The sequence below is a fragment of the Amycolatopsis sp. NBRC 101858 genome (assembly GCF_030269325.1).
Lineage (GTDB): Bacteria > Actinomycetota > Actinomycetes > Mycobacteriales > Pseudonocardiaceae > Amycolatopsis > Amycolatopsis ponsaeliensis.
Map to the genome: position 1 here is coordinate 1,809,979 of NZ_BSTD01000002.1, position 54,739 is coordinate 1,864,717.

At 70.7% G+C, this 54,739-nt stretch carries 62 protein-coding genes and 2 pseudogenes (2 of these 64 running past the window's edge); 31 read left to right on the forward strand and 33 right to left on the reverse strand.

The genetic code is table 11. From position 1 onward, the window contains the following. The 3 genes in view from QSK39_RS21330 to QSK39_RS21340 are tightly spaced (at most 55 nt apart) and all read left to right on the forward strand, a layout consistent with a single transcriptional unit that may run on beyond the window. Window positions 1-401 carry the 3' portion of an STAS domain-containing protein gene (locus QSK39_RS21330; protein ID WP_285479523.1) on the forward strand. Its footprint begins 109 nt before the window's first position, so 401 of the gene's 510 nt are visible here — the last part of the coding sequence; its start codon lies beyond the left edge, outside the window; its stop codon occupies window positions 399-401. Continuing rightward, window positions 398-1,351: a PrsW family intramembrane metalloprotease gene (locus tag QSK39_RS21335; RefSeq protein ID WP_285479524.1), complete on the forward strand. Its 954-nt coding sequence runs from the start codon at window positions 398-400 to the stop codon at window positions 1,349-1,351. Before QSK39_RS21330 ends, QSK39_RS21335 begins: the two co-directional genes overlap by 4 nt. A gap of 55 nt (window positions 1,352-1,406) precedes the next feature. After that, window positions 1,407-2,546, forward strand: coding sequence for a hypothetical protein (locus QSK39_RS21340; RefSeq protein ID WP_285479525.1), 1,140 nt, complete (start codon window positions 1,407-1,409; stop codon window positions 2,544-2,546). Window positions 2,547-2,678: 132 nt separating this feature from the next. Here the strand turns inward: QSK39_RS21340 and QSK39_RS21345 are convergent, their stop codons facing one another. From QSK39_RS21345 to QSK39_RS21355, 3 genes are all read right to left on the reverse strand, one after another. Further along, complete coding sequence (locus QSK39_RS21345; protein WP_285479526.1) at window positions 2,679-3,692, reverse strand: AraC family transcriptional regulator; 1,014 nt, start codon at window positions 3,690-3,692, stop codon at window positions 2,679-2,681. 22 nt (window positions 3,693-3,714) lie between these two features. After that, window positions 3,715-4,503 carry an MFS transporter gene (locus QSK39_RS53290; protein ID WP_285479527.1) on the reverse strand — a complete coding sequence of 263 codons (789 nt, stop codon included), beginning with the start codon at window positions 4,501-4,503 and terminating at the stop codon, window positions 3,715-3,717. A 513-nt stretch (window positions 4,504-5,016) separates the two neighbouring features. After that, complete coding sequence (locus tag QSK39_RS21355) at window positions 5,017-5,910, reverse strand: alpha/beta fold hydrolase (protein WP_285479528.1); 894 nt, start codon at window positions 5,908-5,910, stop codon at window positions 5,017-5,019. 56 nt (window positions 5,911-5,966) lie between these two features. On the opposite strand from QSK39_RS21355, the gene QSK39_RS21360 reads away from it, so the two are divergent. Beyond that, a complete protein-coding gene (locus tag QSK39_RS21360; RefSeq protein ID WP_285479529.1) occupies window positions 5,967-6,584 on the forward strand; it encodes a TetR/AcrR family transcriptional regulator in 618 nt (205 codons plus the stop codon). A 3-nt stretch (window positions 6,585-6,587) separates the two neighbouring features. Here the strand turns inward: QSK39_RS21360 and QSK39_RS21365 are convergent, their stop codons facing one another. Continuing rightward, window positions 6,588-7,283, reverse strand: coding sequence for an SDR family NAD(P)-dependent oxidoreductase (locus QSK39_RS21365; protein WP_285479530.1), 696 nt, complete (start codon window positions 7,281-7,283; stop codon window positions 6,588-6,590). Window positions 7,284-7,313: 30 nt separating this feature from the next. Then, window positions 7,314-7,685, reverse strand: a complete 372-nt coding sequence (locus tag QSK39_RS21370) for a DoxX family protein (RefSeq protein WP_285479531.1) — start codon at window positions 7,683-7,685, stop codon at window positions 7,314-7,316. 83 nt (window positions 7,686-7,768) lie between these two features. On the opposite strand from QSK39_RS21370, the gene QSK39_RS21375 reads away from it, so the two are divergent. From QSK39_RS21375 to QSK39_RS21390, 4 genes are all read left to right on the forward strand, one after another. Further along, window positions 7,769-8,272 carry a MarR family winged helix-turn-helix transcriptional regulator gene (locus QSK39_RS21375; protein WP_285479532.1) on the forward strand — a complete coding sequence of 168 codons (504 nt, stop codon included), beginning with the start codon at window positions 7,769-7,771 and terminating at the stop codon, window positions 8,270-8,272. 58 nt (window positions 8,273-8,330) lie between these two features. After that, complete coding sequence (locus QSK39_RS21380) at window positions 8,331-8,552, forward strand: hypothetical protein (RefSeq protein WP_285479533.1); 222 nt, start codon at window positions 8,331-8,333, stop codon at window positions 8,550-8,552. Window positions 8,553-8,784: 232 nt separating this feature from the next. Continuing rightward, the gene (locus QSK39_RS21385) at window positions 8,785-9,339 is read left to right on the forward strand and encodes a kinase (RefSeq protein WP_285479534.1); all 555 of its coding nucleotides are present in this window, start codon (window positions 8,785-8,787) and stop codon (window positions 9,337-9,339) included. Between the two features lie 318 nt (window positions 9,340-9,657). Further along, complete coding sequence (locus tag QSK39_RS21390) at window positions 9,658-10,098, forward strand: SRPBCC family protein (RefSeq protein ID WP_285479535.1); 441 nt, start codon at window positions 9,658-9,660, stop codon at window positions 10,096-10,098. Between the two features lie 129 nt (window positions 10,099-10,227). Here the strand turns inward: QSK39_RS21390 and QSK39_RS21395 are convergent, their stop codons facing one another. After that, window positions 10,228-10,791, reverse strand: a complete 564-nt coding sequence (locus QSK39_RS21395; RefSeq protein WP_285479536.1) for an ANTAR domain-containing response regulator — start codon at window positions 10,789-10,791, stop codon at window positions 10,228-10,230. A 179-nt stretch (window positions 10,792-10,970) separates the two neighbouring features. On the opposite strand from QSK39_RS21395, the gene QSK39_RS21400 reads away from it, so the two are divergent. Then, on the forward strand, window positions 10,971-11,444 hold the full coding sequence (locus tag QSK39_RS21400; RefSeq protein WP_285479537.1) for a DUF6292 family protein: 474 nt from the start codon (window positions 10,971-10,973) through the stop codon (window positions 11,442-11,444). Here the strand turns inward: QSK39_RS21400 and QSK39_RS21405 are convergent. Continuing rightward, a complete protein-coding gene (locus QSK39_RS21405) occupies window positions 11,428-11,730 on the reverse strand; it encodes a hypothetical protein (protein ID WP_285479538.1) in 303 nt (100 codons plus the stop codon). The two genes, QSK39_RS21400 and QSK39_RS21405, sit on opposite strands and share 17 nt — an antisense overlap. A gap of 202 nt (window positions 11,731-11,932) precedes the next feature. On the opposite strand from QSK39_RS21405, the gene QSK39_RS21410 reads away from it, so the two are divergent. The 5 genes and pseudogenes from QSK39_RS21410 to QSK39_RS21430 form a co-directional block, all read left to right on the forward strand. Beyond that, a complete protein-coding gene (locus QSK39_RS21410) occupies window positions 11,933-12,322 on the forward strand; it encodes a DUF6292 family protein (protein WP_285479941.1) in 390 nt (129 codons plus the stop codon). 179 nt (window positions 12,323-12,501) lie between these two features. Continuing rightward, window positions 12,502-14,295, forward strand: coding sequence for a thiamine pyrophosphate-requiring protein (locus tag QSK39_RS21415; RefSeq protein ID WP_285479539.1), 1,794 nt, complete (start codon window positions 12,502-12,504; stop codon window positions 14,293-14,295). Between the two features lie 213 nt (window positions 14,296-14,508). Further along, on the forward strand, window positions 14,509-14,760 hold the full coding sequence (locus QSK39_RS21420; RefSeq protein ID WP_285479540.1) for a hypothetical protein: 252 nt from the start codon (window positions 14,509-14,511) through the stop codon (window positions 14,758-14,760). Between the two features lie 25 nt (window positions 14,761-14,785). Then, complete coding sequence (locus tag QSK39_RS21425) at window positions 14,786-14,977, forward strand: hypothetical protein (RefSeq protein WP_285479541.1); 192 nt, start codon at window positions 14,786-14,788, stop codon at window positions 14,975-14,977. Continuing rightward, window positions 14,953-15,369 (forward strand): annotated as a pseudogene (locus QSK39_RS21430) (IS5 family transposase); the annotation flags it as partial. The gene QSK39_RS21425 and the pseudogene QSK39_RS21430, both read left to right, overlap by 25 nt. A 9-nt stretch (window positions 15,370-15,378) precedes the next feature. Here QSK39_RS21430 and QSK39_RS21435 read toward each other — a convergent pair. After that, complete coding sequence (locus QSK39_RS21435) at window positions 15,379-18,483, reverse strand: AfsR/SARP family transcriptional regulator (protein ID WP_285479542.1); 3,105 nt, start codon at window positions 18,481-18,483, stop codon at window positions 15,379-15,381. A 130-nt stretch (window positions 18,484-18,613) separates the two neighbouring features. On the opposite strand from QSK39_RS21435, the gene QSK39_RS21440 reads away from it, so the two are divergent. After that, a complete protein-coding gene (locus tag QSK39_RS21440) occupies window positions 18,614-19,102 on the forward strand; it encodes a hypothetical protein (protein ID WP_285479543.1) in 489 nt (162 codons plus the stop codon). A gap of 121 nt (window positions 19,103-19,223) precedes the next feature. Then, window positions 19,224-19,700: a DUF2690 domain-containing protein gene (locus QSK39_RS21445; RefSeq protein WP_285479544.1), complete on the forward strand. Its 477-nt coding sequence runs from the start codon at window positions 19,224-19,226 to the stop codon at window positions 19,698-19,700. A gap of 133 nt (window positions 19,701-19,833) precedes the next feature. Here QSK39_RS21445 and QSK39_RS21450 read toward each other — a convergent pair whose 3' ends face one another. From QSK39_RS21450 to QSK39_RS21485, 8 genes are all read right to left on the reverse strand, one after another. Next, window positions 19,834-20,406, reverse strand: a complete 573-nt coding sequence (locus QSK39_RS21450) for an alkaline shock response membrane anchor protein AmaP (protein WP_285479545.1) — start codon at window positions 20,404-20,406, stop codon at window positions 19,834-19,836. Next, window positions 20,403-20,930: a DUF6286 domain-containing protein gene (locus QSK39_RS21455; protein ID WP_285479546.1), complete on the reverse strand. Its 528-nt coding sequence runs from the start codon at window positions 20,928-20,930 to the stop codon at window positions 20,403-20,405. Before QSK39_RS21455 ends, QSK39_RS21450 begins: the two co-directional genes overlap by 4 nt. Beyond that, a complete protein-coding gene (locus QSK39_RS21460) occupies window positions 20,927-21,301 on the reverse strand; it encodes an Asp23/Gls24 family envelope stress response protein (RefSeq protein ID WP_285479942.1) in 375 nt (124 codons plus the stop codon). Before QSK39_RS21460 ends, QSK39_RS21455 begins: the two co-directional genes overlap by 4 nt. Then, window positions 21,298-21,474: a hypothetical protein gene (locus tag QSK39_RS21465; protein ID WP_176170605.1), complete on the reverse strand. Its 177-nt coding sequence runs from the start codon at window positions 21,472-21,474 to the stop codon at window positions 21,298-21,300. Before QSK39_RS21465 ends, QSK39_RS21460 begins: the two co-directional genes overlap by 4 nt. Continuing rightward, window positions 21,471-21,779: a hypothetical protein gene (locus tag QSK39_RS21470; protein WP_285479547.1), complete on the reverse strand. Its 309-nt coding sequence runs from the start codon at window positions 21,777-21,779 to the stop codon at window positions 21,471-21,473. The genes QSK39_RS21465 and QSK39_RS21470 overlap by 4 nt, the downstream gene beginning before the upstream one ends. Further along, window positions 21,776-22,243 (reverse strand): Asp23/Gls24 family envelope stress response protein, encoded by a 468-nt coding sequence (locus QSK39_RS21475; protein WP_285479548.1) that lies wholly within the window; start codon window positions 22,241-22,243, stop codon window positions 21,776-21,778. The genes QSK39_RS21470 and QSK39_RS21475 overlap by 4 nt, the downstream gene beginning before the upstream one ends. Before the next feature lie 129 nt (window positions 22,244-22,372). Further along, entirely contained in the window at window positions 22,373-23,320 is a 948-nt protein-coding gene (locus tag QSK39_RS21480; RefSeq protein WP_285479549.1) for a PP2C family protein-serine/threonine phosphatase, read from the reverse strand. Further along, complete coding sequence (locus QSK39_RS21485) at window positions 23,317-23,541, reverse strand: hypothetical protein (RefSeq protein ID WP_285479550.1); 225 nt, start codon at window positions 23,539-23,541, stop codon at window positions 23,317-23,319. The genes QSK39_RS21480 and QSK39_RS21485 overlap by 4 nt, the downstream gene beginning before the upstream one ends. 103 nt (window positions 23,542-23,644) lie before the next feature. Here QSK39_RS21485 and QSK39_RS21490 point away from each other — a divergent pair, with 103 nt between their 5' ends. From QSK39_RS21490 to QSK39_RS21500, 3 genes are all read left to right on the forward strand, one after another. Next, window positions 23,645-24,052, forward strand: coding sequence for an alpha/beta fold hydrolase (locus QSK39_RS21490; protein WP_285479551.1), 408 nt, complete (start codon window positions 23,645-23,647; stop codon window positions 24,050-24,052). Between the two features lie 296 nt (window positions 24,053-24,348). Beyond that, window positions 24,349-24,861: a VOC family protein gene (locus QSK39_RS21495; protein ID WP_285479552.1), complete on the forward strand. Its 513-nt coding sequence runs from the start codon at window positions 24,349-24,351 to the stop codon at window positions 24,859-24,861. 181 nt (window positions 24,862-25,042) lie between these two features. Next, on the forward strand, window positions 25,043-25,303 hold the full coding sequence (locus QSK39_RS21500; RefSeq protein ID WP_285479553.1) for a DUF3040 domain-containing protein: 261 nt from the start codon (window positions 25,043-25,045) through the stop codon (window positions 25,301-25,303). A gap of 595 nt (window positions 25,304-25,898) precedes the next feature. Here QSK39_RS21500 and QSK39_RS21505 read toward each other — a convergent pair. Further along, the gene (locus QSK39_RS21505; RefSeq protein WP_285479554.1) at window positions 25,899-26,507 is read right to left on the reverse strand and encodes an HSP18 transcriptional regulator; all 609 of its coding nucleotides are present in this window, start codon (window positions 26,505-26,507) and stop codon (window positions 25,899-25,901) included. A 102-nt stretch (window positions 26,508-26,609) separates the two neighbouring features. Here QSK39_RS21505 and QSK39_RS21510 point away from each other — a divergent pair, with 102 nt between their 5' ends. The 5 genes and pseudogenes from QSK39_RS21510 to QSK39_RS53045 form a co-directional block, all read left to right on the forward strand. Beyond that, entirely contained in the window at window positions 26,610-27,056 is a 447-nt protein-coding gene (locus QSK39_RS21510) for an Hsp20/alpha crystallin family protein (RefSeq protein WP_285479555.1), read from the forward strand. A gap of 82 nt (window positions 27,057-27,138) precedes the next feature. After that, a complete protein-coding gene (locus tag QSK39_RS21515; protein WP_285479556.1) occupies window positions 27,139-27,567 on the forward strand; it encodes a DUF6292 family protein in 429 nt (142 codons plus the stop codon). Beyond that, window positions 27,564-28,040, forward strand: coding sequence for a DivIVA domain-containing protein (locus QSK39_RS21520; RefSeq protein WP_285479557.1), 477 nt, complete (start codon window positions 27,564-27,566; stop codon window positions 28,038-28,040). The genes QSK39_RS21515 and QSK39_RS21520 overlap by 4 nt, the downstream gene beginning before the upstream one ends. A gap of 97 nt (window positions 28,041-28,137) precedes the next feature. Further along, window positions 28,138-28,272 (forward strand): hypothetical protein, encoded by a 135-nt coding sequence (locus QSK39_RS21525; RefSeq protein WP_285479558.1) that lies wholly within the window; start codon window positions 28,138-28,140, stop codon window positions 28,270-28,272. A 187-nt stretch (window positions 28,273-28,459) separates the two neighbouring features. Next, a pseudogene (locus tag QSK39_RS53045) lies at window positions 28,460-29,014 on the forward strand (IS5 family transposase); the annotation flags it as partial. Window positions 29,015-29,335: 321 nt separating this feature from the next. Here QSK39_RS53045 and QSK39_RS21530 read toward each other — a convergent pair. Both QSK39_RS21530 and QSK39_RS21535 read right to left on the reverse strand, forming a co-directional pair. After that, window positions 29,336-30,688 (reverse strand): NAD(P)/FAD-dependent oxidoreductase, encoded by a 1,353-nt coding sequence (locus QSK39_RS21530; protein WP_285479559.1) that lies wholly within the window; start codon window positions 30,686-30,688, stop codon window positions 29,336-29,338. A 15-nt stretch (window positions 30,689-30,703) separates the two neighbouring features. Further along, on the reverse strand, window positions 30,704-31,396 hold the full coding sequence (locus QSK39_RS21535; RefSeq protein WP_285479560.1) for a transporter: 693 nt from the start codon (window positions 31,394-31,396) through the stop codon (window positions 30,704-30,706). Between the two features lie 168 nt (window positions 31,397-31,564). Here QSK39_RS21535 and QSK39_RS21540 point away from each other — a divergent pair, with 168 nt between their 5' ends. Continuing rightward, window positions 31,565-32,203: a TetR/AcrR family transcriptional regulator gene (locus tag QSK39_RS21540; protein ID WP_285479561.1), complete on the forward strand. Its 639-nt coding sequence runs from the start codon at window positions 31,565-31,567 to the stop codon at window positions 32,201-32,203. 4 nt (window positions 32,204-32,207) lie between these two features. Here the strand turns inward: QSK39_RS21540 and QSK39_RS21545 are convergent, their stop codons facing one another. From QSK39_RS21545 to QSK39_RS21580, 8 genes are read right to left on the reverse strand one after another with little or no spacing between them, the layout of a single operon-like run. Next, window positions 32,208-33,842 (reverse strand): MFS transporter, encoded by a 1,635-nt coding sequence (locus QSK39_RS21545; RefSeq protein ID WP_285479562.1) that lies wholly within the window; start codon window positions 33,840-33,842, stop codon window positions 32,208-32,210. Window positions 33,843-33,869: 27 nt separating this feature from the next. After that, complete coding sequence (locus tag QSK39_RS21550; RefSeq protein ID WP_285479563.1) at window positions 33,870-35,306, reverse strand: aldehyde dehydrogenase family protein; 1,437 nt, start codon at window positions 35,304-35,306, stop codon at window positions 33,870-33,872. An 18-nt stretch (window positions 35,307-35,324) separates the two neighbouring features. After that, window positions 35,325-36,422 (reverse strand): Zn-dependent alcohol dehydrogenase, encoded by a 1,098-nt coding sequence (locus QSK39_RS21555; protein ID WP_285479564.1) that lies wholly within the window; start codon window positions 36,420-36,422, stop codon window positions 35,325-35,327. 26 nt (window positions 36,423-36,448) lie between these two features. After that, window positions 36,449-37,195, reverse strand: coding sequence for an enoyl-CoA hydratase/isomerase family protein (locus tag QSK39_RS21560; protein ID WP_285479565.1), 747 nt, complete (start codon window positions 37,193-37,195; stop codon window positions 36,449-36,451). A 2-nt stretch (window positions 37,196-37,197) separates the two neighbouring features. Further along, complete coding sequence (locus QSK39_RS21565) at window positions 37,198-38,730, reverse strand: class I adenylate-forming enzyme family protein (protein WP_285479566.1); 1,533 nt, start codon at window positions 38,728-38,730, stop codon at window positions 37,198-37,200. Continuing rightward, the gene (locus QSK39_RS21570; protein WP_285479567.1) at window positions 38,727-39,485 is read right to left on the reverse strand and encodes a gamma-glutamyl-gamma-aminobutyrate hydrolase family protein; all 759 of its coding nucleotides are present in this window, start codon (window positions 39,483-39,485) and stop codon (window positions 38,727-38,729) included. The genes QSK39_RS21565 and QSK39_RS21570 overlap by 4 nt, the downstream gene beginning before the upstream one ends. Beyond that, entirely contained in the window at window positions 39,482-40,825 is a 1,344-nt protein-coding gene (locus QSK39_RS21575) for a glutamine synthetase family protein (protein WP_285479568.1), read from the reverse strand. Before QSK39_RS21575 ends, QSK39_RS21570 begins: the two co-directional genes overlap by 4 nt. Next, complete coding sequence (locus QSK39_RS21580) at window positions 40,818-41,459, reverse strand: hypothetical protein (RefSeq protein WP_285479569.1); 642 nt, start codon at window positions 41,457-41,459, stop codon at window positions 40,818-40,820. The genes QSK39_RS21575 and QSK39_RS21580 overlap by 8 nt, the downstream gene beginning before the upstream one ends. Window positions 41,460-41,587: 128 nt before the next feature. Here QSK39_RS21580 and QSK39_RS21585 point away from each other — a divergent pair, with 128 nt between their 5' ends. The 6 genes from QSK39_RS21585 (at window position 41,588) to QSK39_RS21610 (ending at window position 47,454) form a co-directional block, all read left to right on the forward strand. Next, window positions 41,588-42,511, forward strand: coding sequence for an alpha/beta hydrolase (locus QSK39_RS21585; protein ID WP_285479570.1), 924 nt, complete (start codon window positions 41,588-41,590; stop codon window positions 42,509-42,511). Window positions 42,512-42,578: 67 nt separating this feature from the next. Beyond that, window positions 42,579-44,243 (forward strand): flavin-containing monooxygenase, encoded by a 1,665-nt coding sequence (locus QSK39_RS21590; RefSeq protein WP_285479571.1) that lies wholly within the window; start codon window positions 42,579-42,581, stop codon window positions 44,241-44,243. Beyond that, complete coding sequence (locus QSK39_RS21595; protein ID WP_285479572.1) at window positions 44,240-44,620, forward strand: hotdog fold domain-containing protein; 381 nt, start codon at window positions 44,240-44,242, stop codon at window positions 44,618-44,620. Before QSK39_RS21590 ends, QSK39_RS21595 begins: the two co-directional genes overlap by 4 nt. Then, window positions 44,617-45,975 carry a flavin monoamine oxidase family protein gene (locus QSK39_RS21600; protein ID WP_285479573.1) on the forward strand — a complete coding sequence of 453 codons (1,359 nt, stop codon included), beginning with the start codon at window positions 44,617-44,619 and terminating at the stop codon, window positions 45,973-45,975. The genes QSK39_RS21595 and QSK39_RS21600 overlap by 4 nt, the downstream gene beginning before the upstream one ends. 2 nt (window positions 45,976-45,977) lie before the next feature. Further along, window positions 45,978-46,178: a hypothetical protein gene (locus QSK39_RS21605; RefSeq protein WP_285479574.1), complete on the forward strand. Its 201-nt coding sequence runs from the start codon at window positions 45,978-45,980 to the stop codon at window positions 46,176-46,178. Window positions 46,179-46,233: 55 nt separating this feature from the next. Continuing rightward, window positions 46,234-47,454: a PucR family transcriptional regulator gene (locus tag QSK39_RS21610; RefSeq protein WP_285479575.1), complete on the forward strand. Its 1,221-nt coding sequence runs from the start codon at window positions 46,234-46,236 to the stop codon at window positions 47,452-47,454. 52 nt (window positions 47,455-47,506) lie between these two features. Here QSK39_RS21610 and QSK39_RS21615 read toward each other — a convergent pair whose 3' ends face one another. The 6 genes in view from QSK39_RS21615 to QSK39_RS21640 are tightly spaced (each overlapping or abutting the next) and all read right to left on the reverse strand, a layout consistent with a single transcriptional unit that may run on beyond the window. Next, complete coding sequence (locus tag QSK39_RS21615; RefSeq protein ID WP_285479576.1) at window positions 47,507-48,976, reverse strand: aldehyde dehydrogenase family protein; 1,470 nt, start codon at window positions 48,974-48,976, stop codon at window positions 47,507-47,509. Continuing rightward, window positions 48,973-50,103 (reverse strand): Zn-dependent alcohol dehydrogenase, encoded by a 1,131-nt coding sequence (locus QSK39_RS21620; RefSeq protein ID WP_285479577.1) that lies wholly within the window; start codon window positions 50,101-50,103, stop codon window positions 48,973-48,975. The genes QSK39_RS21615 and QSK39_RS21620 overlap by 4 nt, the downstream gene beginning before the upstream one ends. Then, complete coding sequence (locus QSK39_RS21625) at window positions 50,100-52,550, reverse strand: AMP-binding protein (RefSeq protein WP_285479578.1); 2,451 nt, start codon at window positions 52,548-52,550, stop codon at window positions 50,100-50,102. The genes QSK39_RS21620 and QSK39_RS21625 overlap by 4 nt, the downstream gene beginning before the upstream one ends. Next, window positions 52,526-53,308: a gamma-glutamyl-gamma-aminobutyrate hydrolase family protein gene (locus QSK39_RS21630; RefSeq protein ID WP_285479579.1), complete on the reverse strand. Its 783-nt coding sequence runs from the start codon at window positions 53,306-53,308 to the stop codon at window positions 52,526-52,528. Before QSK39_RS21630 ends, QSK39_RS21625 begins: the two co-directional genes overlap by 25 nt. Continuing rightward, window positions 53,305-54,678, reverse strand: a complete 1,374-nt coding sequence (locus QSK39_RS21635) for a glutamine synthetase family protein (RefSeq protein ID WP_285479580.1) — start codon at window positions 54,676-54,678, stop codon at window positions 53,305-53,307. Before QSK39_RS21635 ends, QSK39_RS21630 begins: the two co-directional genes overlap by 4 nt. Beyond that, a protein-coding gene (locus QSK39_RS21640) for a hypothetical protein (RefSeq protein ID WP_285479581.1) crosses the window boundary here: on the reverse strand, window positions 54,671-54,739 show its 3' portion. 591 nt of this gene lie beyond the right edge of the window; the window shows 69 of its 660 coding nt (coding positions 592-660); its start codon lies beyond the right edge, outside the window; the stop codon is at window positions 54,671-54,673. The genes QSK39_RS21635 and QSK39_RS21640 overlap by 8 nt, the downstream gene beginning before the upstream one ends.

Genomic DNA, 54,739 nt, shown 5'->3' on the forward strand with positions numbered 1-54,739 from the left:
CGCGGGCGCTCCGCCTGCTGGCCGCGCACTTCGCCGGGCTGCTCCACGCCGGCACGCGGCACCTGGTGGTCGATCTGTCCCGGGTCGCGCAGGTGGACGACAGCCTCTTCGAACTGATCCACCGGGTCGAGGACAGGCTGACGGCGCTGGGCGGCCTGCTCGAGCTGACCGGGCTCGCGCCGCCCGTGCTGTACGCGATGGACGATGCCCTGCTGGGCGAGGTCTTCAGCTGGTACCGAGCCGTCCTCGACGACCCGCACCCGCGTGCCGAGTTGTGGTCGGTGGTGCGTTGCCCGCAAGGGCTGGCAGACGTCGCCGAGCCCGGATCCGCGGACCGGTACCGGACTTTCATCGACACGGCCGCCCACGGCCGCGGCGAGCGATGGGGGAAGCGCCGATGAGAGCTGTCACCGAACGACCGAACCGACGTACCTGGCTGCGGATGTTCGGAGCCGGCCTGGTCCTGTGGGTGCTCTCCGCGGTCGTCACCTACCTGACCGGGAACCCCAACCTCATACCCACCCTGGTGCTGCTCGGCAGCTTCCTGGTGCCGGTGACGTTCGTGGCGTGGGCGTTCGAGCGCCGGGAGTCCGGCGAGATCACCGCCGAGCTGGTGTTCCGCACGTTCATCGTCGGCGGTGTGCTGGGCGTGCTCGGCGCGTCGGTGCTGGAGGCGTACCTGCTGCACCCGTCGCCGTGGCTGTACGTCGGCGTCGGGCTCATCGAGGAAGCGGTCAAGCTGGCCGCGCTCGCCCTGCTGACCCGGCACCTGGCCGTGAAGTCCATGCGCGACGGCCTGATCCTGGGCGCCGCGGTCGGGTTCGGGTTCGCCGCCTTCGAGTCGGCCGGCTACGCGCTGACCGCGTTGTTCACCCCGCAGGGACTGTCCCTGACGGACTTGGTGACCACCGAGCTGCTGCGCGGGCTTCTCGCCCCGGTCGGGCACGGGCTCTGGACCGCCGTGCTCGGCGGGCTCCTGTTCGCATGGAGCACCCGCGCCCACTTCGTCCTCACCGCCCGGCTCGCCCTCGCCTACCTGGGCGTTTCACTCCTGCACGCGCTGTGGGACTCGATGTCCGCGATTTCCCTGTACTTCACGCTGCTGCTGACCGGTCAGCCGTGGCAGTACGAACTACTGGTGCGCGGCCTGCCGGCCGCGCCGACCGGTGCCCAGGTCGGGCTCTACACGACGCTGACCTGGGTGGGCCAGGGCCTGATCGGGGCGATCGGGGTGGTGTGGCTGCTGGTGCTGGTCGCGCGGGCGCGCCGGGAGCGGCGGGAGCGGCGGGGCACGCCTCCGGCGTGGGCCTACCGCGTGGCGACGTCCCGGCATCCGGTTCTCCCGCTTTGACCCGCCGGTGGGTTTGGCAGCTGTCTCCCAGGGCAACCGGCGACCGAGGTGACACATGAACGCACCACGCCAGGTGACGGTCGGGGTACTGGCCGACGAAGGACTACCGGAGCAGGTGATCACCGCACTCGCCGACGATCTGCCCGGGATCTTCGCCGCCCGGGTGAGCGAGGAGACGGAGTGGCAGGTCGAGCACGAAGTGGCGCAGCTGCCGCTGGACGACGACGGTGACATCCCGATGCGCACGCTCTCGCAGCGGCACCGGCAGGACCGCGGCTGGGACATGCTGGTCCTGATCACCGACCTGCCCCGCCGCGCGGGGACGAAACCCGTCGTCGCGAGAGTCGACGTCGAGCACGGGGCCGCGATGATCTCGCTGCCCGCGCTCGGCGCCGTCCTGGTGCGTCGCCGCGCCCGGACGCTGCTCGTCCGCGTGGTGCGGCAGCTGGCGTCGGGGCCCGGGATCGACGGGGACCACGGCCGGCGGGGAGCGGCGGCACGGCTGCGTGAGGCGCTGGCCCCAACCCAGCGGATGTCCGACGGACACCAGTCCGCCGCGACCCACCTGGCGCTGGTCGGCCTGCGTGGCCGGCTGCGGCTGCTGGCCGGGATGGTGCGGGACAACCGGCCGTGGCAGCTCGTCCCGCACCTGGCGGGCGCCACCGCGGCCGCGGCCGGCACCGCCGCCTACGGCGTCATCACCAGTTCGTTCTGGAAGCTCGCGGACGCGCTGTCCCCGCTGCGGCTGGCGGGGATCACGATCGTCACCGTCGCGATCATGGCAGGGTGGTTGATGGTGTACAACCACCTGTGGGACCGGCCTTCCCAGGCCGCCGAGCGACGCAAAGCCGTGCTGTACAACGTGTCCACGGCGGCCACGCTGGCGATCGGGGTGGCGTGCATGTACGCGATCCTGTACGTGGTCGCGCTGCTCGCGGCGGCCGTCGTGATCGACAGCGGCTACTTCGCCCAGGCCCTCGGGCACCCGGTCGGGGTGGGGTCGTACCTGAACCTGGTGTGGCTGTGCAGCTCGGTCGGGATCGTCGCCGGCGCGCTCGGGTCGAGCCTCGAGGACGAGGAGACCGTCCGCAAGGCGACCTACAGCCGCCGCGAACGGGAACGCCAAGAGCACAATCGGCGCGGGCGGGAAGACCGGACGCCCGCGGGTGGGGAGCGTCGCCCGCAGACCTCGTGAAGCGACGAATGGCGGTCGGGCTGCTCGGCATATTCGGCCGGCCGGCGGTGGCCGATGTCCGATCATCCGGCTTCGCCATCACGCCTCCCGGCTGTCGATCCCAGCGAGCTGATGCCCGGCCTGCCCCCGCCGTCAGCCGGTTGTCCCCTTCATCGGGTGACGGCCGTGCAAGGTCTCCGAGGGCAGGACACCGAACTTGCGGCGGTAGGCGGTCGAGAACCGGCCGGCGTGCAGGAAGCCCCAGCGACCGGCGACCGCGGCGATCGTCGTACCGCCGGGGTCGGCCACCGCGAGTTCGTCGTGCACCCGAGTCAAGCGGACATCCCGCAGGTAGGCCATCGGCGTCAGCGCGAACCAGCGCTGGAACCCTTCCTGCAGTGCTCGGACGCTGACCGAGACTTCACGGGCCAAGGTGCTCGAAGTCCACGGCAGACCCGGGTCGTCTTCGATCAGCTCGACGGCCCTGCGCAGTGCCCTGGGCGGAGCTGGGGCCGCCGGCGCGTGCAGGTGGTCGCTGTAGTTGTTCGGCTGGGCCAGCAGCAGACCGGCGATGACCAGGCTTTGCAGGTGCGCGGCCGCCGCGGGGTGGTGCGTGATCCCGCCCGGCCGGCTCGCCTCACGTTCCAGAAGAGCCAGCACCTCGAGCCACGACCGTGCCGCCGGGGTGTGCAAGTCCATCGCGGTGGTGAAGCTCAGCCTCTCGCCCAGCGGCCGCCCGATCTGGCGTTGCAGCGCCAGCTCCAGCTCGTGCCGGTCGATCATGAGGCAGAGCTGGGCGCACGCGGCTCCCCACCGCATGTCGGCCGGATAGCCCGGCACGAACACGGCAGCCCGTCCGGGTCCGGCGTACACCGGTTCCCAAGAGCCGCAGCGCTGCTCGGAATGTCCGGTGACCGGGATGTTGACGTGGTAGTTGCCGGCGTCGACCGTGCCGAGCCGGACCGCGCTCCCGTAGCGCAGGTAGCCCGCGGTCACCGCGCCCACCCGGACCGCGTTGAGGCGCATGTCCAGGTCGATTTCACGGTCCAGCACCTCGAGCCGATGCGGCAGGTACGTCCGGGTCACCGCTTCGTGCGCTTCGTCGACGTCCGACGCGCGAGCGACCGGATGCCCGGGCAGCAGCTCCGTCTGAGGCAAGCCCGTCACGAGCCGAACAGTAATCGCCTGGTCACGCTCCCGCCAACGCGGGCAACGGACAGGGTGCCGCGCGAATCGGCTGTGCCGGAGCAGCCGCGGGCACTTCACTGGAGCGGCTGGGTGAGCTACCACGGGGAGAGACGTGCAGGTGATGGACCAGGCGCTGCCGCTGACGCAGTCCGTGCAGGTCGAGCGGTTGGACCACGTGCGGCCGGGAGCCTGTCTGCTGCGTCCACGCGGTCCCTTCCACGCGCGGACCGGGATCGAGCTGATGGCCGTCATCGACGGACAGCGAGCGCATGCCCTCGAGCTGCTGATCCTCGACCTGACCGAACCGGCCACCTTCGGTCCGGTGGCCCTGCAGATCGTCGTGCAGATCGCGACGGAGCTCCGCCGCGTCGACGTCGAGCTGCGGCTGGTCGGCTCGGAACAGGCCGTCGGCTCGCCCTTGAGCGTGGCCGGAGTGCGGTCCCTGTTCACCCTGCACGGCACGATCAGCGAAGCCCTCGGAGCCCGGTGACCACTCGTTCGCCGTCAGGCGGAGGTGGCTTCGTCGGCGACGGTCCGGCCACGACCCGATGACGAACACCGGGGTCGCGCCCACCAGGAAGATCGCGAGCCGCGAGGGAACATCCGACAGCTGCGGGCTGAGCAGGCTCACCAGGGTCGGCATCAGCCCGCCGAGCATGAAGCCGAGGTTCCAGCTCACCGCGGTGCCATTGGCCCGCAGCTCGGTCGGGTACTGCTCGTTGAGGAAGATCATCAGCGGCGCGCACGCGGCGTTGGACAGCATCACCATGACGACGCACAGCAGCGCCACGGCCGCGCCGCGATCACTCTCGGCGGCGGCGATGCCCAGGCGAGCAACGGCAACGCGAAAGGTTCCCCAGGCCGAACCCGAGCATGGTCCGGCGGCGGCCGAGCCGTTCGCTCAAGTGGCCCGCGCCGATCGCGGCCCCGATCACCAACGACACTGCTGACCAGCCGGATGGTGCCCGGCCGGACGTCCGGGACCCTGACCACCTCGCTGAGCATGGGGCAGGTACCCGACGTCAGGTAGCACTGCGCGCCACCACCGGCGCCACCGCGATGTTGAACGCGAGGATCTTCTTGCCTCGGCCGCGAACCAGCTCCCGGAAGACTGCTGGCGCGCTGCACCACCGACGACGGCCGGCGCAACCTTACTTCGCGTCGGCCGCCGATCAGCTCTTGCTGTCGCCCTCTCGGCTTACGTAAATCGGCTCATCAAGCTCCACTAGCACTCGGCCAAGGTGATGTCGACCAGGATGCGTCGCGCCTGGGAGCACGCTCATGGCCGCGGGCGAGTTCCTTGTCAAGCAGGCCGGACGTCCGTTGCCTGGTCCGCCGCTCTGGCGAGGATGTCCGCCGCCACCCGCTCGGGCGCTTCGATATGCGGGCAATGGCCGAGGTCCGGGTACTCGACGATGTCGGCGTCCGCGTTGCGGCTCCGCAGTTCCCGCGCGACCCGGGGCCCCGACACGGGATCCCGCATCCCCCACAGGAACGACAGGGGAACCGGGCTGCCGGTGACGACCGGCTCGAAGCGATCACGGTGGGCCGCGCGCTCGGGGATGTAGCGCAGCAGCCGAGCGGTCAGGCCGGGGTCGGGGTCCCCGGCTCGCAACGCGCGGTAGTGCAGCCCAGCCAGTTCGGGGTCCAGGGGGTGCTCCGGAGAGAACACCTTCGACCAGGACCGGAAGAACTGCCGCTCGGTCAGGGATCGGGCGAGCAGCCCGCCGACCACCGGCCACAACGAGGCCCGCTGGATCAGCCGGGGCCGGTACTGGTCGGCGTACAACCCCGCGTTCAGGAACACGCACCGGTCGATCGTGAACGACCGGTCGCGGGCGAGGAGTTCCGAAGCCACGATGGCGCCGTAGTCGTAGGCCACGAGGGTGACGGCCTCGAAGCCGAGCGAGCCGATCAGCGCTTCGGTGAGGTCGGCCTGCTCGAACACGCTGTAGCGGTGCTCGCGCGGCTTCTCGGACGCGCCGAAGCCGAGGAAGTCGAACGTCACGACGGTGTGCCGGCGCGCCGCGAGCGGCTCCACCCGCGCCCACTCGAACGACGAGGCGGGGAAGCCGTGGAGCAGCACGAGCGGACGGCCGCTCCCCACCACCCGGTGGAACACCGCCCGGGGCGTTTTCCGCACCGGCACCGTGGTCGTCGCGCCGTGCCGGTGCCATTCCGTCAACTGGTCAGCCATGGCTTTCCCCACTAACCTAGTGATCGTTAGGTTAAGCGTCAGGCAGGAGTGACCGGATGTCAAGAGAGCCCGAGGCCGCTCCTCCGAAGCGGCGGATGTCCGCGGCGAAGCGGCGCGCGGTGATCGTCGAGAGCGCGACCGAGGTCTTCGCCGAACGCGGGTACGACGGGGCGCCGATCGACGAGATCGCCCGGCGCTCGGGGATCTCGGCACCGGTGCTCTACGACCACTTCCCCTCGAAGCTCGCGCTGTTCCAGGAGGTGCTGGCCGCCGAGTACGCCCGGCTGCGCGCCGCCTGGCAGGTCACGTTCGCCACCGCGGAACCGCTGCGGGAGCGGTTCGCCGCCTCGCTCGACGCCTGGTTCGCCCACGTCGAGCGGCGCCGGAGGTCGATCCCCGTCCTGTTCCAGGTCGCCACCGCCGACGAAGGGGCCCGCCAGGCGCAGGCCGACGCCACCCGGGCGAGCCGGTCGGCGCTGGCTCCCTTCGTCACCGACGTGCTGACCACGGACGAGCTCGACACCGAAATGCTGATCGAGATCATCGCCGCTTCCCTGCGCGCCCTCGCGCTCTGGTGGCACGACCACCCCGCGGTGCCTCGCGTCAGGCTGGTGGACGCGGCCCTCGACGCCCTGTGGCCGGCCATCGAGCGTCGCGTGCCGCCGCCGTCTTGACGATCACCACGGGGAGACGCCGGTGGCGTCGAGGAAGCTGCCGGTGACGTCCGCCGGCGTGAACCGCGCCGCCCGCACGATCGGCGCCGCACCGATCTCGACGGGCTGCACGCCGGGCAGGGAGTTCATGCCGGTCGCCGTGGGTCCGGGGTCGACGACGTTGATCCTGAGGCCCGGGAACGCCTTCGCGTACTGCACCGTCAGCATCGATAGCGCTGCTTTCGATGCCGTGTAAGGGATTTCGACGAGGCGGGACTCCAGCCGGGACGGGTCGTGGACGCGGCCGAACGCCCCGGTGCCGCTGCCGACCTTGACGACGACGCCGGACCCGGACTTCTGCAGCAGCGGGAGGAAAGCGTGCATGACCCGCACCACCCCGACGACGTTGGTGCCGAAGACCCTCCCCGCGTCGACGGCGGTCACGTCGGCCGCGGGCGTCAGCTCCGGTCGCCGGGCGGCGTTGTTGACGAGCACGTCGAGGCGGCCTTGTTCACGCTCGACGAGCTCGGCCGCCGCCGTCACGGAGTCGTCGTCGGTGACGTCCAGGACGAGCGGCCGCACGCCCAGTTCCGCTGCCGCGGAAGCGGCTTTGCCTTCGTCACGAGCGGCGAGGTAGAGGTCGAAGCCGGCGGCGGCGAGTTGCCGGGCCGTTTCGAAGCCGAGTCCGCGGTTGGCGCCGGTCACCAGGGCGATGGGCACGGGATTTCCTTTCGTTTTGGAGGATGCGGGTCAGAACGCGTACGGCCCGAACCGGCCCCACGCCACCACCGTCGCCAGGACCAGCAGCACCCCGCTGGGCACCAGCGCCGGGACCTCACCGCGCCGCAGGTGCAGCACCACGGCGCCGGCCATCACCAGGGCCAGGCCGGTCGCGGCGATCGGGACCAGGACCGGTGCGATCCCGGCCGCGGCGGGCAGGATCAGGCCGATCGCGCCCAGCACCTCCAGCGCGCCGATCGCGCGCGGCGCCCACCGCGGCGCGTCGTCGGCCCAAGGTTGTGCCGCGACGTACTTCTCGTGCGGCTGGGCGAGCTTGAACCCGCCGGAGAGCAGGAAGCCGGCAGCGACCAGGCCGGCGATGACCCACAGACCGATATTCATGGCAGATAATCTACTCACTAGACTATCCACCTGACAACCCATCTATCTTGCGAACCATCTCGGCGGCCGCCTACGATCACGTGGTGACGCCCCCAGCCTCCGGACGCAAGCCGCCGGCCGACGAACCCCTCGACCTCGACAGCGACCTCGGGTGGGCGCTGCGGGTGGTATCGGGCGCGTTTCGCCGGACGGCCACGGGTTCCGTCGCCGCGTTGCCCGGCGGTCCCCGGGGTTACCTGGTGCTGATGGCCGTCGTGTCGGGACCGCCCCGCTCCCAGCTCGCGATCGCCCAGCAGCTGACGCTCAACAAGACCGTGATGACCTACCTGCTCGACGACCTCGAAGCCGAGGGCCTGCTCACCAGGCAGCCGGACCCCGCCGACCGCCGGGCGCGCCAGGTGCTCATCACGGAAAAGGGCACCCGCGCGCTGAACGAAGCCCGCGAACGCCTGGGCAAGGCCGAGGCGCGGCTGCTGTCCGACCTGGATTCCGCCGAACAACAGCAGCTGCGCACGCTGCTGGAGCGGGTCGCGCGGACCGCCCACCGGGAAGAGCGTGATTCCGAAGACTGCCGGCTCCAGGACTGACTCCGCGAACTCGGTCACGATAGGCGCGAGGTAGCTGAAGGTGGTCATTTAACCGCCGGTGGCCGGCACGGCCAAACCCGGCTGGAACCTGATCGAATACGAAGATACGGGGATGCGGTGGACCTGGACCTGCTCGACACGCGGCGCCGTGCGCAAGCAGGGCGAAGAGCCGGTGGAGCAGACGTGGGTGCCGCTCGGCGTCTCACCCGGCCTCGCCGACGACGAGGTCTTGATCGACACGTGGCATGCAGCCTTGCAGTGGCGCCAAGCCTGCGTATGAGCACCCCGCGGCGCCCAGAAGTCGACGTCACCTTGCGCCCCTCGGCCTGACCGCAGCTATCCCCTCCCGCTCGAGCCGAGGTGTTCTGGCACCGCCGAGGAATCGGAATTTGCTGACGCCGACGCACACCTTCCGCCAGCACGGAATAGGCAGACCCGATCCACCCCTCGACGATACCGGGTCGACCAGGCACCACGCTGCCGCCTCCGACGGCGCCGCGAGACCGGCCGCAATGACACCGCAGGAACCGCCGAGCGGACCGACCGGTTCACCCCACACCCACCTGGTCGTGCTCCGAGGCCCCTCCGGCGCCGGTAAGACCACAGTCGCCACCGCCGTGCGCGCCCGGCTCGGCCACGGCGTCGCGCTGGTCCAGCAGGACGTCCTGCGGCGGGTCGTCCTGCGCGAACACGATGTCCCCGGCGGGCTGAACATCGCGCTCATCGCGACGGTCTGTCGATTCAGCCTCGACGCCGGCTACCACGTCATCCTCGAGGGCATCCTCACCGCAGCTCGCTACGGGCCGATGTTGCGCCGGCTCGCCGCCGACCACCGCGGCCACACCACCTTCTTCTACTTCGACGTGCCCTTCGCCGAGACCGTCCGCCGCCACGCCACCCGCCCCCAGGCCGAGGAATTCACCGCTGAGGACATGCATGGCTGGTACGCAGCCAGCGGGCGCCTCGACGCGCCGGGCGAACAGATCATCGACACCACCTCGTCGACGAAGGCCTCGGTGGACAGGATCGTCGCGTACGTGGCCAGGAACGAGCCCGACGCGTCATAGGCCGCGCGCGTGGCGCCTGCGGCGTGCAATCCAGGCCGCGCGGCCGACGTGACAACTCCGGCGGTCACCGGCCCGGCGAAGTAGGCGAGCACAGCGACACTTCCCACGATGATGATCACAGGGGCCATCCGCGACACGCTTCACCAGCGCTCGCCGATACCCGGTGCGCGAGAGCCGAAACCACGACGCGGGAATCACGACAATGGCGTTGCCCACCCGTTGGTGTCGTTTACACCCCGGAACGTCCCGGGTACGCGGGAAGCGACCGGAGCTGACGAAGTCCGGCTGTTGTTTCCACCGATCGTTGAGGAGGCCGTGATGGCTGCTGTCGCGCACTATGTCGAGGTCGATGCTCCCGTGCAGGCGTGCTACGACTGGTGGCGGCCCCTGACCCGCCTGCCGCAGGTGTTCTCGGACGTCAAATCCGTTCAGGCCGCCGACGGCGACGCCGACCGAACCCACTGGGCAGTCAGCGGACCGGCCGGATCGACGGTGGAGTGGGACGCGCGCATTGTCGAGGACGCGGCACCGCACAAGATCGCCTGGACAACCGTCGACGACGCCGACCCGGACGTGAAGAACTCCGGTGTCATCCGCTTCGACGACAAGGGCAACGGCCGCACCGGTGTAGAAATCGCCCTGGACTACGAGCCCCCGGCCGGCAAGCTCGGTGAGGCCGTCGCCTCGCTGCTGGCGGATCCGCAGAAGAAGGTCGAGCGCGCTGCTGCCGAGTTCAAGACCGTTATCGAGGCCCGCTGACCGATCACAGCTGCGGTGGCCGGGGCTACAAGTCCCGGCCGCCTCAGCCATCCGCTATGCCGAGAGCCCAGGTCTGCGCGACAGTTCAGCCAGTGTCGACCGTCGGCCATCCTTCACCCCATGTTGAGGTCAGCTGGGTGCGCTCAGCATCTCGGCGACGAACCGCTCGGCGACCTCGCGCAGCTTGATGTTGCGGTCCTGGGACTGCTTGACCAGCATCTGGAAAGCGTCGTCGGCCGAGATGCGGTGCAGCGCCATCGGGATGCCCTTGGCCTCGTCGATGACAGCCCGTGACGTCAGCGCCGTGCGCAGCTGCGCGATCGTTTCTCTGGCGCTCGCATAGCGGCGTGCGCTGCGCAGGGCGGCTTCGGTGGCGGTGGTGTAGAGCTCCAGCAGAGCTTCGTCGAGGGCGTCGAAACCGTTGTCGGCCACGCCGTAGAGGTTGAGCGAACCTCGGTACTCGCGGTCGATGAACAACGGCGCGGACAGGTAGCTGCCTACCGTCTCCTGGCCGGCGGCCGCGGTGAACGCTGGCCACCGCCGGGTCGCTTCGGCCACTTTGACCCGGTGAACTTCACTGGTGCTGGCTGCCTCCAGGCAGGGGCCCTCGCCGGCGTAGTACGCACGTAGCCGCACTGAGGGCTGTACGGAGTGGCCCGGGGACTGCCCGGGCCACTCCGCCGGTCCGTCCACCGCGATCCCGGCCGACGAACTGGAGATGACCGTAGCCTCGGCGAACCTGCATGCTTACCTCAGCTACCGCGACACGCCCGCCGCGCTCGACTGGCTGACAGCGACCGGAAATCCGGGCCTGACGGCATTGCGCCCGCGCAGGACAGGCAACACCCGACCGGTTCTGCGCGGGCACGGACGTGAGTGAAAGGCACCACCCGCGACCGCATCGCTGCACATCGAGGTCGGCCACCCCGCCCTCCTCGGGCTGCGGGGCTACCTCGCCGACGTCACGAACGCGCTCGGCATCGGCCTGGAATCCTGCACCATCGACCCCGACACCCGTCTCGCCGTACGTCGCCCTCGTCGAGCGCCTGCCCGGATACCCCGACCACGACGTCGCGCTGCTGTGGGTCGAACCGCACGGCTGGACCGCCGCCGTCGAAACGCAGTCCAGCGAGGACCTCATCCTCGTCCGCTACCTCGGCGGCATCACCATCATCCCGCCACCTCCCTGGGTCGCGGGGTTCGTCAAGGCGTTGCGCGAGGACGATCACCGCATCGGGCTCCTCGATGCGGTGAGCATCCGCACGGCAGCCGGTTTCGCTGAGATGGATGCCGTAGTCCGCGAACGAACGTCGGCACGCGCGTCGCGCGTCAGGCAACCGACTTGATCGGGAATCGAGCTGCGAGCAGGCCGGTGACCAAGTTCGCTGCCGGCGCTGCGATGACCACGCCCTCGGGGCCGACCTCCAGCAGCGGGTGGCGGAACCAGAATGCTTCCGCGATCCAGTTCACCGCCCGGACTTCGTCCATTTCGGTCCGGTCCACCGGGTGCGGCCCCGGTATGGCCAACCGGCGGAGCAGTCGCAGCTGTCGTCCGGACAGCTGCGCCAGGATGACTTCGAGATCATCGCGGACGTCGCCGGTGTCGAGCCACTCCCTCGTCCCCGCTGTCATCTGCACCCTCCTGCCTTGCGAAGCACCGTCGACCTGGTGCGCGCCGCCCTGGTACCCCACGTGGACAAGGCGGAAACTTCGCGCGAACCGTTCGGCGATTAACTCGCCGCAGCCGGGGTAAGTGTCGCCTGCGGACGGTGTCTGAGGTGAAGGCAGGTGGGCTGTGAAGACCGATCACGAGTTCCCGGACTATCTCCACGCTGTGGCTGCGGAGCTGAGATTGCCGGTTGAGGACACGGCGGCCGACGCCGGCGAACCGATGTGCGGGCAGATCCGCTTCGCCGGCCGCACGGCCGACCGCCCGGCCCGTGATCGGCTCCTGACCTGGGAAGCCCACGGTGGCTGGCAGCTCGCCGGAGCCGACCGCGCGTCCGGTGCGATGCGCGTGATAGCCGTCCTGGCCGGGCCGGCTCGTCCCGCTCCCCGAGCCGTTGCGGACTTCGCCGTCCAGGCTTTGGCCGCTCGCGGAGAACGACTCGTCCGCCGTCAGACCGACGGTGACCGGCTTGCCCTGTTGCTCGACCGGCACTCGATCGACCTGACCCGCACTCGCGCAGCCCGCTCAAGCAGCCCGCCCAGCAGGAGCCGGTAGCGGCGCTTGCTGCTCCACGCCGGCTCGATCGAGCGCCCGTCGACCGAATTCGGATGCGGTTGTCGCAACCCCGGGCGCGCGCCTGTTCGGCCCGCGTCCAGCGCCGCGGCAGCCAGGGCATACCGGCCCCGCCATCGGATATCCACCAGCACCTTGGACATACGCGTGAGGAGTTCCCCATGGCCCAGACGGTCGGCGACTACCTGCTCCAGCGGTTGCGCGAATGGGGTCTCGAGCAGGTCTTCGCCTATCCGGGCGACGGAATCAACGGCCTCGTTGCCTCCTTCGGCAAAGCCGACAACCAGCCCCGTTTCGTCCAAGCGCGGCACGAGGAAATGGCCGCCTTCTCGGCCGTCGGCTACGCGAAGTTCAGCGGCAACGTCGGCGTCTGCATGGCCACCTCCGGCCCGGGCGCCATCCACCTGCTCAACGGCCTCTACGACGCGAAGCTCGACCACGTCCCCGTCGTCGCCATCGTCGGGCAGACCGCGCGCAGCGCGATGGGCGGCAGCTACCAGCAGGAAATCGACCTGCAGGCACTGTTCAAGGACGTCGCCAGCGAATACCTCGTCGAAGTCAACGTCGCCGAGCAACTGCCCAACGCACTCGACAGGGCGATCCGCACCGCGCAGTCGTCGCGCTGTCCCACGGCCTTGATCATCCCCGCCGACCTGCAGGAAGAGCCCTATCAGGCACCGAAGCACGCCTTCAAGCAGGTGCCCTCCAGCCCGCCGGGCACCTCCTGGTCGGCCCCCGTGCCGCCCGAGCGTGACCTCTACGCTGCGGCCGAAGTGCTCAACGCCGGCGAGAAGGTCGCCGTCCTCATCGGACAGGGCGCACGCGGCGCGGCCGAAGAAGTTCGCCAGCTCGCCGAAGTCACCGGTGCCGGGGTGGCGAAGGCGTTGCTGGGTAAAGACGTCCTGTCCGACGAGCTGTCCTATGTGACCGGTGCGATCGGACTGCTCGGCACCCGGCCGAGCTACGAGCTCATGCGCGACTGCGACACCCTGCTGATCGTCGGCTCGAACTTCCCCTACAGCCAGTTCCTGCCCGACTTCGGCCAGGCGCGAGCGGTGCAGATCGACCTGGACGGCCGGCTCATCGGGATGCGCTACCCGACTGAGGTCAACCTCGTCGGCGACGCCGCGGCCACCCTGCGCGCGCTACTGCCCAAGCTGACGAGCAAACCGGACCGCTCCTGGCGCGAGACGATCGAGAAGAACGTCACCTCCTGGTGGGACACCGTCGAGAAGGAAGCCGAGGTCGACGCCGACCCGGTCAACCCGATGGCCATCGTGTCCGAGCTGTCGCGCCGGATCCCGGACAACGCCATCGTCACCGCGGACTCCGGGTCCTCCACCAACTGGTACGCCCGCAACCTGCGCATCCGCGGCGACATCCGCGCGTCGCTCTCGGGCACGCTGGCGACGATGGGCCCGGGTGTGCCCTACGCGATCGGCGCGAAGTTCGCCCACCCCGACCGGCCGGTGATCGCCCTCGTAGGCGACGGGGCCATGCAGATGAACGGGCTGGCCGAACTGATCACCATCGCCCGCTACCAGCACCTGTGGAGCGATCCGACCTGCGTGATCTGCGTGTTCCACAACAACGACCTCAACCAGGTCACCTGGGAGCTGCGCGCGATGGGCGGCGCACCGAAGTTCGAGGAGTCCCAGAGCTTGCCCGACGTCGACTACGCCGGTTTCGCGCTGTCGCTCGGGCTCGCCGCGATCACCGTCGACAAGCCCGACCAGCTCGGCCCGGCGTGGGAGACAGCGCTGTCCGCGGGTAAGGCAGCCGTGCTCGACGTCCGCTGCGACCCGGAGGTGCCGCCGATCCCACCGCACGCGACGTTCGAGCAGATGAAGTCGGCCGCCCAGGCGGTGCTGAAGGGCGACCCGGACGCGTTCCACCTCGTCGTGCAGGGGGTCAAGACGAAGCTGCAGGAGTTCCTCCCGGGCAGGAAGAACTGACGCCCGAGGGTGAACAGACGGGCGCGTCCGCCCTTAGTGAGGCCGTCCCCGCTGAACGACAGGGCAACCAAAAGACGCGAGCCAACGTCCTGTATGCCGATATGACGATTTGAGTGAGTCCCGGTGCGGTGGCACCGGGACTCACTCGGCCACTGGTGTCAGCGGTTCATCAACGCGAAAACGCCCCAGCCGAGGTATTCGCGTTGGTAATGGTTGTATCGGGGATCGGTCGCCGACCGACGTGCGGACTGGTCCTGGACCGATTCCCGCGACGTCGCCCGCACCTACGCCGCGGGCGGGTTCGGCGGCCGGCTTCCCGGCGCGATCTGGACGGCGATGGTCGAGCCCGAGCGGCTGCTGGCCCGCCACACCGACCGCGACGAGTTCGAGTACGTCGTCGACACCGCCGGTCTCGTGATCGAGCCGGTTCCGGGTTGCGCCGCATTCGCCACGGCACTCAGCTGAGCAGCCAAGTTCGGGAACGCCGCGCATGTCCACGATCGCCTCGTCCACCGAATCCGAACTGAACGGGTTTCCGAGCCGCGGGATCACGCCGGACGCGACGGAGGTCCGCTCCACCCCCGCGGCTGCGACCGGCCTGATCGTTCTCACCGCATACGCCGCGCCCGACGGCAAGCCGGTGACCGATCGGCGCGAGGCTCCAGCCTGTCGGTCGTGTTGACCGGCGGCAACGTCAACGACTGCACCCAGTTCACCACGGTCATGGCGGGTATCGAACTCCGCCGCCGGGGTCCGGGGCGACCTGCGACCCGGCCGTGGCGGGTGCTGGCGGACAAGGGCTACTCCAGTCGCGCCACCCGCAGCTATCTGCGCCGACGCCACATCCCGGCGACCATTCCCGAACGCCGGGACCAACGAGCCAACCGGCTGCGCCGGGGCCGGGCCGGTGGCCGTCCACCGTCCTTCGACCGTGTCGCCTACCGGCGCCGCAACATCGTCGAACGCTGCTTCGACCGCCTCAAGCAGTTCCGTGCCATCGCCACCCGCTTCGACAAGACCGCTACGTCCTGCCGAGGCTTGATCGACCTGGCCACTCTGCTCCTCCGGCTTTGAGGACAGGCCCTAGTCTGTTGGCCGGCCATGGGCGGCATGGGCCAGTTCGAACGCGCAGTTGGCCTCGTTCTGCCCGTCACCGAGTTCGACGAACAGTGAGCAGGCGGCGGCCAGCACGTCGATCGCCGTCGCCGTGTTGCCGAGCATCGCGTGGGCCCGGCCCAGGTGGAGCTGTACCCGCGCGGTGCAGCGCCGATCTCGCTGGCCTTCCACGATCTCCAGCGCCCGCGTCAACTGCCGCAACGCCTTCGCCGGAGCGTTCTGCTTGATGTTGAACTCGCCGCAGCGGGTCAACACGGCGGCAGTGCGGTGGTCGTCGCCCAGTGTCATGGCTCGTTCCAACGCCTCTTCCAGCAGCGTCCAGGCTCGCTCGGGCCTGCCCTCGGCCAGGTGCAGCGTCGCCGCTCCGGCGCGGAGCTGGATCTCGAGGTGGCGGTCGCCGGTCTCGATCGCCAGTACGGTCGCGCGCGCGTTGAAATCCAGTGCCGCGCCGGCTTGGCCGGTGACCCGGTAGGTGGTGGCCAGGCCGCCGAGCGCACGCGCGATCCCCGGCACGTCGCCCAGCTCTTCGCTGATCGCCAACGACTCCCGTAGCGCGGCGAACGCCTCCGGGAACCGGTCCCGGTAGATGTGCAACTGCCCGAGCCCGAGCAGGAGCGCGGCCCGGCCGCGGCCGTCGGAAACCCCGGCGAGCGCGTCGGTGGTGAACTGGAACCACACCTCGTTGCGGCCACTGTGGTCGAAGTACTGCTGGCACATGACGGCCAGTTCCCAGCTGTGGTCGGCCATCCCCTCGGCGACGGCGATCTTGATGGCCGCGTGCAGCGCGGGCAGCTCGGCTTCGAACCACTCCGTGGGGTCTGTGATCGGCTCGCTGCCGGGCTGCCACCGGCTCGCGTCGCCGGGTGCCGGGGTCAATACGCTTCGCGGCAGCCGGGCCGCCGCCTGTTCGCTGAGGTGGAGCCATCCGCCGAGAGCCCTGGTGATGGTCTGCCGACGTGCAGGCGCCGGTTCCTCCTCGGCCTTCTCGGCCGCGAAGCACCGCAACAGGTCGTGCAGCCGGTAACGGACCGCGTCCGCGACCCGGCCGGCGGGTTCCACGAGGTTGCAGCCGACGAGGTCCTCCAGCATCCGCTCGGCCGCGCGCGCGTCGATCCCCAGCACCGCGGCGGCCAGCCACGCTCCGAAGGTCGGCACGCCCAGCGAGCCCAGCCTGCGGAACAGGATCTGGTGTGTGGCGGGCAGCTGGTGATAGCTGATCGCGAAGCTGGCGCGGACGGCGAGGTCGCCGACCGCGAGCCAGTCCAGCCGGGTCCGCTCGGCCGTCAGCCGTTCGGCCAGGTCCGCGGTGTCCCAATGGGGGCGTTCGGCGAGCAGCGCGCCCGCGACCCGCAGGGCGAGCGGCAGACCGCCGCAGTGCGCCAGCAGCGGCTCGTCGGGCGCGTGCCGCACGCCGGTGATCGTGCCGAGCAGCCTGGCCGCGTCCTCGTCGCCGAGCAGGCCGGGCCGGACGCGCCTGCCGTGCTCCAGCCCGCTGAGCGACTGGCGGCTGGTGACGAGGACCGCGCAGCCGGGCGCGGCGGGCAGCAGCGGCCGGACCTGCCGTTCGTGCTGCACGTTGTCGAGCACGATCAGCACCTTGCTGTCGGCGAGCAGATCCCTCAGCAGCGCCGAACACTCGTCGAGGTCAGAGGGCACCATGTCGACGGGGATGCCCAGTGCGCGCAGGAACCGGGGAAGCACCGTTGCGGCGCTGGAGTCCCCCAGTGTCGCGAACAGCTGGCCGTCCGGGTACGCGTCGCGGACCTGGTGTGCCAGCCGCACCGCGAACGTCGTTTTTCCGAGGCCGCCGACGCCGGAGATGGTCAGCACCAGCGGCTCGCGCCGGTCCGGCGCGCGCAGGTCGGAGGCCAGCTCGGCCAGCAGGTCCGCTCGGCCGGTGAAGCCGGCGAGATCCACCGGTAGCTGTTGCGGCCGGTTCACCTCGCGAGGGGCGGTGACCGCGGGTCGCAGCGTCGGTTCACCGCGCAGCACGCCGGCGTGCAGTGCGCGCAGCGCAGATGACGGCTCGACGCCGAGCTCGGTGACCATGGTCCGACGCAGATCCAGGTAGACGTCCAGCGCTTCCGGTATCCGCCCGGAACGGGCAAGCACCGTCATCAGGTGCGCACGGGGCCGTTCGCACAGCGGATACGCGGCGATCTCCGCGGTCAGTTCGTCGACGAGCTCGTCAGTGCGGCCGAGCTGCAAGTCCGCGTCGACCCGGTCCTCGATCGCGGCCGGTTGCAGTTCATCCCACCGGTCGGCAGCCACCCGCGCGGAGGGCGCGGGAATGTCGGGCAGCGCCCCGGTCACGGTGGCCAGGTCGAGTACCGGGTCCGCGCGCAGGATCTGCGCGTGCACGCGCCGCAGCCCGTGCCCGGGGTCCGCGCCGAGCTCGTCGGCCAGCAGGCGCTTGACGTCGTGGAACACGGCGAGCGCGTCGCCTTGGCGGCCGCTGCGGTAGAGCGCGAGCATCAGCAGCTCCCGCGCGCGTTCGCGGTACGGGTGCTCGCCGGCCAGCCGGGACAGCTCGGGGATGGCCAGCGCGTGCTCCCCGCGCAGCAGATCGAGCTCGGCGAGGTCTTCCAGCGCGCCGAGGCGGTACTCCTCCAGCCGGGCGCGTTCGGTGCTGGCCGCCGGGGTGTCGAGACCGGAGAAGGCGGGCCCGCGCCACAGCGCCATCGCCTCGGCGAGGTGCTGTCGCGCGGCGGCCGGGTCGCCGTCGCTCTTCGCCGCCCGAGCCCGCGCGAGGCCGGACGTGAACCGGGCGCTGTCGAGCTGGTCGGGAACCACCCGCAACGCATACCCCGTACCGACCGTCTCCAGCGAGCCGTCGTCCAGCTCCAGCGATCGGCGCACCTCCCCGACGTACTTCTGGACGAGGTTCACCGCGCTCCTCGGCGGCTTTGCGCCCCAGACGCCCTCGATGATCTGATCGCGGTCCACCCGGTGATCGGCGTGCAACAGCAGCACCGCGAGCACCAGGAGGCATTTGCCGGAGCCCACTTCGAGCGCGTCCACCCCGCGCCAGGCAGCGACCGGACCGAGTACACCGAACCGAATTCCGGGCATGCGAGTATCCCCCTCCCGGCGCGATAGTACCTCCGGCCAGCTACTTTCCGTAAGCCTGCAGCGCTACTGCAGTGAGCATTGTGAGGCTTCGGTCGCCAGTCGAACACGGTTGACGAGAGGAAGACCGACGATGGGAATCAGCACGAAAACACGCCGCTCACCGGGCACGCTGATCGGCAACCCGGGCCGCCGGGTGAAAGCGGTCGCCGTGGGCGCCGCGGCTGCGGCGGCCATCGTCGCCGGGGCTCCGGTCGCCACCGCGGCGCCGGCCGGATTCGAGGTGATCGTGCGGCACAGCTCCGGCACGATCGTCGGCCACCTCACGGGGAACCTGAGCTGGTCGACGTCCGGCAGGACGGTGACCTTCTCGAACCAGGCCTTGGCCGTCAAAACCGGCGAGTGCGTGGACGTCGCTTACGCCGGTTACCAGGGGAACACGCGGGTGACCGACATCTGGGAAGTCCGAGGCGCGTGCCTGACCGGCACCATCGACGACTTCCCCTTGGCGACCGACGTCCCAGGGGGTGTCCAGCAGGTCAACATCACCCTGACCGACGTCGACCACCGGAACAAGGCTTCCATCGCCTGCCGCAAGGACCAGTCCGTGTGTCACGCCTGACGTGATCGGTGATCAGGTCAGGCGTGTCGCTCGTCGAGGCGGGAGCATTCTCGACTCCGGACTCGGAGTCGATCCGGGTGCGGGTGGCTGAGCCCGTGCCGGAACCGAAAGGAAGGAACGCATGCGATTCACCCGGATTCGACGCGTTGTCTGCGTCGCGATGGTCACCGGCATCGGCCTGCTCGGGCTGGACGTCGCCCCGGCGCTGGCTGTCGGCTGCACCTACAACAGCTGCAACGGCAAGGACCCGCAGTCCATGGGGTGCTCGACGGGCGCGAAGAACCTCGACCAGTACACGGACAACTGGGGCGACTACATCGAGCTCCGCTACTCCTCGACGTGCGGAACGGTCTGGACCCGGATGACGACCACCAACTGCCAGTGGGCCAAGCCCGTGCTGGAGGTCGGGTACATCGACTACTACGGCCACTACACCTTGCAGGGCCGGTACAGCAGCGCACAGGGCCTGTGCGTGGAAGGACCACGCCAGGGCTGGTCGGCGATGTCGTCCTCCCGGCGTGAGCGGATGAGGTTCGAGTCCGACCAGCCCCGCGGCGGCACCAAGGTGCACGTGACCAGCTGTAACGACTGCTACTGAATTCCTCGCGCCCTCCCGGATCGGCGGTGGTTCTGCGGATCCGGGAGGGCTCCTCGGTTGTTTGGTCGTTCCCTATTGGCACGTTGCCCTCCGGCCACCCCATTCGCAGCGCCGGGCCGCGGCCCTCAACCCGTCAGCGGAGGTTGCGCCCGGTGGTGGCGGCGAAGCGGAACTCCACACCCACCGGGAGAGCTTCCAGGTCAAGCGCCTGCAGCAGCCGGGGCAGGGCCTCCGCCGCCAGGTGTTCGCGGACCTCCTGCGGGTCACCGTCCTGAGCCAGCGTGATGACCAGGGCCAGGGTCGGCGCTTCCCGGGTTCCCGCCAACGTCGCGCGCGCCTGGTGGACGCCGGGATGGGCGCGCAGTTCTTCGGTGAACGGGGCGACGGCGGTGTCGGCCGCCAGTTCGGTGCGGCCGCGGTCCGGGTCGGTGTCGAAACGCCACGTCCGGGTCGGTGGCCGGCGGGTCAGCTGGGCGAGGATCCAGCGCAGCGCTAGCAACCCCAGCAGCACCGCGACCGCGGCGGTGACGTACCAGACCCACGTCGGCGGCGCGGCCGTGCCGGGCACCAGCGTGGCCGCCGGGTCGAGGACGCGCAGGCGCCCGAAGTGTGTCGCCACCGCGAATCCGCCGGCGGCCAGCAGGAGCAGTCCGAGCAAGGCCAGCACCGTGCGGTTGAGGCGGGCCGGGCGGTTGAGGTCGGTCATGTCGTCCTCCTCGGGGCGCGGACCCGCACCGCCACCGCGGGCCGGGTGGCCGGGCCGATCCGGTCCAGCCGGTCGGCGACCGCCGTGCGGACGGCGTCGGCCAGGCCGTCGGGACGGGTGCGGGCGGTGTCGACGCGGACCTTGACCCGCCGCCGGCCGAGCTTCACCCGGGCCGCGGCGACGCCGTCGACGCCGGCCGCGGCGGTGCGCAGGGTCGTGCGGTAGCCGCCGCGGGCGACGCCGGAATCGAACCGCCCGGTCAGCGGCAGCACGGTGGCCGTCCCGGGCAGGATCGCGGCGAGCAGCAGCACCAAGCCGGCCAACGCGAGAACACCTCCGGCGACGGCGGTCGCGATATCGTTCCAGCGCAGGTCGTGCAGCGTGGCGGCGACGGTGTCGTAGCTGATCCAGGGACGTTCGCCGAGGAGGCGCTGGATGGCGCTCACGGCGACGAGCACGCACGCGGCCAGCAGCACGAGCGCGCTCAGCAGAGCCGGGACGCTGCGGCGTGGACGGCGTTTCATTCGACCCTCCGGGACGTGGCGACGGGGCTGTGCAGGGCGGTCACGGTGATGTCGACGCGCGTGACGGTGAGGCCGGTCAGCTCCTCGACGCGTCGCTCGAGGTGCTCGCGGGCCCGCTCGGTCGTCCGGGTCACCGACGCCGGGTAGGTGATCGAGAGGCGCACGTCCAGCGCCACCTCGCCGCCGGTGATGTGGGCGGTGACCTTGGCGGACCGGTCGGGGTCTTCGGCGCCGAGGCTGACGCCGAGGACTCGGCCGGCGGCGCCGCCGACCTCGTCGATTTCCCGCACCGCGTGAGCGGCCAGGCGTTGCACGGCCTGGTCGGCGATGGTGAGTGTGCCGCGTTCGAGGGTGGCGGTCACGGTGCTCAGCCCCGGTCGCGCCCGGACAGCTGGGACAGGTCGAGCTTGCCGTCGAGGACGCGGCCGACGAGGAACCCGATCGCGCCGAGGACGGCGACGGCGGCGAACGCCCCGAACCCGCCGAAGGCGACAGCCAGGCCGAGCACGAGGCCGGTCAGGAGGCCGAGCTGGGTGGAATTCACGACACCTTCTCCTTCGCTTGCTGCTCCACAGTGGGATGTTCGGCGAGGTCCGCCAGAATGACGTGCACGGCCCGGCCGGTGACGCCCGCCGCGGCCCTCACGGCCGCGGCGAGGTCGGCGGCCACCACCGGAAAGTGCGCGGTGACGGCGATGGTGACGTCTTCGTCGCGGACCCGGACGCCCTTGATCCGCCGCGGCGGGTCGAGGGTGGCGATCTCCCCGAACCGGCCGCCGTGCAGGCCGGCCACGTCGGGCACGGCCAGCACGGCGGCGGCGATCCGGGCGGCGTCGGGCTCGGGGGTCACTGCACCCGGCCGGTGTCGGTGTCGTCGCCTTCGTCGTCCGACGGCAGGTGCAGGTCGCCGACGTGGATGTTCACCTCGACGACCTCCAGCCCGGTCATCTGCTCGACCGCGGTGATCACGTTGCGGCGCACCGAACGTGAGAGGTCGGCGATCGAGACGCCGTACTCGACGACCAGCTGCAGGTCGACGGCGGCCTGCTTCTCCCCCACCTCGACCGACACGCCCTGGCCCGCTGAGGCGGTCGCGCCCGGGATCCGCTCCCGGATCGCCGAGAACGCCCGCGCCGCACCCCCGCCGAGGGCGTGCACACCGGGGATTTCGCGGGTGGCCAGGCCGGCGATCTTCTGCACCACGACGTCGGAGATCGACGTCGAGCCCTGGGCGCTCACCAGCGCACCCTCGGTCTTCGCGGCGGGCTGGGACGAGGTGGTCTGCGCGGGAACCTTGGTGGCAGCGGCGGTCATCGTGGTGTCTCCTTCGCACGGATCGGATGTCTTACGGTGGCAGAGGAACCGACTTCGATTGTTTCCTCCACACAGGACAGACAGCCGAGCGAGAAGATCGTCACGACCCGATCGTGTGAAGCACGCCACTCACCCCGGAGGTGCGCTCGCGTCGGGGCCAAACCAGTCGAGGCAGACCACCATGGCGTCGTCGGTTGTCCCCCCGGCCGCGCGGCGGAGGGCCAGGTCGGCCAAAACGGCGCCCGGAACCTGCGCCGCCGGGAGTCCGCCGGTGTCGGTGACCGTGCGGGCGAGGCCGGCGTCGCCGTACAGGTCGCCGGTGGGGCCCATGGCGTCGTAGACGCCGTCGCTGACGAAGACCAGCCGGTCGCCGGGCCTGGCTTGCAGCCGCTGCGTGAGGTAGTCGGTGTCGCCGAAGGCGCCCAGTGGCAGCTGCTCGTCGAAGGACACGCGGCCGGCATCGCCGTCACGCAGCAGCCACACGCGCGGGGAACCGGTGTCGACGACGTCCAGCGCGCCGGTCGCCAGGTCGAGCTGCAGCAGCAGGGCGGTGACGTATTCGCGGCCGTCGTAGTGGCTGTGCAGGGCCTGGTCGGTGAGTTCGGCTTGGGCGGTCAGGGGCACGCTGGCGCGGCGGGCGTTGCGCATGGCGTTGACGGCGAGGTGGGTGACCATGGCGGCGTCGACGCCGTGTCCCGCGCCGTTGACCAGCGTGACGGTCAGCGACCTGCCCGTCGCGGACCAGTCGAAGCTGTCGCCGTGGACGGCGTAAGCGGGCTCGAGCTGCCCGCCGAGGGCGAACTCGGGCCGGGTGCAGGAGCGTCCCGGTAACAGCTGCCACTGCATCTCCGCGGCCAGGGTGAGCCGGCTGGTCCGTCGCGCCTGCAGGTAGAGGTCGGTGTCCCGGCCGGCGACCAGGAGCTCGTGGACGAGTGCTTCGGCGATCCGGGACAGTTCGAGCTGCACCGTCGGGTCCGGTGCGGTCGCGAAGGTGACCGCCAGGACGCCCAGGCGGTCACCGCGCACCGAGACCGGGACGTGCGCGGTGACCGTGCTCGCGGTCTTTTCGAACGTCACCTGCTGACCGCTGAACGCGGCGCCCGCCACGGTCCCTGCACCGGCACGGGTTCCTTGCTGCAGGGAAGGTCCGCCACTGGCTGCAGCTCGGTCATGCTGTAGTCGGTGAGCAGCAGTTCGACGGCCTGAGCGTCCCATCCCGCGGTCAGCACGGCTCGCAGCACCGCGAGCAGTCCGTGCGGCGCGGCTTCGCGCAGCCGGTCGACCGCCGTCGTCTTCACCGCGGTGTCCTCCTCGGAGCCCTAGGTTTGCGGGGCTCCTGTCGATGTCGGCCCGAACCGGCTCTTCGGAGAGGCCGAAGATCGCTCGTGGCGCTGCCGGACAGTGTTCTACCGGTCCCCGGCACACCCGGACGCGCCGACGCTCGCACCCGACGCCCAGGGCCTCATCTGGCTGCCCGACGAGGCCTTCGCCGCGGCCTTCGCACAGAACGCCTCGGCCGAGGAACTGGCCGTCTTCCAAGCCGTGCAGCGGCCCATCACGCCGGAGAGCATCACCACCCCCGTCGGCCGCCCGCGGTGGAAGGATCTCCCCAGCTGGTTCTTGATCGCCGAAAAGGACCGCATGATTCCGGCGGAGACCCAGCGGTTCATGGCCGAGCACATGCAGGCCACGGTGCGGACGCACCCCGTCGACCACGCCCCGCTGGTCACCGCACCGTCGTCGGTCACCACGATCATCCTCGAGGCAGCCGACCACGTCGCCTCGGGGTCACCGCAGGGCTCCGAGTGAAGTGGTGGCCGGTCTTGAAACGGAGCCTGCAACTCGACGCAGGGTTCACACACGGAATCAGCGCTCATGGATCTCGTGCTGCCGGGCTGCGGCGAATGACGTTTCCAGCAGCGACGTCCACTGTGGCTCATTGTGCGAGTGCGCTCTGCTTTCCCGAGCACACGCTGCATCTTGGCGTGAAAGGGGCGGCCGGATGCGACCCGAGTCACATCGCGTGAAGACCAGTAGCGGTCAGATCCTGACCGCTATCTCGGGCAAAGTCGACCCGGACACTAGAACGAACCGCAGGAGGATCGGTGCCGGTCAGCACACTCACCCACCTCAACTTCACCGGCAACGCCCGGCTGGCGTTGGAGTTCTACCAGTCCGTCTTCGGTGGCCACCTCATGATCATGGAGCACGGCGCCCAGCTCGAGAGCCAGACCGACGGCCGCGACACCGGCTACGTGCCGATGGCCGCGGACCACCCCGACGCCGGCCGTGTCGCCTTCGGCATGGTGGTAGCCGAAAACGGTTTCCGTATCGCCGCCTACGACGTTCTCGGCACCGCCGGCACCAGCCCGGCCGGAAACATCGCCGCACCGCCGGGCCCGGCCGCACCGCGCGCTCGAGGTGTCACCCACACCGAGCCGTTCTTCGTGCTGCTCAACGGCGACTCCCTTGACGAGCTGACCCCATTGTGGAACGGCCTGTCCCAGGGCGGCACCGTGATCGCGGACCTCGGCCCCGCGCCGTTCGCGCCGGTTTACGGCATGGTCACCGACCGGTTCGGCGTCACCTGGGTCTTCGGCCTCACGCAGGGTGGCTGATCCCCGGTCCGGCGCAGTCTCGCCACGTCAGCGGAGCGAACCCGGTCGTCACGCCGGCAGACGACCTACGGGCGCAGCGTGCGGGTAACACCTTCGGGTGACTTGCAACCGGTCGGGTGGAGAAGCCCGTGCGGGTGGGCATTCCTCTCCGTTGCGACTTCGTGCGGCGAGAGAGGTGCCCATGTTTCCCGAGGACGAACGGCGCGCGCTCGAGCGGATCGAAGCCGAGCTCTCGGCCACCGATCCCGCCCTCGCCAACCGGTTCTGCCGGCCGCCCGACAGGTGGCGGTGGTTCTTCGTGCTGCTCGCGGTCACCGGCGTGTGCGCGCTCGTCGTGGGTGTCCTCGTGGGCAGCGGAAGCCTGACGGTCGTGGGAATCGTGACGATCGGTGTGCTCGCCGTCGAGTACTTTTCCCGGCGGCCCCGGTCGCCTCGCGGGTGACTCGGTCCTCGGACTCCGGCAGCACCGGAGTCCGGGGGCAGTGCTGCCGACGAGCGCGGTGGCCGCGGAGTTCTGCTCGTTCGGCGGCCGCGCCGGTGACAAGGTTCAGGCTTCGAAACCCGCCAGCGGCCGCACCTCGATCGGCGCGCCGATCGCGGCCGTTCCACTTCAAGGCAGCGTCGAGATCTGCCGCTTCGACCAGGTAGAAACTCCGAGGTGCTCCCCCTCCAACGCATCCTGGCCCGATCCGACCGGCACCGAAGGCGGGGGCGAAGTTCTTCCCCGGGAAAAGCCACCTGCTGTCTCTTCGTGCCAAGGGTCTGCTATTCGGCACCGCGGCGACCTGCGTCACGATCGTCCCACAGGACGGCGGCGCGTGCTCCTGGTCAGGACGCACGAACGCACCGGTTGCCGGGCGTCGCTGCTGCGCCCCTACAGCCAGGAGTCGTCGGTCCGTCTGGTCGATATCGCGGTGGGCCGACTCGCGCGCGGTCTTAGCAAGGTCGCTCGAGGACCCCGCGGACAACGCAAGTCCTTGGCAACGGCCATGGGCCTCGACCCCGAAGTCCTACACCCGGGCGGGTTGCTCGATCGCCTACACCTGGTTGCGACGGTGTGCGGCGGCCTCCTGCCGCACCCTGTCGGCGTCCGCACCGACGGCGCCGAGCCGGTCTGCCAAAGCGGCGTGTCCGGATGCCAGATGGGCGCGGATCGCGGCGAGCGGCGACAGCAGACGGGTCACGTCGTCGTCACCGAGCGCCGCACCGACCCGATCGGCGTCTTCCCGCGCCACCTCGTCGAGATCACCCAGGGCACTCACCTGGCCTGCCAGCTGCCGCACCACCGCCGAGTTCCGCCGCGCCCAGTCCGCGACCGCACGGTCGCCCGCGCGTCGGTCGCGCTCGGCGTCGACCCGTCCCTCCCCGGTCGCCTCCCCCGACAACGACGGCCGCAGGCGCAGGAACCGCCGCTCCGCGGCCTGCCGGCTGGCCACCCCCAGCGCCGGGGCGAGCGAGGCCCAGCTGCTGCCCCCGGCCCGGGCGGCGGCGATCAGTTCCGGCTCCCACCCGGCGAGCTGTTCCCGCGCCGACCGCAGCGCAACCAGCGCCGACAACAGCCGGTCAGGCGCTACACCCCCGCTCTGTGCCTCGACCACCACTTCGTGCACGTCCCGAACCATCTGGATCGGATCGTCGTTCGCCATCTGTCATCCCATCGACGACTGGTTACTTGTCATCGTTTCGATGACATGTTAGAACAGTGGGGCGTGTTGACACCAGATCATCGAACCCAGGAGGTGGAACCCATGTTGATGCGCACCGACCCGTTCCGCGAGCTGGACCGCTTCGCCCAGCAGATGCTCAGCGGGAGCGCGACCCCCGGAACCTGGTCCAAGCCCGCCGCGATGCCCATGGACGCCTACCGCGACGGCGACGAATTCGTCGTCTGCTTCGACCTGCCCGGCGTCTCCCCCGACGCCATCGAGCTCGACGTCGAACGCAACGTCCTCACCGTCAAGGCCGAACGACGGCCACTGCCCGGCGGCGACAACGTCCAGATGCAGGTCTCCGAACGGCCTCTCGGAGTGTTCTCCCGCCAGCTGTTCCTCGGCGACACCCTCGACACCGAGCACATCGCCGCCGGGTACGAGGCCGGCGTGCTGACGCTGCGCATCCCGATCGCCGAGAAGGCCAAGCCCCGGCGCATCGAAATCGCCGGCACCACCGGCGACCGCAAGGAAATCCAGGCCTGACGACGAACTCTCCCGGTGCAGTACCGGTCACCCCGAGCCGGTCCTGCACCGGGGACGCGTGTCCCGAAAGGTGTCCGCGCCCGTGACCGCATCGCTGCACATCCCCACCGGCCACCCCGCCTTCACCGCCTTGTGGGCCTATCTGGCCGACGTGACCACCGCATTGGGCATCGGTCCCGAATCCTGCACCGTCGACCACGATACCCCCGTCTCCGCCTACGTCGCCCTCGACGAGCGCCTGCCCGGCTACCCCGGCCACGACGTGGCCTTGCTGTGGGACGAGATACGCGGCTGGGCCGCCGCCATCGAAAACCGATCCGCCGACGACCTCATCGTCGTGCGCTACCTGGGCGGCCCCACCATCGCCCCGGCACCCGAGCACGTCGCCCGGTTCGTCACCGCGCTGCGCGAAGACGACCACCGCGTCGGCCGGCTCGCCCCACCGGCTCTGCGTACCGCCAAGGGCCTGGCCGAACTCGACGCCGCCCTGCGCGACCGGAGCACGACGTGACCCCCGATGCCCTGCCGCTGCCGGTGTCCTTCTCCCTCGCCGTGCGCGGCTACGACCGCGAGCAGGTGGACGAGCACCTGGCCGAGCTGCACGACGAGATCCGACTGCTGACCCTCGACCGCGACGCCGCCATCGCCGAAGCCGAAACCCTGGTTCGACACCTGGAAACCGCCCGCATCGAGGCCGACGACCTACGCACTCGACTCAAGCGCCTGGCTCTGTCACCCGCCGACCCGGACGCAGTCGGTGAGCGAGTGCGGCTCATGCTCGAACTCGCCCGCGCCGAAGCCGACGCCATCATCGCGTCGGCACACCATCGGGCCACGGCCGTGCGGGAGCGGGCCGCCGAAGCCGAACGACGCACCGCGGCCCGATTGCGCGCGATCGACGACTTCCTGGCCCGCACCGAGGACATCCTCGCCGAAGGTCCGCAGCAGCCTCCGCTTCGACGAGCCGGGCTCACCGCCGCGTGAACCAGCACATCCCCGGAAACCACGACGGACACCAAGGCACGCGCGGCGGCGGAGAAGATCTTCGCCGCGGCCGCCGAACCGGTGGTCCAAGCTTGTCGTGCTGACAGCGGCGGGAAGCGCCACGCTCTCGACCGGGGTCGCCGCCGAGGAGAAGGCCGTCGAGCAGGCTTTCGGCGCCGGCCAGCTCGCGATCAGGCCGAGCGGCATCGTCGGGTCCGGGTCGTCGAGGTAGCTGACGTCGATCGCCGGGATGTCGGCGTGCACCGGGACGTGGTACTCGGCGAGACTCGGGTTCATGATCCGCCCGGTGCGCGGGTCGGCCAGCCTCTCCTCGGCTAGTGCCATGCCGATGCCGCGGTCGATCGTGCACTGTGACCGGTTCACTCCAGCTCCTGTGGAGGAGGCCCCCTGAAATCAGGATGCCGCCCTCACCTCCGAGGCCGACGCGATCGATCATCAACGCGACACCGAATAGGACGTTATACGGTTCAGAGTTGCCGGCCCACACCGGTAAGCGAGGCAGGCCGATCTCCGGTGCCCGGGCCATGGTCGAGGGGATCATCTACCGGTATCGGTGCGGGATCGCGTGGCGGGATGTGCCGGCGGTGTTCGGTCCGTGGAAGACGATCTGCACCTGGCATCGCCGGATGGCCGGTGACGGCACCTGGGACACCGTGCTGCAGCACCTGCTCGCTGCCGCGGACGCGGTCGGCCTGGTGAACTGGTCGGTGTCGGTGGATTCCACGATCGCGCGGGCGCATCAGCACGCCACCAACATCACCCGCCCCACAGAGGCCGGGTCGAACTACACGGATCTACTCGCCGAGCCGCCTGATCATGCGATCGGCCGTTCCCGCGGAGGCTGGAGCACCAGGGTGCATCACCTCGTTGATGGGAACGGCCGGCCGCTGGTGACGTTGGTCGGGCCCGGACAAGCCGGGGACGCGCCGATGTTTCCGCACCTGATGCGGTATCTGCACGTCGCTCGCCTACTCTTCGGGGGCGATCCGCGGGCATCTACGTGCTCGCGGCATCTCCGCGGTGATCCCCGAACCCGCCGACCAGGCTGGGCACCGCACACGCGGCGGGCGCCCACCTGCCTTCGACTCGGTCGACTATCGCGGCCGCAACGTCGTAGAACGTCGGTTCAACCTGCTCAAGCAATGGCGGGGTCTGGCTACTCGCTACGACAGCTCGCCATCCCACGCCACGGCGCGTGTCGCCACGCTCGAACACGGGTAGGTCAGTCATCGATCACTACTGGGACGACAAGGATCGGTTCGGTGGGTCCAGGTTCAACGAACCGCGGCCACAGAGGCGCCGCGCCGGGCGTTGCGGCGGCTGCCGTTGATCAGGTCGTTGAAGCGGTCGACGGCCCAGATCGTGCGCAGCCCGAGCGGGCCCATCATCATCGGTCGCGGGAACTTCGGCTTCGCCATCCACAGCGTCTGCAGGTCGTCGTGCCGTTCACCGTCGATGATCGCGTCGGCGATGAGGGTGCCCACGTACGGTGCCTGCGCCAGGCCGTGGCCGTTGCAGGCGATCGAGTAGTAGATGTTGTCGCCGATCCGGCCCGCCAGCGGCAGCCAGGACGACGTGATGGCGATCCACCCGCCCCAGGCTCGATCGATCGCGAGGTCCGCCAGCGCCGGGAAGCGCGTGTCGAAAGCTCCGGCGAGCTCCTCGACCAGCGCCGGGTCCGGGGTCCGCTCAGGCAGCGGGTAACCGGTTCCGCGCTCGAGGCGCCGCACGCCGAACACGATGGTGTTGCGCGGCGTGAGCCGGTAGTTCTCCATGATCGCGTGCTGGGTGACGAGCCCCATGCGGCTGGTCCACCCCAGCGCCGCCAGCCGGGCGGGGTCGATCGGCTCGGTCTCCACCTCGGCCACGTAGATCGGGACCGACAGGTGCCGCGGAGTGATGCACCACTCCCCCGCGAAGGCGTTCGTGGCCAGCACCACCCGGTCCGCGCGGACGCGGCCGCCGGGCGTGGTGAGGACCACCTGGGCACCGTCACGCGTGACGTCGGTGACCTTCGTCCGCTCGAAGACCCGGGCGGACGAGCCGAGCAGGACCCGCCGCATGCCCAAGGAGAACTTGCCGGGGTTCATCATCCCGCCGACCACCTCGCGCAGACCGCCCACGAAGCCACGCGGGATCCCAAGTTCCTCGCTCGTGCCGACCTCGACGTGGCCACCGGACCGGGTGACGATCTTCGCCACCCTCCGCACCCGGCCCATCTGCCCGCGCGAGACCGCGGCGAAGGCGTTGCCGGTGGCCTCGTAGTCGCAGTCGATGTCGTGCTTCGCGATGAAGTCCTCGACGTGGCGGGCGGCGTGCTCGGCGAGCCGCATCATGCCGGGCATCTTTTTGCGCGAGAGCAGGTTGAGCAGTTGCAGGTCGCCGCCGGGGGCACCGGCCAGCTGCCCGGCATTGCGCGAGCTCGAGCCGTGCCCGCAAAACTCCGCTTCCAGCAGCACCACGTCGTGGCCGCGTTCGGTCAGCCGCAACGCGGTCGACATGCCATTGATGCCCCCTCCGACGACGACGGTGCCGCAGGTGAGGTCCTCGGCCAGGGCCGGCCGGACGTCGCCGGGTGGATCCACCCAGCCGCTGAAGGTGCTGTACTCGACGTTGTCCGTCTTCATCGGAGTCGTTGCCTTTCAGACCGAAGTGGCGCTGCGCGAGTGGGAGGCGGGCTCGACGCCCGTCCGCACGTTGTGCTCGTGCAAGGCGCGGTAGCTGCGGAAGTAGACGAAGAGCTGGGTGCCCCACGTGCCGAGCGCCAGGATGTAGAACACCGTGCGGTGCTGGTCGTCCGGGAACGGGAAGAAGTCGTACGTCAGCGCGATCGCGGTCCCGGCCGCGGTCGCGAGGCCGGCCGCGACGGCCAGGGTCTTGGCCCCGATCTTCCACAGCCGCAGTGAGAAGTAGGCGAGGAACAGCGTCGTGAGAACGTTGACGGCGATGTAGAACGTCGCCGGGCCGACGTGCAGGTGCTCGCCGCGGAACTGCTGCAGGTACACCCCCGCGGCGATGGCCACGGCGAAGGCCCCGATGTCGGCGGCGAGCGACGGCTTGTACCGGTGCGTCACCCGCATCAGGCCCATCACCAGGATGAGGGTGATGCCGACCGACCGCGAGAACGCGTCGAAGAAGTAGGCGACGGTGTAGAGGAAGCTGCTCTCATCGCCGCCGAGCAGCGACCAGACCAGGAAGTTCGAGCCGGACGTGGCGACGATCATCCACTCCAGTCCGAGCAGGTAGTTGGCGTAGCGGCGGATGAACTTCACGCCGTAGAAGAAGCCGGCGAAGATCATCCAGAGATCAGCCAGCATGAAGAGCAGCTCTTTCATGTCAACGAGTCCTTTCGAAAGGCGGCCCGCGCCTGTGATCGCGCTCATACGGTACGACAAACTTAGTCATCTGTTCAAGATGTTTGACTAACTTCTAGACTCCGACATCCTGGTAGCCTGGCGTTGACTTAATCAAGCGTCCAACTAATCTCCGCCCCAGGAGGGTTCGTGCCACGGATCTCCGCCGCGCAGCGGCGGCAGGACTTCGTCCGCGCCGCCGTCGAGGTCATCGCGACACACGGCATCGACGGCGCCACCACCCGGCGGATCGCCGAACAGGCCAACGCCAACCTGGCGATGGTCCACTACTGCTACGACTCCAAAGAGGACCTGTTCGCCGACGTCTACGAGTTCGTGGTCGGCAAGTTCCGCGACCTGACCGCCGCCGTCGACCCGCAGGCCACTGTGGAGCAGACGGCCCACAAGATGCTGCACGACACGATGGAGTACTACGTCGAGTCGCCAAGCTTCGCCGTCTCCGCGCTGGAGCTCATCACCTGGGCCCGGCGCCAGCACGGAAGCCGCGGGATCGAGCTGTTCGACAAAGCGCTCGAAGGCGTGCGCTCCACGCTCCGGGCCGCGGCCGGCGAGCGCCCCATCGACGACGAGACGATCGACGCGATCGCGTCGGCGATCGCCTTCGTGGCCGATGGCTTCGCCGTCAGCTGGATCACCTACGGCGACCGTGCCCTCGCGACGAAGCAGATGGAAGTCGCGGACTCGCTGCTCGACAGCTGGCTGATTGCCCGGCTGGGCGCGACGAACCAGCGTGCGCCGAAGCGACGTCGCACCGCCGCCTCGCGTTGAGAGATCAGCCGGCGTGCCGTTCGAGCACCCGTTTGAAGCCACCCGTGTGCCGGGCTCGTGACAGTGCCGTCGCGAGCACGACCAGTGCCGGGAAGATCAGCGAGAGGTAGTAGGTCGTGGTGAAGGCGTCGGCGCTCGGGATGTGCGATCCGTCCAGAAGGTAGTCCGACGTCTTGAGGTTCACCGAGGCCGGATCGACCGTGCCGGCCAGCAGGCCGGCGACGTCGACCGAGTGGTACACGAACCCCGAACCGTTGAGCACGATGGTGACGACCGCGGCGCCGACCGCGATCCCGATCGCCATCAGCGTGCCCGGCATGCCCGCAGCCATGCCGGACTTCGCCTCCGGCACGACGAACTGCGGGATCGCGAACGCGGCGCTGTAGCCGGCCCGGCTGCCCAGGCCGATGATCCCGGACGCGACGACGTAGTGCCACGCCTGGTCGTGGGCGAGCCCGAGGAAGAGCAGGCCGACCCCGCAGGCCAGCGCTCCGCCGATCAGGATGATCTCCGGACGGCCGCGCGCGATGAGCTTCTCCGAGTACTTGCCGCTGATGAACATGGTCAATGCGAACGGCAGCAGGATCAGGCTCGTGGTGAACGGGTCGAAGCTCAGGCCGTACTCCGCGAACGCGCGCGACCACCCCGTCTTCCCGCCGTCGACCGACAACGGCAGGCCGTGCACCGTCTGGGCGTAGTAGTTGGCCAGGACCAGGAAGGCGGCGTCGATGCACCCGAAGAGCCCGGCGGACACGCACGCCGTGGTGACGTACGGCGTGCGCAACACGCCGACGTCGAAGACCGGGGCCTTCACCCGCCGCTCGGCGAACACCCACCCGGCCGCGGCGAGGACGCCGGCGAGCAGGATCGCCGGGGCGTTCTGGCCGACGACGCCGTCCGGCGGCGCGCTGAGCGCCAGCAGGATCAGCGAGACCCAGCCGATGAGCCACAGCGTGTTGCCGGCGCCGAGCCGGCCCTTGGACCGCGGGGCCGAGTTCGGGACGACGACCAGCAGCGCGACCGTGGTCAGCGCGAACAAGGCGGCGAGCACGAAGTAGAAGGGCGCGATCGACAGGGCGGGCACCGTGCCGTCGGCGTTGAGGTGTGCGGGCAGCGACCAGATCCGCACCGAGAGCCCGCCACCGACCATGCCCAGCACCACGCCGCTGCCGGTGGCCATGATCAGCACCATGACCGCCGTCGAGATCCCCTTGCCGCGCAGGTACCGGCGCAGGAAGCTCAGCGGGATCAGCTGCGCGGCGCTGCCGAAGCCCAGCAACGCGGAGCCGGCGACCAGCGCCGCGTAGTTGTCGGCGACGGCCGCCACGAGCGCGCCGCCGACCAGGAATCCCCCGGCGAGCAGCGCGATCGACCGGTCGCTCAGCATGTCGGTCAGCCGCGGGATGAGCACGAACCCCGCGCCGCCGCCCAGGGTCAGCGCGGCCAGGATCCAGACCGCGGCGCTCACGGAGTTGTGCGCGTAGCTGGTGGTGATGACCGGGAGCAACGGCGGCACCATGAACGAGACCGCGTTGGTCACGGTGGCCAGCAGCCCGGCGACGGCGAGCAGGGCCGTCCGGCTGACCCGCCGCGTGCCCTCGAGCGCCCGCACCTGGGCGAGCGCTAGTTCGATTTGCATGGTTCTCTCCAAGGGGTAGTCACCAGGTCACAATGGGAGGCCGGGGTCGTCGACGCCGACGACGCGGTCGCCGCAGAAGACCCGCACCGACTCGGCCGGGCCGTGGCCGCCGATGCCGGCCGGGCCCCAGAAGCTCTGCGTGGAGTCGTCGCCGAGGTCGGCGATCTTCGCGCCGTTCACCCGCACCTCGCCCGCGACGAGTCGGGCGCCCACCTCGATCGCGCGGTCGGTGTCCGAGCCGAAGACGTAAGCGTCCAAACCGGACGGTGCCGCGTTGGCGATCCGGACTGCCTCTTCGGTGGAATCGACGTCGTGCACGGAGACGAGCGGGCCGAACAGCTCCGCCGTGGCCCGTTCCGGGTCGGCGCCGACGGCGACCGTCGGGGACAGGAAGAAGCCGTCGAGGTCCGGCAGCCGCGCGGGTTGGTGGATGCTCGCGCCGAGGTCGCGCAGCCCCGCGATCCGGCTGTCCAGGGTGCGGAAGTGCGGCTCGTTCGAGATCGGGCCGACCTGGGAGTCCTCGTCGAGCGAGTGACCGACGACGAGCTTGGCGATCCGCTCGGTCAGCGCCTCGACCAGGGGACCGACCATGGCTTTCGGAGCGAGCACTTTGCCCGGGCCCTCGCACCACTGGCCGTTGAGCTTGGTCATCCCCTCCAGGATCCCGTCGGCGGTGACATCCGGGTCGGCGTCGTCGAGCACAACGACCGGGTTGTTGCCGCCGAGTTCCAGTTGCAACACCTTGAAGTCTTCGGCCGCGGCGCGGGCGATGGCGCGGCCCGCGCCGGGGCCGCCGGTGAAGGAGACGATCTTGATCCGCGGGTCGGCGGTAAGCCGCGCGCCGACGTCGCCGGTGCCGTGCACGAGCTGCAGCGCACCGCGGGGCAGGCCCGCTTCGACGAAGCACTCGACGACGAGCTGCGCGCTCGACGGCGCGTGCTCGGAGGGTTTCAGGATGACCGGGCAGCCAGCGGCGATCGCGCTGGTGACCTTGGCCGCGGGGATGAAGCTCGGGCCGTTCCACGGCGTGAGGATCGCGGCCGGGCCCCACGGCACCTTGTAGAGCCGGACGTCCCGCCCGCCCGCGGCAAGGGCCCTCGCCCGCGGAATGGCCACGAGGTCGGCCGCGGCCGCGCGGATGCGGAACGGCAGGAACGCCGCGACCGTGCGGGTGACGCCGATCGGCGTGCCGCTGGTGAGCGCGTCCGTGCGGGCGATGTCCTCGACGCGGCCTTCGACGATCGTGGCCACCCGCTCCAGCAGTTCCGCCCGTTCCTGCCGGGCGTCCTCGTCCCACAGGGTGGCGTCGTACACCTGCTCGGCGTGGCGCAGGGCGCGCTCGAGGTCGTCCGGCGGGGTGGTGGCGAGCCGGTGGACGGGCTCGCGGGTGTTGGGGTCGACGTTCCACGCGTCCCCAGCGCTCGCGCACTCGGTCCACTCGTCGGCGATGTAGTTGTGCGGCATGGCGTTCACCTCCGTTGGTCAGGACTGCAGGTCGACGACGATGCGGGTGACGCCGCCGGACGTCATCGCCTCGAAGCCCTTGGTGATCTCGGCGAACGGGATGACGCGGGTGACCATCTCGTCGAGCAGCAACCGGCCCTGCTGGTAGAGCCGGGCGAACTGCGCGATGTCCTCGCGGGCCTGGCCCGAACCCATGTAGGAGCCGATGAGCCGCTTCTCCTGGAAGAAGAAATCCGACGCGGGCATGCTGATCTCGGTTCCGCCGGGGGCGATCCCGACCAGGCAGGCCGTGCCCGTGGGGCGGACGAGCGCGAGGGCGGTCGCGGCGGTGCGGGCCGAGCCGACTGCTTCGAAGGCGTAGTCGACGCCGTCGCCGAGCAGGCGGTGCAGCTCCGCCACCGGGTCGCCGGCGTCGCCGTTGACGACGTGGGTGGCGCCGTAGCCGCGGGCGGCTTCCAGGCGCTCGTCGTCGAGGTCGATGGCGACGATCGCGGACGCGCCCGCCAGCCGGGCGCCCTGGATGATGGCCGAGCCGACGCCGCCGCAGCCGATGACCGCCGCGGTGCTGCCCGGGCGCAGTCGCGCCGCGCGGAACACGGCGCCGACGCCGGTGACGACGCAGCACGACAGCAGGCAGCCGACGTGCGACGGAACGTCGTCCGGCAGCTTCACCAGCGCGTTCTCCCGCATCAGGGTGTGCTGGGAAAAAGCGCCGATGTCACCCAGCCGCGCGATGGGGCGGCCGTCGGGGAACCGGAACGCCGGCCGCGGGCGGCTGCGGACCTCCTCGACGCGCAGGCATTGGGTCGACCGGCCCGCATCGCAGTTGGCGCACAGCCCGCACGACGGGGTCAGCGCTCCGGTGACCCGGTCGCCCGGGCGCAGTCCGGTGACGGCCGCGCCGACGGCCTCCACGACCCCCGCCACTTCGTGGCCGAGCACCACCGGGACGTCGGTGGGTACGGTGCCCGTCATGTAGTGCAGGTCGCTGTGGCACAGGCCGACGTGGGTGACCGCGACCCGCACCTCCCGCGGTTCCGGGTCGTCCACGTGGATGTCGGTCAGCTCGAGCGGCCGGTTGACTTCGGTCAGTACTGCGGCGCGGGTTTCGATCACGCGGCCGCCTCCTTCGGGGTAGTGGGTCAGGTTCGGGCGGACCAGAAGGCCTCGACGCCCGCGCTGAGGGCGCCGCTGGACCAGGCCGCGTGCGCCGCTTGGTCTTCGCGGGCGAAGGCGGCTTCGACCTCCTCGGCGCGCGGGCGCAGGAGAGCGAGGTGCAGGGCTGTCGTGTTGCCCTCCGGCGTCCACTCGCGAACGGTGTCGACCGCGCGGCCGAGCAGTGCGTCGGGCTCGACCAGCTCGTCGAGCAGGCCGATCCGCAGCGCCTCCTGGGCGCCGACCCGCGGGGAGCCGAGCACCAGGCGCATCGCGTGGTTGCCGATCAGGCGGTGCAGCAGCACGCTCGACGCGTTGGAGATCGTGAGCCCCCGGCTGTTCTCGGGCTGGTAGTACTCGGTCGCCGCCGTGCCGATGCGCGCGTCGCAGCAGAGCGTGATTTCCGAGGCGCCGCCGACGGCGATGCCGTTGACGGCCGCGACCACCGGCACCCGGGTCGCGAGGATCGCGCGGGTGATGTCGTGGAAGCTCTCGAACGCCCGCCGGACCTCGGCGTCGGTCGTCGGCGCCTGGCGGAGGTCCTCCCCCGCGGAGAACGCGCGTCCGGCACCGGTGAGCACGATGCCGCGCACCGCCTTCCCGGAGCCGAGTTCGCGGATCAGCGCCGCGAGCCGCAGCCGGGTGCCGACGTCGAGGACGTTGAGCTTCTCGGGACGGGTGAAGGTCACGACGGCGACGTCGCGGACGACGTCGACGGCGAGGAACTGGTGCACGGCTAGCTCCTTCGTGGTGCGAAGTCGTAGGTGACGCCAGGAGCCTTCTCCCGCAGCGCGGGCTTGGAAACGCGCTCGGACGGCGTACGAGGGAAATCCGCGACGAACTCGACGTACCGCGGCACCTTGAAGCGCGCGAGCTGGGTCCCCGCCCGCTCGAGGATGTGCCCGGCGGTCGTCCGGTCGGCCGCGATGCCGCCCCGCAGCCGGAGAAACGCCTTGACCTCTTCGCCGAGCACCTCGTCGGGGACGGCGAGCACGGCGGCGGCGACCACGCGGTCGTCGCGTTCCAAGGCCGACTCGACCTCGGCGCAGGCGACGTTTTCGCCGCCCCGGCGCACCATGTCCTTGATCCGCCCGACCAGCCGGAGGCCGTCGGGCCGGCGGACGACGAGGTCGCCGGTGTGCAGCCGGCCGTCGTGCAGCACGCCTTCGGGGCGGTTCCAGTAGCCGTTCATCATCGGCTTGCCCTCGACGACCAGCTCCCCCGGTTCGCCGTCCGGTACCGCGGTGCCGTCGGGAGCGAGGACGTGAACCCGTTTTGTGGGCACCGGTCGTCCCAAACTGCCGGTGCCCACCGCGTCGGTGTCGTCGAAGGGGCTGAACAAGTCCACACCGGACTCGGTCATCCCGTAGATCTCCCGCCACGGGGCGCCCCACCGCTGTTCCAGCTGCTCGTGCAGGGCAGTGGGAATCCCCGAGCAGAGCACCATCCGGAGGCGGTTGTCGCGGTCCTCGGGCGACGGCGGCTGCTTGAACAGCAGCGTCGGCATCGACCCGAGGACGTAGAAGAAGGTGACCCCGTGACGGCGGACGTCGGCCATGAAGGTCGACGCGGAGAACCGGGGCAGGACGACCAGCGGCGCGCCGGCGGTCAGCGCCAGCACGGTGTTCCACTGTGGATCCATGTAGGAGAAGGGCTGGGACGTCAGGATGACGTCCCCGGTGCCGAGCCCGGTCGCGCCCGCGCAGATCCAGCCCAGCCGCAGCCAGTAGTCGTGGGTGAGCATGCAGGCCTTCGGGAAGCCGGTCGTGCCCGAGGTGTACTGCAAGTTCGCCAAAGTCGCCGCCTCGACCGGGATCTGCGGTGCCCACGAGGGAAACGGCTGCGAGCCGTCGTCGGCGACGTCGACCACTTCGACGTCCGCCCCCACTTCGGCCACCAGCCCGGCCCGCTCGATGTCGGTGAAGATGATCCGGGCGCCCGAGTCGCGCAGCACGAACGCGAGGTCCGCGCTCCGGTAAGAACAGTTCACCGGGACGACGACCGCGCCCGCCTTCAGCGCGGCCAGCCAGACGACGGGCCAGTGGACGACGTTCGGGAGCATGATCGCGACCCGGTCCCCCGGCCGGACGCCGTCGACCTCGATCAGCCGGTGCGCCAGCCGCGAGGTCCAGGCGTCGATTTCGCCGAAGGTCCAGGCCCCCTCGGCGAACCGCAGGAACTCCCGATCGGCGGCGTCCTCCGCCCGGCGCGCCAGCAGCCCGGTCAGCGTCGGGACCGGCGGGTCCTCCCCCATCCGCTCGATGCTCACACGAAACTCCTCTCCAGCCGGCGGGCGGCCTCGGCGACGACCCAGGCGAACGTCGGGTCGCCGCCGGCCATCCACTCCGGATGCCACTGGACGCCGAGGACCGGGGCTCCGGGCAGTTCCACCGCCTCGACGACCCCGTCGCTCGTCCGCCCGGTGACGACCAGGCCGGTTCCGCAGCGGTCGACGGCCTGGTGGTGCCAGGAATTGGTGCGCGCGGACGGTCCGAACAGGCCGGCGGCGGTCGAGCCCGGCTCGAAGGTCACGACGTGGTCGGCGGTCCCGTCCGTGGGAGCCGCCTCCGGCGACAGGTGCGCCACCGGGCCGGCGGGCAGGTCGGCGATCAGGGTGCCGCCCAGGGCGACGTTGAGCACCTGGAGGCCGCGGCACACCGCCAGCACCGGGAGCCGCCGCTCGAGCGCCGTCCGGACCAGGGCGAGCTCGTACTCGTCCCGGGCCACGTCGTGGACCGTCGGATCGGTCCGCGGGTCGATGTCGCGGACGACCGAGGTGTCGCCGCCCCAGCACGCCGGGTGAACGTCCTGCCCGCCGGTGATCACGACGGCGGACAGCCACGCACACACCCCCGCCACGTCCGTGTCGTAGGACAGGTGGACCGGGAGCCCGCCCGCCGCGGCGACCCGCGTCGCGAAGTCCGACATGGCGCTGTCCAGGCACCGGTCGCCGTACCTCGGGTCGGCCCCGTCGACCAGGGACAACCGGAAGCGCCGGCCGGTGATGCCGATCAGCGGCCTCACGGCAGCTCGAAGTAGCGGGCCGACTCCCACTCGGAGAGCTCGGCGGACGGGTCACCGCCCATGGTGTGGAAGGCGAGCCACTCCCACCGGCGCGAGGCGACCCAGTAGTCGACGAACTCGTTCCCGAGCAGCTCGCGCAAGTTCACGTCGGCGTCGAGCGCGGCGGCCGCCTTCGTGATGGTGTCCGGGATCCGCTCGATGCCGAGCCCGGGCGGCAGGCACCACGCCATGTCGGTGACCGGCTCCGGCGGCTCGATCTTCTGCTCGATACCCGCGACGACCCCGGCCAGGACACCGGCGAGCGCGAGGTAGAGGTTCGCGTCAGCGCCGGGCAGGCGGTACTCGAGCCGGGAGTACTCCGAGTGCCCGACGACCGCGCGCACCGCGGCGGTCTTGTTGCTGATGCCCCAGCTGACCGTGACCGGTGGCCCGCTGAGGTCGACCAGCCTGCGGTACGACGTGATCTGGGGCAGCACGATCGAGGTGTTGCCCTCGATCGTGGCGAGCAGGCCGCCGACGGCGTGCAGCATGGTCTCGGACGGTCCGTCTTCGGCGTAGAACGCGTTGGCGCCGTCGCGCTGCAGCGAGAGGTTGATGTGGGACGCCTGGCCGTAGCCGGCGGTGGGCTTGGCCATGAAGGTGACGCTGCGGCCGAGGTCGTGCGCCACCTCTCGCATCACCTGGCGGGTGCGCGCCCAGTCGTCGGCGACCTTGACCGGGTCGCCCATCGCGATGTTGAGCTCGATCTGGCCGGCGGCGTCCTCGTCGTTCCAGGCCTCCCAGACGATGCCCACCTCGTCGAGGCGCTCGGCCACCGCGTGCATGTACTCGACCCAGTCCTTGGACTTGGCGTGGTGGTAGGCCGTGCCGGCGGCGCCGCCGAGCGGGGTCAGGTCGCGGTAGCCGCGAGCGCGTGCCTCGTGGATCGGCTCCTCGAAGACGGTGGCCTCGATCTCGACCGCGACGGTGGCGGTGTAGCCGTGCTGCGCGAGCCGGTCCACCATGCGGCGCACCAGGTTGCGCGGGCAGAGCGGAACCGGCCGGCCGTCCTTGAGCCAGTAGTCACCGATCACCGAGTCCAGGCCCGGCTTCCAGCGCACCAGAGTCGAGAGGTCGGGACGCAGGTAGACGTCGTCGATGTGGCCCCGCCACTCGGGGAACGGTGCCCCGAACACCGGCAGGTTGCCCAGGTCGAGGCCGAACAGGAGGTCGGCGTGGGGAAAGCCGGTGTCCTGACCGGACTCGAACTTCCGGGGCGAGACGACCTTGCCGAGGAAACACCCCTCGGGATTCGTCGCTTCGAGCCGCACGGCCCGCGCCGCGGTGGGGGTTTCAGACATCGTAACGAACCTTCCAGGAGGCGCCGGCCATGACCGACAGCTGCGACATGGTTCCCTGCAGGCCGAGAGCTCCGGCGTTGAGAACGGCGAAGAGGTCGTCGGCACCGGAGAAGATTCCGGCGAGGGACTCGGGATCCGAAGCGATGAGGTACTGCGATGTGCCCTCGCCGAGTACGAGCTGCTCCAGCCCGCTCTCGCCCTCGGTGACCACCACCAGCGTCTCGGGCATCCCCGGGAGGGTGCGGGTGCGGTCCCAGAACCGTTGCGCCCCTTCGCGCCACGGGGGAATCGGCGGCGTGAGCGCGTGCAGCACGCCGGCGGCGAGGTCGGTGTCGCCGACGGCCTCCGCGGCCGGCGCGAACCGGCCGTTCAGGTCGACGGTCACCACCGCGTCGGGCTCGGCGAGCACGCCGGTCGAGACGTCGATTCCCTGGGGGCCGAAGGCGATCGTGGCCGATTGGGGCGTGTTGTGCGATTTCACCGCGACGACCCCGCTGGTCCGGCTGAGTTCCCCGACGGCGTAACCGGCGCGGTGCGCGTCGCGCAGCGTGCGGCCGATCAGCCGGACGAGGGGACTGGCGTCGTCCTCGATCCTGATCTCGACCCGCGCGGCGTCCCGCTTTCCTCTGGTCATCTTCCGGTCCTTCCGAGTCCGTCCGCGCCGAACTTAGTCATTTGACTGAGGCGTTTGACCAGTGATAGTGAGTCACGGGTCACAAGGTGTCAACACCTCGCCGCCGATTCGCCAGGAAAGGTCCCCGGATGACCGCGCAGATCCCCCCGTGCTGGGCTCGGCTCGACAGCCACGCTCTCCTTGTGGCGCAAGCGATCGCGGCCGCCCTGCCCGCTCCCGTCCGCGAACTCGGCGCCGAAGCCGCGCGCGCGGTGCTGGCGAGCCCGCACGCCGGCGTCCCGCTCACACCACTCGCCCGGGTCGAGGAGCTCGCGGTGCCGACGCGTGCCGGACGGCTCCGCGCCCGCCGGTACCACGCACCGGCGTCGGGCAACGGCGTGCTGCTCTACCTGCACGGCGGCGGATTCGTCCTCGGGACGCTCGACGGCGCGGACGAGGCGTGCCGCGCCATCGCGGCCAGGTCGGGCTGGGACGTGGTCTCGCTGGAGTACCGGCTCGCACCCGAGCACCCGTACCCGGCCGCACTCGAGGACGCGATCGACGCGTTCGCCTGGCTCCGGGAGCACGGCGACCGGGTCGCCGTCGGCGGCGACTCCGCAGGCGGAAATCTCGCCGCCGCCCTGTGCCTGCACCTGCGCGACCACGACCTGGCTCCGCCGGTGACCCAGATCCTCGTCTACCCGGCGGTCGACGACCGCTTCGCGACGCCGTCGTGGACCGAGTTCGCCGACGCTCCCGTGCTGACCACCGCCGACGCACGCTGGCTCTGGGAGCAGTACACCCGGGAAAGCACCGCCGTCATCGACGAGTACGCCGCGCCCATGAAGGCCGCCTCCCTGCACGACCTGCCGCCGGCCCTCGTGCTCACCGCCGAGGTCGACCCGCTGCGCGACGACGCGGAGGCCTACGCCGGGCGCCTGCGAGCTGACGGCGTACCAACGACTTCGGTCCGCTACGACGGCGTCTTCCACGGGTTCTTCACCGAGGTCGGCGCCTTCCCCCAGACGGACACCGCTCTCGACGACGTGGCACGACACCTCCGCGCCCATTGACGGACGTCGCCTGGGTCTCTACTTTCTTAGTCATCCGACTCAGACCTTTGACTAGAAGGCGGGGATCATGACCGACAGCCCGACACCTGCCAGCCCCGTCGTCGACGTCCTGTGCGTCGGCGCCGGCTTCTCCGGCCTGTACGCCGCCTACCAGGCCCGCGAGCACGGCTGGACGTTCGCCGGTTTCGAGGCCGCGAGCGAGGTCGGCGGGACGTGGTTCCTGAACACCTATCCGGGCGCGCGCTGCGACGTCGAGAGCATCTACTACTCGTACTCCTTCAGCGAGGAACTGCAGAAGGAGTGGACCTGGAGCGAGCGATTCGCGCCGCAGCAGGAAATCCTCCGCTACATCAACCACGTCGCCGACCGGTTCGACCTTCGCCGGTACTTCCGCTTCGGCACCAGGGTGGTGGCGGCGAACTGGCTGCCCGAAGAGAAGCTTTGGGAAGTAACGCTCGACTCCGGCGCCACCCGGCGGGGCCGCTACCTGCTGGCCGCCTCGGGCGGCCTGTCCACGCCGAAGGACGTCGACGTCCCCGGCCTGGAGAACTTCGCCGGCCTCGTCGTGTCGACCAGCCGCTGGAACGTCTCGCTCGACGACCTCGCCGGGAAGCGGGTCGCGGTGATCGGCACCGGATCGTCGGGCGTGCAGTGCATTCCGCTCATCGCCGAGGTGGCCGAGCACCTGACGGTGTTCCAGCGCACCGCCAACTACGTCTTCCCGGCCCGCAACCGCCCACTGCCGCCCGAGGTCGTCGACGACACCAAGAGCCGCTACCCCGAAATCCGGCAGGAGTGCCGCTACTCCCCCGGCGGCATCCCGGACCGCCCGGTGACCGACCGCGCCTTCGACGTCTCCGACGAGGAGCGCCGCCGCCGCTACGAAGCGGCGTACGAGCGCAGCGGTTTCCTGGGCGTGGGCGCGGAATTCGCCGACCTGCTCGTCGACCTCGACGCCAACAAGACCGCGGCCGACTTCTTCCGGGGCAAGATCCACGAGATCGTCCACGACCAGCGCACCGCGACGCTGCTGGAACCGCATTTCCCGATGGGCGCCAAGCGAAGCTGTTTCGGCACCGGCTACTACGAAACCTTCAACCGCCCCAACGTTTCCCTGGTCTCGCTGCGCGAGGAGCCCATCACGACGATGACCGCGGACAGCATCGTCACCGAGGCCGGGTCCTCCGAGGTCGACGCCGTCGTCCTGGCGATCGGGTTCGACGCCTTCACCGGACCGCTCTTCGGGCTCAACGTCACCGTGCCCGGCCACGGCAGGCTGCAGGACGCCTGGCGCGACGGCGTCCGCACCTACCTCGGCCTGCTGACCGCGGGCTTCCCCAACTTCTTCATGGTCGCGGGCCCGCAGAGCCCCGCGCTGGCCAGCAACGTCGTGATGACCATCGAGCAGGCGGTCGACTGGATCAGCGACCTGATCGCCCACGCGCGCGCCGGGGGCCACGAGGTCATCGAGGCCACGCCCGAGGGCCAGGACGACTGGGTGGGCATCGCGGAGTGGACGGTGAGCCAGACCCTCTACGCGACCACCGACTCGTGGTACCGCGGCTCCAACGTCGCGGGCAAGCCGTCGACGTTCATGGGCTACGTCGGCGGCGTCGGCCGCTACCGCCGGATTTGCGAGGAGATCGCGCGCCGCGGCTACCCCGGCGTCGCCCTCGACGGCTCCGCGGTGGCGAAGGGCATCGGCCGGATCGATGCGGAGGTCGACGGATGAAGGTCGTCCACCAGCGCTACGTCGCCTACTCCGACGCCCACTACGCCGGAAACCTGGTCGACGGCGCATACAGCCTGAAGCTGTTCGGCGACGCCGGAACCCACCTGGCGATCCTGGGCGACGGCCACGAAAGCCTCTTCGCGGGCTATTCCGGCGTCGAGTTCCTCGCGCCGGTCCGCGGCGGCGACGTGATCGAGGTCGAGGCCCGCCTGGCCGCCAAGGGCACCCGCAGCCGGACGGTCGAGTTCGAGCTGCGCGTGATCTGCCGTTCCCTCGACGACTCCGGCCGGGCCGAGGTCCTGGCCGAGCCCATCGTCGCGACCCGCGCCCGCGGCACGGGTGTCATCCCCGCCGATTTCGTCAAGGAGAACCGATGAACACCGTGCGAGAAGAGACCTGCGAGGTCGTGGTGGTCGGCGCCGGCATGGCCGGCCTGATGGCCGCGACCACCCTGGCCGACCGGGACGTCGTCGTCCTCGAAGCCACGGACCGCGCCGGCGGGCGCGTGGACTCCATCCGCCAGGGCGACTACTGGATCAATGTCGGCACCCAGTTCACCGAGGGCACCGGTCCCCTGATCGACGCCCTGCACCGCCACCAGGTCCCGATGGGAACCCTGGAGGGGAAGTCGGTGGCGCTGGCACTCGGCGGGAAGCAGGTCGACACGTCCAACCCGTTCGCCCTGATGTTCCGGTCCCGGATGAGCCTGCTGGACCGCCTCGGGCTGGCGGCCGTGGGCACTCGCATCATCGCGAACGTTCCGTTCCTGGAGATGGCTTCCGACAACCGCTGGGCTAAGCGAGTCCGGGCGAAGCTCGACGCCCGCCGCGCCGACTTCGTGCTGCGCGGGGTCGCCTCGGACCTCGCCCGGACGATGGTCCGCTCGTGGTCCGGGCAGTGGATGGGGTGCGAGCCGGAAGAGACCGCGGCCACGCAGTTCGTCTACTCGATGGGCATCCTGCTGACCGACCCCGGGAAGGTCCCGAACCTCTCGCTGCCCGAAGGCGGCAACCAGACGCTGACCGACATCCTGAGCAAGGACCTCGGCGAGCGAATCAGGCTGAACTCGCCGGTGACGTCCCTGACCCGAACGGCCGACGGCGTGGTCGTGGAGTACACCGGCCCGGACGGCCCCGCGCGCCTGAACGCCCGGCGCGCCATCGTCGCGGTGCCCGCCGACATCGCGGTCCGGATCCTCCGCGACCTGCCCCGGGAGTACCGCGAAGCGTTCGCCGACATCCGCTACGGCCGGTACGTGGTGGTGGGCTTCTTCACCCACGAGGAAGGACCGCAGCGCTGGGACGACTACCTGGCCGTGTCGACGCCGGAGTTGTCGTTCCAGGCGATGTTCAACCACGCGGCCGCGGTGCGCCGGGGGAACACGCGCAAGCCCGGCGGCGCCCTGGCTTGCTTCGCCGGCGGCGCCGAAGCCGACAAGCTGTTCGAACTCGGTGACGACGAGATCGTCGCCCGGTTCACTGCGGATCTCCTGAAACTATACCCGGAGCTGAAGGGAAAGCTCGGCGAGGGCATCCTGCGCCGGCACCCGCGCGTCGTGCCGTTCTGGGCACCCGGCGGCCGGGCCTCGCTCGCGACGCTGCGCCAGAACCTCGGCCCCGTGCACTTGGCCGGCGACTACCAGCTCGACGTGCCGTCGCTGGCCGACGCGGCCAACTCGGGCCAGCAGGCCGCACACAAGGTACTGGCGAGCCTCACTCCCAACGAAAGGTGACCATGACCGCCACCCGCTCTCCCGCCCGTCAGGCGGACCGGCTCTACCACGACCTGCTCTCCTCCGCCGAAACCCGCGAGGTACGCGACCGGGTCCGGAAGGTCGCGGCCGACGTCGTCGCGCCGGCGGCCTTCCGGATCGCGAACGGCGACGAGCGCGTCGACGGCTTCCCCCGCGACGTCTTCGGAGCGCTAGCAGGCTAGTCAGGCCGTCGCCGAGGAAGACGCAGCAGGCGACGTGTGGCGTTACAGTGCCACAGTGGACGCAGAATGGCCGCGACCGAGCCGACGCACCGCCGAGCTGATGCGGGACGTCGCCGAGTGCCTTCTGGCTTCGACGAACGTAGCGGTCGGCGAGGTGGTGGCCGCCGCCCACCGGGAGGCCGAGTACCGCGCACTGCTGGAAGACCCGCAGCTCGCGGCGGCCGACCGGCACATGAGCAAGGCTTACTTCAGGCACTGGTTGTCGGCCACGCTCCAGGACCCCGGGGCGCGAGTCGGGCCGTGCGTCGACCCGGAAGTCCTGCAGTTCGCACGCGACCTGGTGCGACGCCGCCTGGACATGCACGACCTCGGTTCGTGGCGGGGTGCCCAGCACGGGGCGTGGGAGCTGTGGGTCGACGCCTGCTTCGCGACGACTCCCGTCGTCGACGAGCTCCGCGACTTGATGAAGGTGTCCGAGCGGTCGATGACGACCTTCATCGACGATTCGATCGCGGCGCTCGACGAGTACGCCGAACAGGAACGGGCGGACCTCGCGCGGGGCGCCAGCGCCGAGCGGCACGCCACCGTCCAGCTCTTGCTCGAAGGTGCGCCGATCGGCCGGGCGCCGGCCGAATCGCGGCTCGGGTACGCACTGGCGGGCAGCCACGTCGCCGCGATCATCTGGAGCGACTCCGCCGACGAGGCCGCCGATCTCGACGCGGCCGCCGAGACGGTGATGAAGATGTGCGGAGCCTCGCGCCGATTCACCTTGAACGCGAGCGCCACCGCGCTGTGGGTGTGGGTCCCGGCGGACACGGTCCCGTCGGCCGAGGCGGCGGAAGCCGGTCTGGACGGCCACCCGGGAATCCATGTCGCGTTCGGACGCTGCGGGCGGGATCTCGACGGTTTTCGCCGTAGCCACCTGGACGCCGCCGCCGCGCAGCGGTTGCTGGCGCGGATGGGCTCGGTGCGTCCTGTCGTCCGGTACGAGGACGTCGCGTTGGTGTCGGTGCTCACGGCCGACATGGCGCAGGCCGACCAGTTCGTGACCGACACTCTGGGCGACTTCGCGACTGCCGACCCGGTGCTGCGGCAAACGGTGCTGACCTATGTTCGGGAACGGTTCAACGGCTCCGCCGCGGCGGAGCGGATGTTCACGCACCGCAACACCATCGAGCGACGGCTGGCCCGCGCCGATCAGCTGCTGCCGGTGCCGCTCGCCGACAACGCCGCGAGCGTGGTCGCAGCACTCAAGCTGGTGCAGTTGCGGGACTGAAGCCGATCACCTCCGCGGCGCTCGCTGTAGGCCTGGTCTCCTCCCAGGCCGATCACAGGAGCAGGTCCGGCGAGTCGACCCCGACGACCCGATCTCCGCAGAACACCCGCACCGACTCCGCCGGTCCGTGCCCGCCGATACCGGACGGGCCCCAGAAGCTCTGGGCGGAGCCGTCGCCGAGATCGGCGAGCTTGGCGCCGTTGACCCGCACCTCGCCGGACATGACCCGGGCACCGATCGCGATCGCGCGGTCGGTGTCGGTGCCGAACACATAAGCGTCCAGGCCCGACGGGTGCGCGTTGGCGGCGCGCAGCGCGTCCTCGTCCGAGTCCACGCCGTGCACGGAGACGACCGGCCCGAACAGCTCGGCGGTCGTGCGATCCGGGTCAGACCCGATCGCGAGCGTGGGAGACAGGAAGAAGCCCGCCAGCCCGGGCAGCTCTCCGGGCTGGTCGATCTCGGCACCGAGCCCGCGCAGGCCTTCGATCCGCTGGATCAGGGTCCGGTAGTGCGGTTCGTTGGCGATGGGGCCGATGTCGGAGTCCTCGTCGAGCGAGTGCCCGATCCGCAGCCGCGCGATGCGTTCGGCGAGGGCCTCTCGCAGGGGGTGCACCAGCCGGTGCGGTGCCAGGACCTTGCCCGGCCCCTCGCACCACTGGCCGTTGAGGTTCGTCATGCCGGCGAGGATGCCGTCGGCGGTCACGTCGAGGTCGGCGTCATCGAGCACGAGCACGGGGTTGTTGCCGCCGAGCTCGAGCTGGAGAACCTTGAAGTCCTCGGCCGCGGCGCGGGCGATGGCTCGACCGGCGCCCGGGCCGCCGGTGAAGGACACGACCTGGACCCGTCGGTCGCTCGTGAGCGCAGCACCGATGTCACCCGCGCCGTGCACGAGTTGCAGTGCACCGTCGGGCAGGCCGGCCTCGACGAAGCACGCGACGATGATCTGCGCGCTGGCGGGGGCGTGCTCGGACGGCTTGAGCAGCACCGGGCAGCCCGACGCCACGGCGCTGGCGACTTTCGCCGCCGGGATGAAGCTGGGGCCGTTCCACGGCGTGAGGATCGCGGCGGGCCCCCAGGGCACCCGGTGCAGCCGGACGTCGCGCCCGCCAGCAGCGAGCGCGGTGACGCGGGGAATCCGACGGGCCTCGGCAGCGGCGCCCCGGATCCGGGCGGGCAGGAAGGCGGCGAGCTTGCGGGTGGCGGTGATCGCCGTGCCGCTCGTGATCGCGTCGGTGCGGGCGATTTCCTCCAGCCGCTCCTCGACGTTCGCCGCGACCCGGTCGAGCGTCTCGGCCCGCTCGAGCCGGAAGTCCTCGCCGGCCCAGGCCAGCGCGTCGTAGGCGCGCTGTGCGTGCTGCAGCGCGCGCTCCAGGTCGGTGGACGAGGTGGCCACCGTGCGGTGCACCGGCTCACCCGTGTTCGGGTCGAGGTTCCACGCGTCGAGCTGTTGGCACGGCACCCACTCACCGGCGATGTAGCTCATCGGCTGCGCGAGCGACGGTGCCGGCGTCGGGGAGTTCATCGGGCCTCTTCCGCAGCAGGGTTGTCGGAACGGATCGGCATGGCGACCACGATGCGGGTCACCTCGCCGGACTTCATCGCCTCGAAGCCCTCGTTGATCCGGTCGAAGTCGATGACCTCGGTGACCATCTCGTCGAGCAGCAACCGGCCGTGCTGGTACAGCCGGGCGAACTGGGCGATGTCCTCCCGCGCCTGCCCCGACCCCATATACGAGCCGATCAGGCGCTTCTCGCCGAAGAAGAAATCGGACGCGGGCAGGGGCAGCTCGGTGCCCTCGGGAGCGATGCCGACGAGGCAGGCCGTGCCGGCGGCGCGCACCACCTCGAGGGCGGTGGCCGCGGTGCGGGCGGATCCGACGGCCTCGAAGGAGTAGTCGACGCCGTCGCCCAGCAGGGTGCGCACCGCGGTGGCCAAGTCGTCGATGCCGCCGTTCAGGGTGTGGGTCGCGCCGTAGCCGCGGGCGGCGCTCAGCCGCTGCTCGTCGAGGTCGATCGCGACGATCGCGGACGCGCCCGCGAGCCGCGCGCCCTGGATGATGGCCGAGCCGACGCCTCCGCAGCCGATCACGGCCACGGTGGAGCCGGGCCGCACCCGCGCCCCGCGGAAGACCGCGCCGACGCCGGTGATGACGCAGCACGACAGCAGGCAGCCGACCCGTGTGGACACGCCGTCGGGCAGCTTCACGGCGGCGTTCGCGCGCAGCAGCATGTGCTCGGAGAACGCGCCCAGGTCGCCGAGCCGGGCGATCGGTGTCCCGTCGAGCAGGGTGTACGCGGGCCGCGAGCGGCGCCGGATCTCGTCGAGCCGCAGGCACTGTGTCGAACGGGCCGCGTTGCAGTTCGCGCACTCGCCGCACGACGGGGTGAGCGCGCCGGTGACCTGGTCGCCTGGACGCAGGTCCGTGACGGCCGAGCCGACGGCTTCGACGATGCCTGCCACCTCGTGACCGACCACCACCGGCAGCTCGGTGGCGACGGTGCCGGTGATGTAGTGCAGGTCGCTGTGGCACAGCCCGACGTGCGTGACGACGATCCGCACCTCGTGGGGTTCGGGATCATCGACGTGGATGCCGGTCAGCTCCAGGGGCTCGCCCACCTTCGTGAGCACGGCCGCGCGGGTGGTGATCATGCGTTCTCCCCGGTCGCGGTGGCGAGCTTCTTGGCGCTCCAGAAGCCCTCGATCCCCGCGGTGAACGCGCCGCTGTTCCACGACGCGTCGGCTGCGGCGTCTTCCACCGCGAAGGCGCGTTCGATCTCTTCGGATGAGGGCCGCAGCAGCGCCAGGTGCAGGGCGGTGTTGCCGCCCTCCGGCGTCCAGGCGCGGACCAGGTCGATCGCGCGTTCCAGCAGGCCATCGGGCTCCACGACCTGATCGATCAGCCCGATCCGCAACGCTTCCTCGGCACCGATGCGCTCGGAGCCCAGCACCATCCGCATCGCGTGAGTGCGCACGATCCGGGTGAGGAGCACGCTCGACGCGTTGGAGATCGTGAGGCCGCGGGCGTTCTCCGGCTGGAAGAACTCGGTCTGCGGCGTGCCGAGGCGCGCGTCGCAGCACAGCGTGATCTCCGAGGCGCCGCCGACCGCGATCCCGTTGATCGCCGCGATCACAGGGACCTCGGTCTCGATCACCGCGCGTGTGACGTCGTGGAAGGTTTCGAAGGTCTCGCGCATCTCGGCGAACGTGGTCGGCGGCGCGCCGAGATCCTCGCCCGCGCTGAACGCGCGGCCGGTGCCCGTGAGCACGATTCCCCGGGCCCGCTCGCCGGTGCCGTATTCGCGGATGAGCGCGGCGAGGCGCCGGCGCATCTCGACGGTCAGCGCGTTGAGCTTCGCCGGGCGCCGCAGCGTGATCACGGCCGTATCGCGGATCAGGTCGACGAGCACGTGGTCGGCCGCCGAGTCCGGCTGCGCCGCTTCCGGCGGTGCGGAGGGGCGTGCCGTCCGATCGCGCAAGTCGAAGGTGGTGCCGGGAACTTCGGCCGCCCGGGCCCTGAGCGCGGGCTTCGACACCCGCTCCGACGGGGTTCGGGGGAAGTCCGCGACGAATTCGACGTAGCGGGGCACTTTGAACCGCGCGAGCCGCTCCGCGACCCGGGCGATGATCGCCTCGGCGGTCGGCCGGTCGCCGGTGGCGCCCGCCGCGAGCTGGACGAAGGCCTTGACCTCCTCGCCGAGCACCTCGTCGGGTTCGGCGACGACCGCGGCCGCGACGACGAGGTCGTCGGTTTCGAGCGCTGCCTCCACCTCGGCGCCGGCCACGTTCTCGCCGCCGCGGCGCACCATGTCCTTGATGCGGCCCACCAAGCGGATCTCGCCCCGGTCGTCGGCGACGGCGAGGTCGCCGGTGTGCAGCCATCCGTCCCGGAGCGTCCGTGCGGTCTCCTCGGGCCGGTTCCAGTAGCCGAGCATCATCGGCACGCCCGACACCGTCAGCTCGCCCGGGATGCCTGCGGGGACCTCGGCGCCGTCGGCGTCCACGATCCTGACCTGTTTGGTCGGCACGGGCCGTCCGATACCGCCGCTCCCGACGGCCGCGGCATCCTCGAGCGGGCTGATCAGGTCGATCCCGCTCTCGGTCATGCCGTAGACCTCTCGCCACGGTGCACCCCAGCGCTCCTCGAGCCGGGCGTGCAGCGCGGCCGGGATCGCGGAGCAGAACACCGCGCGCAGGTGGTTGTCCCGGTCGTCGGCGGCGGGCAGCTGCTTGAACAGCAGGGTCGGCATCGCTCCGAGGACGTAGCAGAAGGTCACGCGGTGGCGTCGCACGTCGGCCATGAACCCCGATGCGGAGAACCGCGGCAGCACCACCAGCGGCGCGCCGGCGGTCAGCGCGAGCACCGTGTTCCACTGCGGGTCCATGTACGAGTAGGGCTGGGCCGTGAGCAGTACGTCGCCGCCGCCGAGCCCGGCAGCCGCGGCGCAGCCCCACGCGATGCGGGTCCAGTAGTCGTGGGTCAGCATGCACGCCTTCGGGAATCCGGTGGTGCCCGAGGTGTACTGCAGGTTGGCCAGCGTGTCAGGGGTGATCGCGACGTCGGGGGCGGTGGCCGGGAAACCGGCGTCGGCGGCGTCGGCGGCGTCGGCGACATCAAGGATCCGGACGCCCGCGAGAGCGGCATCGCGAGAGACCACGTCCCGCACCAGCGGGAGGTGCTCGGCGTCGGTGACAATCACCTTCGCGCCGGAGTCGCGCAGCACGAACGCCAGATCGGCCGCGCGGTAGGCCGAGTTGACGGGTACGGCGACGGCGCCGCACTTGAGGACCGCGAACCAGGTCAGCGGCCACTGCACGACGTTCGGCAGCATGATCGCGACGCGGTCGCCCGGCACCACGCGGTCGATCTCGATCAGGTGGTGGGCCAGCCGCGACGACGACGCGTCGGCCTGCTCGCAGGTCCACGAAGCGTCGCCGAAGCGCAGCATCTCGGTGCCGGGGGTGCGGGCGGCCCGGTCGGCCAGCAGGCCGGTGACGGTGCGCACCCGGGGTGGTTGCCCCATCCGGTCGGGGGTGACGGCGGGTCGCCGCGGTGTTCCGGCCCCGGGCGTTGTCACGTTCGCCGTGTCAGCGGGCATTCTCCGGCCTCCTGCCATTTGCTCGATTCGTCGACGATCCAGGCCAGGACCGGGTCGTCCCGTTCCATCCACTCGGGGTGCCACTGCACCCCGAGGATCGGCGCGCCGGGCGCCTCCACGGCCTCCGCCACCCCGTCGGGTGTGCGGCCCGTGACGACGAGCCCCGTGCCGCACCGGTCGACGGCCTGGTGGTGCCACGAGTTGGTGACGGCGCTGTCGCCGAAGACCCGCGCAGCCGTCGAGCCGGGCTCGAAGGTCACGAGGTGCCCGGCATCGCCGTCGGTGGGCGCGGCCAGGGGCGACAGGTGCGGCACCGGGCCGGGCGGCAGGTCCGCGATGAGCGTTCCGCCCAGCGCGACGTTGAGCAGCTGCATCCCGCGGCACACCCCCAGCACGGGGATGCCGCGGTCGACGGCGGCGTGGATCAGCGTGAACTCGTAGTCGTCGCGTTCGGGGTCGTGCGCATGGGGATCGAGCCGAGGGTCGACGTCGCGGACCACGGAGGTGTCGCCGCCCCACCGGGCCGGGTGCACGTCCTGCCCGCCGGTGATCACCACCCCGGACATCCATTCGCAGGCATCCAGCGGATCGGCGTCGTAGGGCAGGTGCACGGGCACGCCGCCGGCCTTCGCGACGCGCGCGGCGAAAGCCGACACGAACGAGTTCACGCACGCCGCGGCGTAGCGCTCGTCCGTCCCGGCGATCAAGCCGAGCCGGAACCGGCGGCCGGTGATTCCGACCAGTGGCTTGCCGCTCACGGGAACTCGAAGTAGCGACGGGACTCCCACGCGGAGAGCTCGGCGTAGGGGTCGCCGCCCTTGGTGTGGAATTCCATCCACTCCCACCGGCGAGACGCCACCCAGAAGTCGACGAACTCGTCGCCCAGGTATTCGCGGAGGATCGCGTCGCCGTCCAGCGCCGCGATGGCCTTCGTGATCGAGTGCGGGATCCGCTCGATCCCGCTGTCGTCGGGCAGGCACCACGCCATGTCCTCGACCTGTGGCGGGGCCGGTATCCGCCGCTCGATGCCGGCCACCACGCCGGCCAGCACACCGGCGAGCGCGTAGTACGGGTTGGCGTCCGAGCCCGGCAGCCGGTATTCGAGCCGTGCGTACTTGGGGTGCTCGACGATGGCCCGCACCGCCGCGGTCTTGTTGTTGATCCCCCAGGAAATGGTGGTCGGCGGGCCGCTGATGTCGACCAGGCGCCGGTACGAGGTGATCTGCGGCAGCGCCAGCAGGGTGTTTCCCGCCATCGTGGCCAGCAACCCGCCGACTGCCTGCAGCATCACCTCGGACGGTCCGCCGGGTGAGAAGAACTGGTTTTCGCCGTCGCGGTGCAGCGAGAGGTTGATGTGCGCGCCCTGCCCGAACCCGGCGGTCGGTTTGGCCATGAACGTCACCGTCCGGCCCTGTTCGAACGCGACTTCACGCATCACCTGCTTGGTGCGCACCCAGGAGTCGCCCAGCGACACCGGATCGGTGGGAGCGAGGTTCAGCTCGGTCTGGCCGGCGGCGGCCTCGTCGGTCCACGCCTCCCAGGTGATGCCGAGCTCGTCGAGCCGGTCGGTGACGGCGTCCAGGTAGTCGACCCAGTCCGCCGACCGCGCCAGGTGGTAGGTGGCACCGGTGGCTCCGCCGAGCGGGGTGAGGTCGCGGTAGCCGCGGGCCCGCGCCTGCTGGATCGACTCCTCGAACAGCGTCGTTTCGATCTCCACCGCGACCGTGGCGGTGTAGCCGAGCGCTCGCAGGCGCTCGACCAGCCCGCGGACCATGTTCCGGGGGCAGATCGGCACCGGCCGACCGTCCCGGAGCCAGTAGTCACCGATGACGGCGTCGAGGCCGGGCTTCCAGCGCACCAGCGTGTCCATGTCGGGGACCATCGAGATGTCGTAGAGGTTGCCGCGCCAGTCCGGGAAGGCGTCGCCGAACACGAACGCGTCCCCCAGGTCGATCGCGAACAGGATGTCGGCGAAGGCGAAGCCCGACTCCTTGCCGGACGCGAACTTCGCAGGCGTGACAGTCTTTCCCAGGAAACTCCCGTCGTGGCCGGTGGCCTCCAGGCGGACCGCCTTCGCGGGCACTGTCCGCGCGGACCTCGTGGAGTCCGCTCGGGTGGGCTCAGACATCGAATCGGACCTTCCACGAGGCGGCCGTCATGACCGAAAGCTGCGAGAGCGTCCCCTGGAC

Excerpts from the sequence above, each read along its gene's own strand:
- QSK39_RS21335 (WP_285479524.1), top strand. The coding sequence starts at position 398 with ATGAGAGCTGTCACCGAACGACCGAACCGACGTACCTGGCTGCGGATG.
- QSK39_RS21340 (WP_285479525.1), top strand. The coding sequence starts at position 1,407 with ATGAACGCACCACGCCAGGTGACGGTCGGGGTACTGGCCGACGAAGGA.
- QSK39_RS21355 (WP_285479528.1), bottom strand. The coding sequence starts at position 5,910 with ATGGCTGACCAGTTGACGGAATGGCACCGGCACGGCGCGACGACCACG.
- QSK39_RS21360 (WP_285479529.1), top strand. The coding sequence starts at position 5,967 with ATGTCAAGAGAGCCCGAGGCCGCTCCTCCGAAGCGGCGGATGTCCGCG.
- QSK39_RS21370 (WP_285479531.1), bottom strand. The coding sequence starts at position 7,685 with ATGAATATCGGTCTGTGGGTCATCGCCGGCCTGGTCGCTGCCGGCTTC.
- QSK39_RS21385 (WP_285479534.1), top strand. The coding sequence starts at position 8,785 with ATGACACCGCAGGAACCGCCGAGCGGACCGACCGGTTCACCCCACACC.
- QSK39_RS21390 (WP_285479535.1), top strand. The coding sequence starts at position 9,658 with ATGGCTGCTGTCGCGCACTATGTCGAGGTCGATGCTCCCGTGCAGGCG.
- QSK39_RS21405 (WP_285479538.1), bottom strand. The coding sequence starts at position 11,730 with ATGACAGCGGGGACGAGGGAGTGGCTCGACACCGGCGACGTCCGCGAT.
- QSK39_RS21415 (WP_285479539.1), top strand. The coding sequence starts at position 12,502 with ATGGCCCAGACGGTCGGCGACTACCTGCTCCAGCGGTTGCGCGAATGG.
- QSK39_RS21425 (WP_285479541.1), top strand. The coding sequence starts at position 14,786 with ATGTCCACGATCGCCTCGTCCACCGAATCCGAACTGAACGGGTTTCCG.
- QSK39_RS21435 (WP_285479542.1), bottom strand. The coding sequence starts at position 18,483 with ATGCCCGGAATTCGGTTCGGTGTACTCGGTCCGGTCGCTGCCTGGCGC.
- QSK39_RS21440 (WP_285479543.1), top strand. The coding sequence starts at position 18,614 with ATGGGAATCAGCACGAAAACACGCCGCTCACCGGGCACGCTGATCGGC.
- QSK39_RS21445 (WP_285479544.1), top strand. The coding sequence starts at position 19,224 with ATGCGATTCACCCGGATTCGACGCGTTGTCTGCGTCGCGATGGTCACC.
- QSK39_RS21450 (WP_285479545.1), bottom strand. The coding sequence starts at position 20,406 with ATGACCGACCTCAACCGCCCGGCCCGCCTCAACCGCACGGTGCTGGCC.
- QSK39_RS21455 (WP_285479546.1), bottom strand. The coding sequence starts at position 20,930 with ATGAAACGCCGTCCACGCCGCAGCGTCCCGGCTCTGCTGAGCGCGCTC.
- QSK39_RS21475 (WP_285479548.1), bottom strand. The coding sequence starts at position 22,243 with ATGACCGCCGCTGCCACCAAGGTTCCCGCGCAGACCACCTCGTCCCAG.
- QSK39_RS21500 (WP_285479553.1), top strand. The coding sequence starts at position 25,043 with ATGTTTCCCGAGGACGAACGGCGCGCGCTCGAGCGGATCGAAGCCGAG.
- QSK39_RS21505 (WP_285479554.1), bottom strand. The coding sequence starts at position 26,507 with ATGGCGAACGACGATCCGATCCAGATGGTTCGGGACGTGCACGAAGTG.
- QSK39_RS21510 (WP_285479555.1), top strand. The coding sequence starts at position 26,610 with ATGTTGATGCGCACCGACCCGTTCCGCGAGCTGGACCGCTTCGCCCAG.
- QSK39_RS21530 (WP_285479559.1), bottom strand. The coding sequence starts at position 30,688 with ATGAAGACGGACAACGTCGAGTACAGCACCTTCAGCGGCTGGGTGGAT.
- QSK39_RS21535 (WP_285479560.1), bottom strand. The coding sequence starts at position 31,396 with ATGAAAGAGCTGCTCTTCATGCTGGCTGATCTCTGGATGATCTTCGCC.
- QSK39_RS21545 (WP_285479562.1), bottom strand. The coding sequence starts at position 33,842 with ATGCAAATCGAACTAGCGCTCGCCCAGGTGCGGGCGCTCGAGGGCACG.
- QSK39_RS21550 (WP_285479563.1), bottom strand. The coding sequence starts at position 35,306 with ATGCCGCACAACTACATCGCCGACGAGTGGACCGAGTGCGCGAGCGCT.
- QSK39_RS21575 (WP_285479568.1), bottom strand. The coding sequence starts at position 40,825 with ATGTCTGAAACCCCCACCGCGGCGCGGGCCGTGCGGCTCGAAGCGACG.
- QSK39_RS21580 (WP_285479569.1), bottom strand. The coding sequence starts at position 41,459 with ATGACCAGAGGAAAGCGGGACGCCGCGCGGGTCGAGATCAGGATCGAG.
- QSK39_RS21585 (WP_285479570.1), top strand. The coding sequence starts at position 41,588 with ATGACCGCGCAGATCCCCCCGTGCTGGGCTCGGCTCGACAGCCACGCT.
- QSK39_RS21590 (WP_285479571.1), top strand. The coding sequence starts at position 42,579 with ATGACCGACAGCCCGACACCTGCCAGCCCCGTCGTCGACGTCCTGTGC.
- QSK39_RS21595 (WP_285479572.1), top strand. The coding sequence starts at position 44,240 with ATGAAGGTCGTCCACCAGCGCTACGTCGCCTACTCCGACGCCCACTAC.
- QSK39_RS21600 (WP_285479573.1), top strand. The coding sequence starts at position 44,617 with ATGAACACCGTGCGAGAAGAGACCTGCGAGGTCGTGGTGGTCGGCGCC.
- QSK39_RS21605 (WP_285479574.1), top strand. The coding sequence starts at position 45,978 with ATGACCGCCACCCGCTCTCCCGCCCGTCAGGCGGACCGGCTCTACCAC.
- QSK39_RS21615 (WP_285479576.1), bottom strand. The coding sequence starts at position 48,976 with ATGAACTCCCCGACGCCGGCACCGTCGCTCGCGCAGCCGATGAGCTAC.
- QSK39_RS21620 (WP_285479577.1), bottom strand. The coding sequence starts at position 50,103 with ATGATCACCACCCGCGCGGCCGTGCTCACGAAGGTGGGCGAGCCCCTG.
- QSK39_RS21625 (WP_285479578.1), bottom strand. The coding sequence starts at position 52,550 with ATGCCCGCTGACACGGCGAACGTGACAACGCCCGGGGCCGGAACACCG.
- QSK39_RS21635 (WP_285479580.1), bottom strand. The coding sequence starts at position 54,678 with ATGTCTGAGCCCACCCGAGCGGACTCCACGAGGTCCGCGCGGACAGTG.